Here is a 57,086-nt window from a genome sequence, read left to right as displayed (position 1 = left end):
TCGTGGAGCGCAATTCACGTCATGGTTATTCGGCAGCCGGCTCCGCGAAGCCGGGCTCCTCGGCTCAATGGGACAGGTCGCGTCCGCGTATGACAACGCGCTGATGGAATCATTCTTCGGCTCGATGCAGATCGAGCTGCTCGACCGCTGCGACTGGCCCACCCGCGCCGAGCTCGCGTCGGCGATGTTCGAGTGGATCGAAGCGTTCTACAACCCCACCCGACGCCACTCCGCGCTCGCCTACTACTCGCCCATCGAATTCGAAAACCTCTACACCGCCGCCGAAACCGCGGCATGATCAACACAAAGAGAGCGTCCGGGAAACCCGGGACAGGTCAGACACCCACCCAGCGGACGTTGGAACCGTAAGCGCACACGAGAGCGTTGCGCCGGTGAGATCGACGACGTATGACGTCGTTGTCGTCTCGACGCGCCAAACGCCGCCCTCCGCGAAGCTCAGCGAGGTTCGCGAACTGCTCGATCTCGTCGCCGTCATGTGGTAAGTCTAATGACCATGAGGCGTGAAAGTCCAGCCTCGATTCGCATCGCGGCAGTGGATGGGATCGACGCGGACCTGGGATGGTTGCGAGGCATCGTTGTGCCAGCCGGGGTGGATGTCGAGGTCGTCGATCTTGGGCGTCATGTCGATGTCGCAGCGTCGCACGGTGACTTGACGGTGACCGTCATTGCGGATCTGGGCACTGGTGAACGTGCGATCCGCACGAACGGGCCGGTCGAGTCAGCGCTGACACGCTTCGTGCTGCACATGGTGCAGCAACGCCAGATAGCTGAGCGTAGTGCGACGCTTCGCGCTCAACCACGATCGAGCATGATCCAGGACTTCGCGCTCCTCGACGGTGCCGTGGTGTTGAACGCGGGCGAGCAGCTGCGGGACGTACCGAGGAACACGGATGATCCCGGGGCGCGAGGTGTGTGAGCTTAGCGCCTGCGTCGTTGCCCGCGGCCGGGGTAGAGGTCTGCGTTCAACCCGTACTCGAGCCGGCCGATCGTCTCCAGGTCGGGCCACACCTTGCCAGCGAGGATGTTCAGCACGGTGACGTGGCTTACTTGCGCCTCAGCCGCCACTGATCTGATACTCCGGTTCCCAATCGTGTCCGTGAGCCGGAGCGCGAACTGCCGAGCAAGTTCGGCGACAGGATCAGAAGCCGGCTCGTGCGGCCATGGCTCCGGCGCCAGCTCGCGCGGCCGGTAGCGATCCGTTCGGGACATGCGTCAAGGGTAGGGGCAGTAGCCACAACTCATCCTCGTTTCCCGCGCGCGGACCGCCCGTCGCCAAAGATCCGAGAGCGGGTCGGACCGCAGCACCACGCATGTCCAGCCCTTTCCCGTGGACGTCGTACCCAGGCACAAGCGACACCACGAGGTGTGCGCGTCGTGAGAGGGAGGAAGCCCTTGAATGAACAACGAAGATGACGAGAAAGATCGGTGCGGAACGATCGACGTCACGCTGAGGAAGCCCTCGCCGACAGGCTAGAGCTGCTTCCGGGCGTACCTAACTGACCGCAATTGAGGGTGACCAGGTCGACTTGGGCCGAGGCGTCGGACTGCCCGTCGACGGCGGTCGCGCAGAGCGCCGAGCGGCGGGTCAGCCTTGCCTCTTGATCCCGGTGAAGCTGCCGCCGGACCTTTTCGCGTCGACGAACCGTCCGGACGAGGTGTCTCGTTTGATCCATGTGCTGGAGGCGCCTGACGCTTGGACCCTGCCGATCACGGTGCCCTGACGGGTGCTCCGCCCAGTGTTCTTTGCCATCTTGTCTCTCCTTTGGTGGATGCTACTGCACTACGCGCAGAGCAGTCCTCTGACATACAGGAAGGTCGCGACCAGCACCAGTACGCCGAGTGCGATCGCCAGGAGCAGCGAGCTGGTCAAGCGCAGACGAGACCCCAGGGTAGATGGTTCTCGTACCAGCAGAACTGATGCCGCAAGGGCGGCTGGTCCGACGATCAGAGCTAGGTCTCGTAGTTGCTCGGGCTTCTCATGTAGTAGGGCAAGGGACAGTAGAACGAGAAGGGCAGTCGCAACATAGGGGATGGTCTGGAGGCGCCGTAGGAGACCGAGTTGGAAGCGGAACCGGATGCGGAAGTCGCGATCCGGGTCGTGTGCGTAAATCGCTCGGCTCTGCTGGTCCTTCCGTGACTGGAAGGCGCCGACTGCGAACTCGTCAGAAGTCATCTGGACGGCTTGAAACACGGATATCCGCACGTTGGGGTCTGTGACCTTGAAGGTCGCGTGATTTGATTGTGCATCCGCGATGACGAGTTCTTGCCGACCCTCGCGACGCGGCCAGGACAGCTTCAGATCTCGGCGCTCCGAGTACTTCACCATGAAGGGCTCGTCGAGCGGAATGCGCATCGCTGCAATGAGGTCGTAGTAGTTACCGTAGTCCGCGAGGGCTTCCAGGAATACCTCAGCTTCGGGCGTCGCGGCACTGTCTGCGGCGAGAATCAGACCTCGATACTCCTCGAGCACTGTGGTCGCCTGTGCCTCCATCGCAATCAAGCCATTCGCTACAAGTTCCGGAAGAGCAAGTGTGGGGTTCTCGGGGGCTGAGTATCCATGGAAGCGATCGAGGTGAGGGCGGAGGACGTGCCGGCAATCGTTCGCCACGGATCGACAGTGCTCTAGAAAAGTTGCACTCGGTGCCTGTCCGATGCCGACGCTGAGGTAGTCTTCTAGTGCGACAGCCTCCCTCGACGAGAAGAACTCCCCGGTAAATCCGAGGATGGCCGTCAAAAGAGTGACGAGGTCACTTGAAGGTGACGGGTGAAAAGAAGACGCCATTGATGTCAGGAAGAGCGCCTGCCTTGCTGCGATCTCCTGTCTGGGAAGTAACCAGGCGTCTCCCAACGGCCCCTCGATGTCGAAATCGACCAGCGGCCCGCGCGGGACGGTTGCTACATTCAAGGCGATGAAGGCGTGCGAAGTATCGGCGTCGAGTTGCAATCCGGGTACGTCCGCAAGCACCGTTCGGAGCGGCGTTGCCTGCAGAGACCGTCGGCGCGAGCATGACGTCGCAGAGTCCACGGTGATTGCCTCGACGGACCGCACACGCCAATCGAGTCCTCTCGCGATGAGCCACGCCGTTATCTGGCGGTCATCGATCAAGTTGACGGTGTTCTCTGCCATGAGATCCCCCGGTGAAAGTGTCTGCCCGCACACTAGTGCAAACGACCGACGCTGCTGCCGCTGCCCGAACGTCAGGTTCTGGCTCGGTGCGGGCACAATCGAGGAGGAGCGGACGTCACCGGGGCCGGGCGGGCCGGCTTGGGCAGTTGCACCCCGTCCGTGCGGCGGCTGCGCGCCGTCAGGGGAACCATCAGGCTGAGCTCACGGCGCTCCGCGCTGGGTCGATAGGTAACGGCGGATGAAGGAGGCCCTATGACGAACCCGCTCATCGAGAACACAGGCGCGGTCGCTGCCGCTGCCGTCGGAGTTGCGGGACTGCTCGTCACCTGGCGAAACTCGCGAGCTGAACGTTCGGACGGCAGACTCGAGCACTCATCGAGATCGAACGAGAAGCGAAGGAACGAGGACCGGTCCGGGTTGATGACACAGACGCCTCAGCCGACGCCCAACAAGCACACCAGCAGTTCCTGAGGGACCTCGACCGTGAGATCCGAGTCCAGCAGGTCGTACACCTCAACGCGACGAGACGAGTCACCGGCGGAGCAAGCACGGGAGCAGGGCTATTCTGCCTCGCATACGGAGCAATCCTGATCTGGATGGCGTTCTCGACGAGCCCCGCACAGGCTACTGAGACTAGGACGGGCGCGACGACGACCGCGGGATGGATCGTCGCTGCTGTGCTTCTGCTCGCAGGTCTGTCGCTGGTCGTAAGCGGCACCGCACTCCTCATCCGGCGCTACGTCACTCGAGCGATTCGCAAGACAATTGGACTGCGTGACACCTACTCCGTCGCGACCCTTCGGAGGGCGATATCAGTGATGCGGGACCTCAAGCGGGGCCCTCACCGTCCGAATGATGCATCCGGACGTGATGCGCCAGTGGCGGAGTTGTTGTAGCTCCACCGCTCATTTGCCGATTGAACGCTCAACCCCGACACAACAAGACGCTGCTCACTGCCTGCGGCGATGACTTCCTGCAGGATGGTTTCCGGTAGTCCACTGATTGACGCGAGTTCTGCAACGTCGTAACCGGCTCCCGCCAGGATTTCAGCCGCACGGCCGATCGCGATTGGCTGCTCTCGAGGGCCAAGCGGTCCACGCTCAGGGTTCCCCTCGGCAGACAACCGTTTGTTTGCCCGGACAAACGTCGCGTCCGACCAAAGGCCGAGTCGATGAGCACGGAACGCAAGCGCGCGAAGGCTCACCCGCCACTTCCGCTTTGCAGCTTGCAAGGCCTCCCAGTCAAGCTTCGTCGGGAGGTCATCGCGCAGCTCCTCGTCTGGGGCTAGGAAGTGCGAAGCGAACGTTTGCGCCTGGTCTTCAACCATCTTCGGGCCCGGTTCAACATCTGGGTGCATCACCAGATGGCCAAGTTCATGAGCAGCATCAAACCTGCTTCGGGCTCTGTCGTTCTTCGACGGAGACAGGAGAACTAGAGGCCTGCGACCTGTGTCAGTGGAAAACGCATCAACTTCATGAGAACTCGCGTCCACTGGCAACATGAGGACAACCACCCCCGCCGCTTCCAATGTCCGAACCATATGACTAATGGGACCCGGCCCGATGCGCAGGGCAGCGCGAACTTCACTCGCGATCTCTGCAATCTGTTCCGGGTTAATGGCACCATCGACCAGATGAGTCGGAACAATGTTGGGAGGGAAGTCGACATAGTCCTCCAACGTGTTGACGACGGCCGCGCTCAACTCGGCGAAAGCCAGAGCGCGGTCACGGCTAATAGCAGGTGTAGAGCGTAATGAACGGAAATGCGCCGCTTCTGTCGGGATTCGAGGGATGACTGCGCCTCGGCGGAAGAAGTCCAATGGCATTCCGAGATTCAACGCAAGTTGAGCTGCCGTCGCCGTGGTTGGTCGGCTTTGATTCCTCTCGAACTGCGTGATTGCAGCAGCCGAGACATCTGCGCCAGTGGCCAACGTCGTCCGGTTCAGCCGTCGAAGACGTCGGGCGAGTGAGAGCCGGTCGCCATCGAAGTCCTCCATGACCCCGCCGGCGCGACGAGCTCGGGCTCGCTGCAACGCGCGCGAGTCAGCGGTCACCGCGAACCACCCGGATGTCCTTCTTGAGCCGGATGTTCAAGTTGGGGGCAGAGCCGGCAGCCGGCTCGGACACCACCGGCGCGTCGGACGTGTCGACACGCGCCTCAGGCTCATCGCGCCACATCGCCTCAGCGGCAATCACGTGCTCCGGGTGGAGCGACGGAAGAGTGACCCACCCGGCAGTAAGCGGCGCCTCTTCGAGGAGACCGTTCCACACAAGGAAGATCTCGTTGATGTTCTCGGCGTCGCCCACTCCGCCGGCCGGGAACAGCGGCTCGTGTCCCGGCACCTGACGCGGCGCTCGGTACGCGTTGTCGTTCCGCTCAGCTGCTTCCTGACGGACGTTGCTCTCCCACTCGAAGTTGCCGCTCCAGTCGGGAGTAAGCCCACTGCTTGCAGGCGCCTTGACGAAGCGGATGGTCAACTCCGCGAAGGTGAGATACGTCGCACCATGGCGGCGGTGCACGATGAAGCCCGCGTCGCGCAACGCGTCGTCTTCACGCAGATCCCACAACCTCTCTGCGAGGTTCTCGGAGCACTGGACGCCGAGAGAGCGTGCAGTGTCGCCGAGCCCCTTCTCGAAGCGGCCGGCGTTCGCGGTCCACATGTCCGAGATCAGACGCTGGATCACTGCCGTTCCGCCAGAGCGAGCGAGACGAGTAGCCACATCAGCGGCGCGAGCCGCAGCACGGGAGTCGAACATCATCGGGATACCCCTTCATCAAGCAGCGAGAGCGGGCGAAACCTCCCAGTTGAAGCGGGGGCCGCGTAAAGTTGGTGAAAAATCAAGTAGAACGCCCTCAAGGTTAGCGGCGGCCACCGACAGCCTTGGCCGCCGACACGCCGAACGCACCACGAATCGCCCAACATCGACCCAAACGGCGAGCAAAATCCTCCAGCACAGGGCCAGAACCTCTCCAGCGTGTCGAACCTCGCGCCAACGAACTCGTGAACGGGTGGAACCACACGCCTCCGGCTCGACCCGCGCATCAGCCGATCGGCGCAACTCAGCCCGAAAGGATTTTGCGACCCGGGCTAAAGGATGGAAGGGACAGGACGTCTTGCAGAGGCCTAGAACCACGCCGGATCAGGGGTTTCCGGGAGAACCCACCAGACATGGAGGCCCCGGGAACACCCGGGGCCTTCGTCGTTACCGGGGATGCTGGAGCCCGCCGGACGGCCTGTCCGACCGCGCCCTGCGGTTCGTGGACCCCACCACCGACGCGCCGACGGGCCGGCTGACGCCGATGCACTCCGCGAGCGGTGCCTCCAGACCCTGCGGTCAGAACGGGCGTCGCTCCGGGCGACATCCGTCGTCACCGCCACTCGTGCGCCCGACGGTGCTGCCCTGTTCCGGTTCGACCTCGAGCACGCGGACGGCTCGGCGGTGACGGCCGTGCTGCGCGCCACGGTCGACCCGTCGACGCGGGAGCCCAGGTACGGGGAGCTGCGGGCGGATCGCGGACCCGCGTTGGTCCAGCCGGGAGGCACGGCACCGGTCGTCGACGCCGCCGTCTGATCCGCGGGACCGACGGGGAACGGGCGCGTCAGAGCACGACGGCCCCGAGCACCCGGTGCGCGATCGAGATCGACTCGCCCGAGACCACCGAGCGCGGGGACGACAGGAACGCGACGAGGTCGGCGATCTGCTCCGGGCTCGACTCGCCGCCGCGGCCCGGGGCGACCTCGGCCGAGGGTGTGTCGGTGACGGTGCCGGGATTGACGACGTTGAGCGTCACGCCCGAACCGGCGAGCTCGTCGGCCAGGTTCTTCGCGATGACGTTCGTCGCCGCGTTCCGCACCGAGGTCGTGACGTTGCCCGTGAGGTAGGCGTTCTGGCCGCTGAGCACGACGACGCGTCCGTGTCCGGCGGCGCGCATGCCCGGGAGGACCGCGTTCGCGACCCGGAGGAAGCCCAGGGCCTTGCCGTCGATGGCGTGCAGCACCTGCTCCGGGTCCGACGCGCGTCCAGGGTCGAGCGTGCCCGCAGCGGGGGCCGCCGTGACGACGAGGACATCGATGTGGCCATGGCGGTCGACGACCTCGGCCACGGCCCGCTCGACGGAGCCGGCATCGCCGGTGTCGAGCCGGACGGTGTCGGGTCCGGGGTCGGCGCTCCGCGACGCGATGACGACGGACGCGCCTTCGCGGCGGAGTCGGTCGGCCACGGCGCTGCCGATGTAGCCCTGTCCGCCGACGACGAGTGCGACGCTGTCCGTGAGTTCGAGGTCCACGACGCCACGGTATGCCCCACGCGGGGTCGAGGTGCGGGTCGTGCTCATGAGGTCGTGCTCGTCGGATCGTGCTCGACACCCCCGATTCGGCATGCCGGGCATGAAGTACCGTGCCGGTACCGGATCAGAGCAGGAGCAGCATGACCACCCCCATCGCGAGCGCACCGCGGCGCTTCGCCGCCCTGCGCGATCGGCACTCGCGCCCCTACCTGTTCACCGCGGGTCTGTCGATGATGGGCGACAACATCGAGCACGTCATCACCTACTGGGTGCTCTGGCAGCGGTTCCACTCGCCGGCGCTCGTCGGGTTCGAGGTCGTCAGTCACTGGCTGCCGTTCCTGCTGCTCTCGGTGTGGTTCGGCACGCTGGCGGAGCGGTACGACTGCCGCCGGCTCATCCAGATCGCGCAGGGCATGTTCATGCTCGTGTCGGTGGCCTGGGGTGTGCTGTTCCTGACCGGGACCCTGCACATCTGGGAGGCCTGCCTGCTCCTCGTGCTGCACGGCATGGCCGGCGCACTGTGGGCACCCGCGGAACAGCTCCTGCTGCACGACTTCGCCGAACCGGCGGAACTGACGAGCGCGGTGCGGCTCAACGCGACGTTCCGGAGCCTCGGGATCCTGTTCGGGCCGGTCGTCGGCTCGGCGCTGCTGCTCGGGCTCGGGTCGACGTGGGGGATCTTCGCGAACGTCCTGTTCTACGTGCCCATGACGCTCCTCATGCTCCGGACGCCGTACACCGGCCACACCCGGAGCGGGTCCGTGCACCGCGCCCGCGTCTCGCTGCTCGACACCGGCAAGGTGCTCCGGAGCGTCGGCGGCGACCGCGTGCTCATCGGGATGATCGTGCTCGCCGGCCTCACCGCGCTGTGCATCGGCGGGGCGCTGCAGGTCGCGATCCCGTCGTTCGCCGACGCCCTGGGGGCCGGGGACGCCGGACTCGCGTACGGGCTGCTGCTGTTCGCCAACGGCGCGGGTGGTGTGCTCGGCGGGTTCCTGCTCGAGGCCACGGGCGCGATCAAGCCGAACACCCGGGCGGCGGTCGCGGCGGGTGTCCTGTTCGGGCTGACGACGATCGCCGTCGCGGTGACCGGGAACTACGTCGTCGCGGTGCTCGCGCTGCTCGTGGGCGGTGTCGCGAACATGGCGGGCATGTCGATCGGGCAGGCGGTCGTGCAGCTCCGGGCGCCGCTCGACCAGCGCGGCCGCGTGGTCGGGGTCTACAACATGTTCGGCAGCGGGCTGCGCACGGGCAACGGCATCACGCTGGCGGTGCTCGGCGCGGCCGTCGGAGTGGGCTCGGCGGTGGCGATCGGTGCCGCGGTGCTCGTGGTCGGGACGCTCGTGGTGGCGCTCGTCATCGCACGGCGGGATGCTGCCGAGCGCGGTGGTGTCACCGAGCGGTGAACCGCGTTCGTCCGTTCGAACACCACGATCGCGGTGTTCGAACGGCAGCGGGGTGTTCGACGCACGGCCGGCGACCGCGCCGGGCGACCGCGGCCGGCGATCAGCGCGCTGGGACCGCCGCCCGGAACCGCGCCCGCACCGTCGAGGGCGTCGACCCCGTGTGCCGCCGGATGAGCACGCGCAGGTTCGCGGTCGTCCCGAGTCCGCTCCGCTGTGCCACGAGGTCCAGGGGCAGGTCGTCCCGCTCGAGCAGCCGTTCCGCCAGGAGCACCCGCCGCCCCGTCAGCCAGGCGAGCGGCGTGCTGCCGACCTCGGCACGGAACCGCCGGTGCAGCGTGGTGACCCCGACGTGCGCGTGGGCGGCGAGGTCCGCGACGGTCAGGGGCTCGGCCAGGTGCTCCTCGGCCCAGTCGAGCGTCGCCGACAGGGGTGTGTGGGTGACGCGCGGCACCGACCGCTCGACGAACTGCCGCTGACCGCCGTCGCGGAAGGCCGCGAACACCAGTCGTCGGCTCACCTGGTTCGCCACCTCGGCGCCGTGGTCGTTCCGCACGATGTGGAGGCCCAGGTCGAGCGCCGCCGCGCTGCCGGCGGACGTCAGGACGTCGCCGTCGTCGACGAACAGCACGTCGGGGCGGAGGTCGACGTCGGGGAACCGCGCCCGGAAGTCGTCGGCGAGCTGCCAGTGCACGGCAGCCGGTCTGCCGGACAGGAGGCCCGCCTCCGCGAGCGTGTACGCCCCGGTGCACAGACCGACCATGCGGGCGCCGCGGTCGTGGGCCTCCCGGATCGCGCGGAGGACCGCCGGGCGTGAGGCGGTCTCGACGTCGGGACGGTTCGGCACGATCACGGTGTCCGCCGTCGCCAGGGCGGACAGGTCGCCGTCGGCGGTGATCCGGAACAGGCCGTCGCGCATGGTCGTCCGGCGACCCGGCGCCACGATCCGCAGGGTGTAGGGCTCGAAGCCGAGGTCCTGGGCACGGCGGGCACCGAACACCTCGCAGGCGCACGCCATCTCGAAGGGGTTCGAGCCCTCGTCGACGACGAGCACCACCCGGTGCGGTGTCCCACGACCACGCGGGACGGTCCCGGCGTCGGGTTGCAACGATCCTTGCGACATCGGGCATTCCTACCACGCTCGACCGCCGCTGCCGATCCCTACGCTGACGGGCGGAGACGGGCGCACGGCCCGGCCCGAGGACGAGGAGGACCACGTGGACGACAAGGTGACGCTGGCGGACGAAGCGGCGACGTTGACCGAGTTCTGGTCGCAGCGTGTCCTCGCCGAGGCGAACGGGCAGCTGTTCAAGGTGGCCAAGGGCATCGGCTCCACGCGGTGGCACGCGCACGACGACCAGGACGAGACGTTCCTGCTGCTCAGCGGACGCCTGCGCATCCAGTTGCGGGACCGCGACGTCGACCTCGCGCCGGGCGACCTGTTCGTCGTGCCGCGGGGGGTCGAGCACTGCCCGGTGGCCGATGAGGAGGTCCGGTTCCTCATCGTCGGCCCCGAGGTGACCTCGACCGCGGCCGGTGGCAAGCCGGAGTGGAGCGAGGACGGCGGGACGCCCCCGGTGTCCTGACGCAGCGGCACCGGGACGAACCGGTGCGTTCCCGTCGAACACCCGGATGACGGTGTTCGAACGGCAGTGGGGTGTGCAACGGCAGCGGGGGTGCGAACGGCAGCAGGGTGCGCGACGGCAGCAGGGTGTGCGACAGCGACAGCGGCAGCGTGTGCGACAGCGGCAGCGTGTGCGAGGTCATCGCTGACGCACAGCCCGTGCACCGACGCCGGACAGGATCGAGCGCTGCTCGCGTGAGCGCTCTCGACACGCTGTGGCAAGAGGGTGTTGCAACTCCATTCCATCGTTGTAAAGTCACCCCAGACCCGCCGCGCCGTCGGTGGGATCGGTCCGTCCCGATGGAGTGATGCCATGACCGCAACCCGAACGACCCGCGACGCCTCCGCGTCCGAGGCCCCCGTGCTGCGCACCGCGCCGCGGGGAGGGTCCTCCGCGGGCCGCACCCCACGCCCGGCGACCGGACGGGAGGACCGGCACCGGTCCTCCAGACAGGATCCGGCGCAGCGCCGGTGACGCACTGAAACCACGTCCGCTTCCCTGGCGGACGAGCACCCAACGCAGCACCCCCGGCGGCCCGTCCACGGGCACCGGAACGACGAGGAGGTCGAAATGGCAACGGGAACGGGAGCCTTCACGAGGCGGGGATTCCTGACCGCGGGCATCGCCGCGGCAGGAACGGTCGCACTCGCGGGCTGCAGCAGCCCCGTGTCGGCAGGACTGGTGGGCAGTCAGCTCAACCCCGAGCAGCTCATCTTCTGGAACCTGTTCGGTGGTGGGGACGGCAACCGCATGCAGCAGATGGAGGCCGGCTACCGCAAGGGACACGGCGGATCGGGATCCCTGCAGGCGACGACGTTCGCCTGGGGCAACCCCTACTACTCCAAGCTGACACTGGCCACCGTCGGGAACAAGCCGCCGGACGTCGCGGTCTCCCACCTGACGCGGGCGAAGCCGCTCTACGACGGTGGGATCCTCGAGCCGATCACCGAGGACGACCTCGCGCTCGTCGGACTCAAGGCGAGCGACTTCAACGCCAAGTCGTGGGCGGCGCAGAAGACCGACGGGAACAACATCGCCATCCCGCTCGACACCCACCCGATCGTCATGTTCTACAACGAGGACGTGTGCCGGAAGGCCGGGCTGATCGGCAGCGACGGCAAGCTCAAGGACCTCACGGGCCTCGACACGTTCGAGTCGGCGCTCGCCGCGGTGAGCAAGGTCACGGGTGGCAACGCGATCACGGTCGCGAACGTCAGCGAGACTGCGACCCCCTGGCGCGTGTTCTGGACGTTCTACAACCAGATCAACGGCGTCACGCCCTTCCTCTCCGACAACGGGGCCAAGCTGTCCGTCGACGAGGACGCCTTCAACAAGGTGAACGAGCGGATGCAGACCTGGGTGAAGAACGGCTGGCTCAACAAGGGCCTCGACTACGCCGGCGCGCAGACGCAGATGTTCACGGGCAAGGCGGGCTTCTACCTCGAGGGCGAGTGGGAGATCAGCACGGCCCAGTCGATCAAGGGCCTGAAGTTCGGCATGGTGCCGATCCCGCAGATCTTCGACAAGCCGGCCGCGCAGGCCGACTCGCACACGTTCGTCCTGCCGAAGAAGGCGCGGACCCTCGACCAGCGCAAGCAGCACATGGGGTTCATCAAGACCATGCTCGAGCAGAGCATGACCTGGGCGCAGGGCGGTCACGTGCCGGCGTACCAGCCGACCGCGACGAGTGCGGCGTACCACAAGCTCGAGCCGCAGGCCGACTACGCCTCGGCCGCCAAGGTCGCCGTGTACGACAACCCCGCCTGGTACGGCGGGTCCGGTTCCACCTTCGAGGCCACGGTGGGCGCCCAGCTCGCGCTCGTGCAGCAGGGTTCGACGTCGCCGCAGGGCGCCATGTCGGCCATCAAGCAGCAGCTCGCCGTCTACCTCAGCACCCCCAGCCCACTGTGACCCCCTCACCCCAGAACCCCGGAGGTACGACGACGTGACCGCCACCGCACCCGTAGCGAACCGTCCCACGCTCACGACCCACGTCCCGAAATCGCGGCCGCGGCGCGCGGCGCTCGATCGACAGGACGGGCGCAAGGCCTGGTTGTTCCTGGCCCCGTTCGGACTCTTCTACCTGGCGTTCCTGCTCGGACCGACCGTGTGGATGATCATCACGAGCTTCTTCAACACGTCGACCGTCCACACGGGCCTCGGTACCTTCGCCGGGTTCGCGAACTACGGCGAGATGCTGACCCGCGCCGACTTCTGGAGCGCGCTGTGGCACACGCTGCAGTTCACCATCTACACGACACCGCCGCTCGTCATCCTCGCGTTCGTGTTCGCGGTGCTGACGAACCGGATCCGTCGGGGACAGTGGTTCTTCCGCCTCGCGTTCTTCCTGCCCTACATCCTGCCGTCGGCGACGATCTCGCTGATCTGGGTGTTCATCTTCACGCCGGGCACCGGCCTCTGGGCGCTGGGCGAGAGCTGGCTCGGCATCACGCCGGGGGCGGGTGTCCTCGCGTCGCCGAAGACCGCCATGATCGGCATCGCGCTCGCCACCGTCTGGTGGACGCTCGGCTTCAACTTCGTGCTGTACCTGGCGGGCCTCCAGGAGATCCCGCGTGAGCTGTACGAGGCGGCCGCCGTCGACGGCGCGTCGAACTGGCAGCAGATCCGATCGATCACGCTGCCCCTGCTCGGCCGGACCACGACCCTCGTGATCCTGCTGCAGATCATCGCCAGCCTGAAGATCTTCGACCAGGTCTACCTGATGACGAGCGGTGGGCCGGGCATATCGACGCAGGTGGCCCTCGGGCTCATCACGAACACCGGCTTCACCGACAACCGCATCGGTGCGGCGTCGGCGGCGTCGGTCCTGCTGTTCATCGTCATCGTCGCCATCGCGGTCATCCGACAGGTGATCGACCGCTCCGCAGCTCGGAAGGAGGCCTGAGATGGCCACGACCACCACAGCGCCGACCAGGACCCGCAGCAAGTCCCCGGTCTCCGCGGCAGCACCGGCGCAGAACGCGACGCGCATCGGTGTCAGCGGCCGGACGTTCAACATCGTCGCCGGCATCGTCCTGACGGTCTTCGCGATCATCTGGCTCATCCCGAGCCTGTTCGCACTCAAGACGTCGCTGTCCGACAACGGCACCGCGGCACTCGGCGCCGGCGCGATCCTGTCGCACTGGAACCCGACACTGCACTCGTACGCGTCGCTGTTCCAGGCCGGCGACATCTGGAACTGGTACCTGGCGAGCGGCATCACCTCGGTGATCACCGCGATCCTCACCGTGCTGTTCGCGTCGATGGCGGCGTTCGCGCTGTCCCGGCTGAACTTCCCGGGTCAGAACCTCGCGTTCCTGCTCATCATCCTCGGCATCATGATCCCGGGGCAGGTGCTCATCGTCCCGATCTTCCAGGAGCTCGGCGCGGTCAGCCTGCTCAACACCTACTGGTCGGTGATCTTCCCGCAGGTCCCCGCGGTGATCGCGGTGTTCATCTTCAAGCAGTTCTTCGACGGCATCCCCCGGGAGCTCGAGGAGGCCGCGCGCATCGACGGCGCCGGGCTGTGGAAGGTGTACTGGTCGGTCATCATGCCGCTGTCCCGTCCGGTCATCGCCGCGGTCGTCATCCTGACCTTCGTCGGTGTCTGGAACAACCTGCTCCTGCCGCTGTTCGTGCTGTCGAACCCGAACCTCATGACGATCCCCGTCGGGCTCGCCACGGTCCAGGGCTCGTTCGGTCAGCGGTACGCGGACATCCAGGCAGGTGCGATCCTCGCGGCACTGCCGCTGATCATCCTGTACCTGATCTTCCAGCGGCAGATCGTCGAGGGTGTGACCGGCAGCGGCCTCAAGGGCTGACGCCACCTGCACCACCGGTCCTCGAGAGGCCCCGCTCCGGCGGGGCCTCTCGTCGTGCCCGGAGCAGCGGTCGGCGGGTCACCCGCGCTCGTCCCACCGGCCGGGAGGGACGGGTCATGCCGGTGCCGCGCCTCCCGGCCGTCGGTCAGGAGGCCCGGCGCGACGCCAGCCAGTCCGTGAACTCGGTCGCGACGATCCGTTCGTCGTGGACGTCGGCGGCCTCGTCCGACGCGAGCCACCGGATCGGGGCCCGCATGACGTCGGGGGAGAGGACGGCGAGTGCCTCGGGCCGGGACGTGCCCTCGAGCATCCCGGTCGCCGTCGCGCCGCCCGGGAGGAGGATGTTCGCTCGGACCGGGGTGCCGGCGAGGTCCGCGGCGATGATCCGGGCGAGGGCCTCGGCGCCCGCGCGGGAGGGTCCGTACGGGACGAAGCCGCGGCGGTTCATCGTGCCGTGGTTCATGCTGATCGTGACCACGCGGCCCGTGCCCGCCGCGAGCATCCGCGGCACGACCGCCCGTGCGACGAGGAAGTAACCAGTCAGGTTGGTGTCGACGACGTCGCGGAAGCCATCGGGGGAGACCTCCCAGAAGTCCTGCGGCGTCGTCATGAACGCGGGGTTCACGGTGCGCATGCCGATGCCCGCGTTGTTGACGAGCAGGTCGATGCCGTCCAGCGCCTGCCACGCGGTGGCTGTGCCCTGCTCCACGGACCGGTCGTCGCGGCTGTCCATGGCGATCCCGATCGTGTCGCCGCCGATCTCGCGCGCGGCGGCGGTGACCCGGGCCTCCGAGCGGCCGGTGACGGCGACGCGGGCGCCCGCCTCGACGAGTCCCTCGGCCATCGCGCGGCCGAGGCCCGACGTGCCGCCGGTGACGAGTGCGCGGACGGTGTGCAGGTCTTCCATTGGGGCCTCCCGGAGGTGTGGTGCGGTGCTCCCTCGATACGCCGTGAGGATGGCAGCGGACCGGGTGCCGGGGGTGGGGCGGCGGGTCAGATGATCGTGATCGGGGTGCCGAGCGGCAGGAGCTTCGTGAGCGCCGTGATGTCCGCGTTCTGCATGCGGATGCACCCGTGGCTGGCGTCCTTGCCGATGCTCGACGCGTCGTCCGTGCCGTGCAGGCCGATCTGCCCCGGACCGCCCCCGAAGCTCGTGAGCACGTCGGAGAACGCGGAGAGCCCGTACGCGTAGGGCCCGTACCCGGCGTTCGTCGGCTTGAGGAGTTCCGTCAGGTAGAACGACCCGTGCGGGGTGGGGGTGCCGCCGGTGCCGGACGCGACCGGGTAGGTGGCGACGGGCCTCCCGGCGCGGTAGACGGTGAGGGTGTTCGTCTCGGTGACCGCGACGAGGTGGTAGGCGACGGTGCTCAGCGCGACGTCACTCGCGCGGACCCACCCGGTACGGCCGTTCGGACGCGTCGGGACGTCGACCTCGACCCACCCGGACTGCTGCGCGACGACGAGGAACACGAGCGGGGCGCCGTTCGACTGGGGGTTGGGGAGGGTCGTCGTGACCGCGCCGGCGGCGGCGGCGTGGACGGCGACGCTGGCGACCTCCGCCGTCGCGACGGTCGCCGATGCCGCGATCGGCGGGATGCTCGGTGCCGTGGCGTCCGCGCTGGGGCTCGGCGAGGCGGTCGGACGCTGACCGAGCGCGCCGCCGACGTGGACGGTCGGCGTCGGTGTCGGGGTGTGACCGGCACGCGCGTGGTGCGGGTGGGCGCCGGAGCAGCCGGCGAGGAGGAGCGTTGCCGTGACCGCGGCGACGGTCACGGGAGCGAGACGGCGGAGCACGGCGGGCCTTCCGGGGACGAGGTGGTGCCGGACAGCGCTGATCCGCCGGACGACGGGCGTCCGGCGGATCGGCGTGTGCGCGGTGGGGGTCAGCCGGTGAAGGTCGCCGTGGTGGTGACCGGCGTCGCGACCGGGGCGGGCGGGGTGGTCGGCGTCGTCACGGCCGGGTCTGCCGTGACGTCGAGCACGAACCCGACGAAGATGCCCGAGTTCTCACCGACGAGCGTGAGCGCGTAGGTGCCGGCGGTCGCGTCGGGGTCGGTGACCGTGCCGACGACGCTGCCGTCCGCGCCCGCGGTGAGGGTGACACCGGTGTCCGTGGCCGTGCCGTCCTCGGCGACGAGCGCGACGCCGACGGGCTCACCGGGCAGGAACCCGTTCGGCTGGGAGACCGCGACGCCGGTGGTGGCGAAGTCGCTCACCGACAGGGTCGCGGGCGTGATCGTGCCGGCGTCGGAGGGCCGCGGCGTGAAGTAGTCGTTCTGCCCGTCGAAGGCGATGCCCGTGACGGTGGCCGGACCGGTGGCGTCGGAGACGCCGTACTCGCGGATCGTGGCGTCCGGGCTCGTCGCGGCGAACTGCGCCTGGAACTGCGCGAGCGTGGCCGGGGTACCGGCGGGGATGGTCCCGACCGGGGTGAACGAGGTGTACTCGCCGTCGATGCCCTCGTCGCCGCCCGTGACCGCGACGAGCGCTGCGTAGTTCTGGTCGGCGATCTCGCCGTCGCCGTCGAGGTCCACCACGAGGGTGAAGTCGGCGTCGTCGCTGCTCACGAGGTCGGCGGTGCCGAGGTCGGTGTCGGTCGAGCTGGTGATCGACGTGAGGTCGCTCGCCGGGTGGCCGTCCGTCGAGTGCAGGAGGACGCCCGGTCCGGAGAACGTCAGGCCGGATGGGCCGAACGTCGGCGTCGTGAACCCCGTCGCGGTGCCGGTGTACCAGGTGCCGGTCGGCGGCTCGCCGGTGCCGCTGTAGGTCTGGAGGTCGGCGCTCGTGATCCAGGCCGACGACTGGGTCGAGGCGTCGAGCAGGCGGGGGCTGACGCCGGCGGTGGTGGCGGCGTCGGCGGTGGCGGTGCCGGTGAGCACGGCGGCGCCGGCGACGGCGGTGGCAGCGACCGCTGCGAGGACGGGGAGACGCTTCACGGGTGGTTCCGTTTCGGGACGGGCGGATCGGGTCCGCGGTTTCGGTGGTGGTGCGCCGTGGGTCGGCGCGCCGGTGCTGCCACGTCTCGGGCCGACGCGGCGGCAGAACCGAAAAGCCCTCAGAACCTCCGGATCTGTGAGGACCCTATCCCCAACGGGACCGCAGCGGTACTCCCGATCGGATGTCAGAACGGAGCGTCGCACACGACATGTCGCACGGTCGGCCGGGTGCTCCGCGCCCTCGCGGAGCTGTGCGCAACGGCACGGGGAACTGGGGGATGCGCCGGATCATTCCCCTGAGTATGATTTCCCTTGGTTAATCGTTTAAGCGGCGATCCCACCCGGCGCCGCGATCAACCACTCCAGCAACGACGCTCGGAAGGAACTGCATCACCATGCACATCGGGTCATCACGGATCCCCCGTCTCAGGCGGATCCCCACAGCGCTGCTCGGAGCCCTCGCCCTCGTGGCGGGCACGCTCTTCGCAGCAACGGCTGGCGCCGGTGGCGCCGCAGCCGCCACGTCGCTCCCATGCGACGTCTACGGGAGCGCGGGGACCTCCTGCGTCGCCGCGTACAGCTCGACGCGGGCGCTGTCCGCGTCGTACAACGGGCCGCTCTACCAGGTGCAGCGCGCCTCGGACGGTGCGACGACGAACATCGGCCTGCTCTCGGCCGGTGGGTACGTCAACGCCGCGACGCAGGACACGTTCTGCGCCGGGACGACGTGCACGATCCCGAAGATCTACGACCAGACCGCGAACCACAACGACCTGACGGTCGCGCCCGCGGGCGACGCGGGTGCGGCGAACCACGCGGCGAACGCGACCGCACTGCCCATCACCGTCGCGGGGCACGAGGCCTACGGGTTGTACATGCCCCCGCAGGTCGCGTACCGGATCCCGAGCACGGCGGCGAAGGGCACGGCGCGTGGCGCGAGCCCCGAGTCGATGTACGAGGTCGCGAGCGGCACGAACAGCAACAACGGCTGCTGCTCCGACTTCGGGAACGTCGAGACGCAGGAGAAGGACACCGGCCAGGGGCACATGGACGCCCTGAACCTCTCGACGCTCAACGCGCCCGGCAGCTCGGGCAAGGGACCGTGGGTGCAGGCGGACCTCGAGAACGGCGTGTTCCAGGGCGGGACACCGACCTACACGCCGAACACCGGCAACAACAGCAAGTTCGTGACCGCCGAGCTCAAGAACAACGGGACGAACAAGTTCGCCCTGAAGGGCGGGAACAGCCAGACCGGCTCGCTGACGACCTGGTACGAGGGCACGGAGCCCGCTGGTGACTACACGCCGATGAAGCTCGAGGGCTCGATCGTCCTCGGCGCGGGCGGCGACAACTCGAACCGCGGCACCCAGTCGTTCTTCGAGGGCGTGATGACGACGGGCTACTCCACGGACGCGGCCGACAACGCCGTGCAGTCGAACATCGTCGCGCAGAACTACCAGGGCGTCAGCACGGGCGGTGGTCCGGGCTCGCAGATCGTCGGACCCGGCGGCAAGTGCGTCGACGTGTCGGGCGACGACACGGGTGGCAACCTCGCCGTGGTCCAACTCTGGGACTGCTCGGCGCTCGCAGCGGACCAGCACTGGTCCGGGACGGCGTACGGCACGGGCACGCTCGGCACGCTCGGGCGTTGTCTCGACGCAGACGGCAACGGGACCGCGAACGGGACGCACCTGGAGCTGTACGACTGCAACGGCGTCGGCGGCCAGCAGTGGATCGTGCAGGGCGACGGGTCGATCAAGAACCCGCAGTCCGGGCGGTGCCTCGACGACCCGTCCGGGAACACCGCGAACGGCACGGCGCTCCAGCTGTACGACTGCAACGGGAACGCGGCGCAGAAGTTCACCGTCGCGGTCCCGATCATCGGCAACGGCGGCAAGTGCGTTGACGTCGCCGGTGACGACCTGCAGCAGAACGGTCAGCAGGTGCAGCTCTACGACTGCCTGACCATCGAGACCGCGCAGCCGGCCGCGCAGGACCAGCAGTGGACGGTCGACCAGGCCGACCACACCATCCGCACGCTCGGCCGGTGCCTCGACGCGGACGGCAACGCCACCGCGAACGGCACCCACGTCGAGCTCTACCAGTGCAACGGCGTCGGCGGGCAGCAGTGGATCCCGCAGGCCAACGGGTCGATCCTCAACCCGCAGTCGGGGCGCTGCCTCGACGACCCGTCGGGCAACACGGCGAACGCCACCGCCCTGCAGCTGTACGACTGCAACGGCAACCAGGCGCAGGTGTTCACCGTGAACTGACGCCCGCGTCGCGAGCCTGTGGCGTGCCTCCAGACCGGGAGGCACGCCACAGGTGTGTCGAGCCGGCTCGCGATCCGCGGGGCGGGCTTGTTGAATCGATAAAGCAGCGCTACAGTTCCAGGAGTCGGGGCGGTTAATCGATAAAGCAGCCCGACCAGCAGCCGTGCGAGGAGGCACTGATGGCGAAGTCCGTGACGCTCAAGGACGTCGCGCAGCGCGTCGGCGTGACCGCTGCCGCCGCCTCGATGGCGCTGTCCGGTCACGAGCGCATCAGCGCCGCCACCCGGGACGCCGTGCGTCGCGCCGCTGACGAGCTGGGGTACGTGCCGAGTTCCGCCGGACGCGCGCTCCGGAACCAGCGGGCCGGCGCCGTGGCCCTCGTCGTCCCGAACAGCTCGCACCACGTGTTCGGGCACATGTACTTCATGCACGTGCTCACCGGCATGTCCCGGGCCGCCAGCGCGCACGACGCGCAGGTGATCGTCTCGACCAACGCGGACGAGGAGGGTGGCGTGGCCGCCTACGAGCGCGTCATGCGCTCGCGGAGCGCCGACGGCGTGATCGTCACCAGCGCGGCCATCGACGACCGGAACATGGAGCGGCTCGTCGCGTCGGGCCTCCCGGTCGTGCTCATCGGCAACGCGCCGTCCCTGCCCGATGCGGCCAGCGTCGGGATCGACGACGTCGCTGCGACGCGGCGGATCACCGAGCACCTCATCGACGCACACGGGCGCCGCCGGCTCGTCCACGTCACGGGCACACTCGACCACCAGACCGGACTCGACCGACGCGAGGGGTTCCTCGCCGCCGTCCGCGTCCACGGCGTCGAGGTCGACGCGCTCGTGGTCGAGGGGGACCTCGGCGAGGAGTCCGGTGCCGACGCGATCCGGACCCTGCTCGACGCGGGCACGGAGTTCGACGGCGTCGTCTTCGCGAACGACGACATGGCGACCGGCGGCATGCGGGTGCTCCGCGCGGCCGGCGTCGACGTGCCGGGAGCCGTGTCCGTGGTCGGGTTCGACGACTTCGGTCTCGCCCGTGTCACCACGCCCGCGATCACGACCGTCCGGGTCCCCGCCGAGGAGATGGCCCGTCTGGCCACGGAGCGGCTGTTCGACCTCGTCGACGGCACGAGCGACGGTCCGACCCACCGCGAACTCCCGGTGTCGATCGTGGTCCGCGAGTCGTGCGGCTGCGGCCCGGAGCACCGCGCCGAGGACTGAACCGCCCGACCACCGGCACGTCGCCGGACCCCGTCCCCCTCAGACCCGTTCCCCTGCCCACCATCACATCCCACCTCCGTGCCGTCCCCTCCCGAGGACGGTCCACAACGCAAAGGAGCGTTCCATGAAGAAGCGCAACACGGCCCTCGCCGTCGCCGCCGGAGCCGCCGCTGTGGCCCTGGCCCTGTCCGGCTGTTCGACGTCGTCATCGTCGTCGGCGAGCGGACCGGTCACCCTCAAGGTCTGGACCGGGTTCACGGGTGGAGACCGCCCCGGGTACGCGCAGATCGTCAAGGACTTCGAGGCGTCCCACCCGGACATCAAGGTCCAGATGACCGTGCAGCCCTGGGACACCATCCAGCAGAAGCTCCCGTCGGCATGGTTGACCGGGCAGGGTCCGGACATCGCCGCGGTGTCGAGCGACCCGAACGCGGTCGCGCAGTACGTCAAGACGAACTCGGTGCTCGCCCTGACGGACACCGGCAGTGGCAAGGACCAGATCAACACGTCGAAGCTCGCGCCCGGCACCGTCAAGGAGTTCACGTACAAGGGCAAGCTCTACGGGATCCCCGCGAACTTCGCGACGCTGAGCCTGTACTACAACAAGAAGCTGTTCCAGCAGGCCGGCATCACGAACCCGCCGAAGACCATCGACGAGCTCGCGCAGGACGCGAAGAAGCTGACGACCGGTGGCCACTACGGCATCTCGCTCGCGGACAACCAGACGATCCAGATGTGGCCCGTCCTGCAGTGGCTCGAGGGCGGCGACATCGTCAACGGCAAGGGCTGCTCGGTGCTGCAGACGAGCGCCGGCCAGAAGAGCCTGTCCACGTGGGCCGACCTCGTGGCGAAGGACAAGGTGAGCCCGGTGGGGCAGACGGGTGCCGAGGCCGACTCCCTGTTCTCCGCGGGCAAGGCCGCCATGGAGATCAACGGGCCGTGGGCCGCGCCGGGTTACAAGAGCGCGGGCGTCGACCTCGGGATCGCGACCATCCCGACCGGGGTCGACGGCACGTCCGTCACGCTCGGGTCGACCGCGCCGCTGTCGGTGTCGGCCAAGACGAAGTACCCGAAGCAGGCGCAGGAGTTCCTCGCCTACTGGACGAGCAAGTCGACGCAGGAGAAGTTCTCGCTGAAGACCGGGTTCCCGCCGCTGCGCACCGACATGACCGACGACGCCAAGCTCACGGCCGACCCGACGGTGTCGGTGTTCGCGTCGCAGGTCGGCAACGCCCGCCTGTACCTGCCGCACGTCCCCCAGGCGACCAAGGTCGACTCGGACGGCTACGTGCCGCTCATCGGCAAGATCACGCGCGGGACCTCGGTCGCGAGTGCGACCAAGGACGCCGCGCAGACGATCGACGGCCTCACGGGCTGCTCGCAGTGACCAGCCACACCTCGGAGCGGGTCCCGTCGCGCAGCACGCGCGACGGGGCCGGCACCACCCCAGGGTCGCGCAGCGGTGGGGAGGGCCGGCGCGCGACCGCTCGTCGGTTCCGGTTCCAGCCGGCCTGGCTCTTCATGGCGCCGAGCCTGCTGATCCTGGGCGTGTTCGTGATCTTCCCGATCTTCCGGTCGCTGTACTACAGCTTCTTCGACTGGACCGTCGGGGCGAGCACGGAGCCGTTCGTCGGGTTCGGCAACTACGTCAAGCTGTTCCACGACCACCAGTTCTGGAACGCGCTCGGCGTGACGCTCGAGTTCACGATCGTGTCCGTCGTGCTCCTGCTCGTGTTCGGGTTCCTGTCGGCCCTGGCGCTCCAGGGCGAGGGGATCGCGACGCGCATCGTCCGATCGATCTTCTTCTTCCCGACGATCGTCTCGCTCGTCACGATCGGCCTGGTCTGGAAGTTCCTGCTCGACCCGGACATCGGGCTCGTCGGCGGCCTCACCGCGGCGCTCGGTCTGCCCTCGATCGGGTGGCTCCAGTCGACGACCCTCGCCCTGCCGACGGTGATCTTCGTGTCGGTCTGGAAGAGCGTCGGCTTCGCCATGATCCTGTTCGTCGCGGGCCTCAAGGGCGTCCCCGGCGAGCGGTACGAGGCGGCCCAGCTCGACGGCGCCGGCCGGTGGGCCACGGTGTGGTCGATCACGATCCCGAGCATCCGGCCCACGCTGCTGTTCACCTCGATGATCCTGACCATCCAGTCGTTCCAGGTCTTCGACCTCGTCTACGTCATGACCGGCGGCGGCCCGGTGTTCCACACCGACTCGCTGGTCAACCTGCTCTACCGCGACGGGTTCGTCGACTACCAGACCGGGTACGCGTCTGCGATCTCGTGGGTGCTGTTCGCGATCATCATGCTCATCTCGCTCGTCCAGCTCAGATTGTTCAGGTACAACGATGTCGACTGACACCTCCGTGGCGGACGTGCCCCGGACCTCCCGTTCGTCACGCGGCGGCGACGACCGCGGCGACCGGTCCACGCCCACGCAGCGCAGGCAGCACGGGCCGCGGCCCGCCGTGCGCACGGTGGACGTGCTCAAGTGGGTCTACCTCGGCGTCGGGGTCGTGTTCGCGCTCGTGCCCTTCATCTGGATGGTCTCCGGGTCGTTCCGGAGCGAGAGCGACCTGTTCCACAACCCCGCGAGCCTGTTCCCGACGAGCATCACCATGCACGGGTACGTCGGCGTCTGGCAGCAGCTGTCGTTCGTCCGGCTGCTCGTCAACACGTTCGTGTTCGCGGGCGTGACGACGGCGCTGACCCTGCTGTTCGACTCGATGTGCGCCTACGCCCTGGCGCGGATGCGGTTCGTCGGTCGGAACGTCGCGTTCGTCATCGTCATCGCGACCCTCATGGTGCCGTTCCAGGTGACCCTGATCCCCGTGTTCGTCGAGCTGTTCCACTTCGGCTGGCTGAACACCTACCAGGGGCTCATCGTTTCGCGGGCGACGAGCGCGTTCGGCATCTTCCTGTTCCGGCAGTTCTTCGTCAGCATCCCGCCGGAGCTCGACGAGGCGGCGCGCATCGACGGCGCCGGGCACTGGCGGATCTACTGGCAGGTCGTGCTCCCGCTCGCCAAACCGGCGATCGCCACCGTCGCCGTGCTCAACGGGATGAACCTGTGGAACGACCTGCTCTGGCCGCTCGTCGTCACGACGTCGAACGACATGCTCACCCTGCCGGCCGGCCTGACGCTGTTCGGCGGCCAGCACGTGACCGACCACGCGATCCTGCTCGCCGGTGCGACCATCTCGCTGGTCCCGATCGCGATCGCGTTCTTCTTCGCACAGAAGTACTTCGTGGCCGGCGTCGCGACGAGTGGACTGAAGTGATGGGCGACTTCACCTGGGTCCTCGGGATCGAGGACACCTCGGTCCACCCGCCGGCGCACTTCGCGATGGCGCCGCTCGACGAGTACGACCTGACGGAGCACACCGAGCACTGGCGCGCGGACCTCACCGCCGCGCGCGACCTCGGCGCGGGGGCGGTCCGGTACGGCGTGAACTGGCCGCTCGTGCACACCGCGCCGGACACCTACGACTGGAGCACCCTCGACGAGCGGCTCCGGTTCGCGGTCGAGGAGCTCGGGCTGACGGTGATCGCCGATCTCGTGCACTACGGCACGCCGACCTGGCTCGACGGCTCGTTCGCCGACCCGCGCTACCCCGACGTCGTCGCGGCGTTCGCGGGTGCGTTCGCGGCGCGCTACCGCGGGTTGGTCGACCACGTCACACCCTTGAACGAACCCGTCACGACGGCGTCGTTCTGCGGCCTCCGCGGCGTGTGGCCGCCGGCGCTCACCGGCTGGGACGGCTGGGTGCGTGTGACGCTCGCGCTGGCCGAGGGGATCACCCGGTCCGTCGCGGCGATCCGGGCGGCCAACCCGGGCGCGGTCATCGTGCACGTCGAGGCGTCGTCCCTGTTCGCCACGGACGACCCCGCGCTCGCGGGCGAGGCCGAGCACCTGACCGCGATCGGCACCGTGCCGACGGATCTGGTGCTCGGGCTGGTCGGCGTGCAGCACCCCATGCACGGGTGGCTGCTCGAGCACGGCGCCGCACCGGAGCAGCTCGCGCGTCTCCGGGCCGACCCGGCACGCATCGACGTGCTCGGCGTCAACTACTACCCCGACCTGTCCCCGCGGACCCTCGTCGCCGACGGCACCGACGTGGTGCAGATCGCGACGGACCGCTGGACCGACGGGCTCGTCACGAGCCTGCGCGGGTTCGAGGCGCGCTACGGCCTGCCCATGATGGTCACGGAGACGAGCATCGAGGGCACGGACGAGGTCCGGACGGCCTGGGTGCGCGACTCGGTCCACGCGGTCCAGGAACTCGTGGCGGGCGGCATGGACCTGCGCGGGTACACCTGGTGGCCCCTGTTCGACTTCGTCGACTGGTCGTACGCGTCCGGCGGTCGGAACGTCGAGGAGTTCGCGGTTCCCGACGAGGTCGTGGCCGCCCGGGTCGTCGGCGGGCGCAAGACCCCGTCGCTGCGCCGCATGGGGCTGGTCCGGCTCGAGGAGCAGGCGGACGGCTCCCTGCAGCGCGTCCCGACCGGGGCGGCAGCGGCGTTCGGGACCGAGACCGGCGCGCCGGCCAACCGTCTGTACAACGTTGTAACGGCTGCGGCAGACTGGACGCCATGACGACGCTGCGCGGCGAGGAAGCCGCTCCCCGGACCCTGTCCGTCCCCGAACCGGCGAGCCGCCAGGACGGTACCCACCCCCGGCCGCAACTCGTCCGTCCGGCCTGGGCCGACCTCGACGGGCCGTGGTCGTTCCGCCACGACGACGGCGACGAGGGCCTGGGCGCGGGCTGGTCGGCGGGCTTCCGGCCGGAGCACGGGGCGACGGACCGCACGATCACGGTGCCGTTCCCGCCCGAGTCAGTCGCGTCGGGCATCGACGAGCCGGGATTCCACCCCGTGGTCTGGTACGCGCGCAGCATCTCGGCCGAGGACCTCGAGCGTGCCGGGCGCTCGGCCGACGCGTCCCGGGTGCTCCTGCACTTCGGTGCGGTCGACTACCGCGCGACGGTGTGGCTGGACGGGGTGCGCCTCGGCGAGCACGAGGGCGGGCACACGCCGTTCTCGTTCGACGTGACGCACGTGCTCGACGCCAGCACGGACGTCGACGCCGGCACCGACACCACGCACACCCTGGTCGTCCGCGCCGAGGACGACCCGCACGACGTCACGCAGCCCCGCGGCAAGCAGGACTGGCACGAGCACCCCCACGTGATCTGGTATCGGCGCACCACGGGGATCTGGCAGACCGTGTGGCTCGAGGCGGTCCCCCCGGTGTCGGTCGCGGCGCTCCGGTGGGAGACCGAGTTCCCCGGCTCGGTGGTCCGGGGCACGGTCCGGATCGCCGGTCGGGTGACCGCGGACACGACACTGTCGGTGTCGCTCCGCCACGAGGACGGTGACGAGGACCTCGGCAGCGCCTCCGTCGTCGTGCCGGCGGGCGCCACGACCGTGGACGTCGTCGTCCCCGTCGCGCGGCAGACGAACGGGCAGGCGTACGACGAGATCGTGTGGACGCCGGAGACCCCGCGGCTCATCGACGCCACCGTCGTGCTCGGGCACCCCGACGGGTCCGGGGACGTCGTCGCGTCGTACCTCGGGTTCCGGTCGGTCGCGGTCGACCGGGGGGCGTTCCTGCTCAACGACCGCCCGTACGACGTCCGGAGCGTCCTCAACCAGGGCTACTGGCCGGATTCGAACCTCACCGCGCCGAGCCCGGCCGCGTTCCGTCGTGAGGTCGAGCTCATCAAGGAGCTCGGGTTCACCGCGACCCGGATCCACCAGAAGATCGAGGACCCGCGGTTCCTGTTCTGGGCGGACCGCCTCGGACTCCTGGTCTGGGGCGAGGCGCCGGGTGCGTACGCGTTCACCCCGACGGCGGTGCAGCGGCTCATGCGGGAGTGGATGGACGCCGTCGAGCGCGACGTGTCCCACCCGTGCATCGTGACGTGGGTGCCGGCGAACGAGAGCTGGGGCGTGCAGCACATCGCGCACGAACCGGCCCAGCAGGCGTACGCCCGGGCGCTCGCCGACGTCACGCGGGCGCTCGACCCGTCACGGCCCGTGATCTCGAACGACGGCTGGGAGCACGCCGCGTCGGACATCCTCAGCGTGCACGACTACGAGGCCTCGGGCGAGGTCCTCGCCGCGACCTACGCCGACGACGCCGCCCGTACCCGCTTGCTCGCCGGGATGGGCCCGGCCGGCCGGCGGATCCTGGTCGGCGACGCCGAGGACCACGGCCAGCCGGTCATGCTCACGGAGTTCGGCGGGGTCAACTACCAGCCGGGTGCCGACCGCGACGACGCCTGGGGGTACTCCGTCGCGGTGGACGGCGACGACTACGTCGACCGGATCACCGCGCTGTACGACGGCATCCGCGCCAGTTCGTTCCTCGCCGGGTCCTGCTACACGCAGTTCACGGACACGCTGCAGGAGACGAACGGGCTGCTCACCGCCGAGCGCGAGCCGAAGGTGCCGATCGAGCGGATCCGCCGCGCCGTCGCCGGACGCGACTGATCGCGGCCGGGAGGGACGTGGCGGGTCCCGCCCCGTCCCTCCCGGCTCAACCGCGCAGCGTGGCGCGGGGATGCTCCCCGAACCGCGCGCGGTACGCCCCCGCGAACCGTCCGAGGTGCGTGAAGCCCCACGCCTGCGCGACCCCGGCGACGGTCGTCCCCGGTACGCCCTGTTGCAACTCCGCGTGGACGCGGTCGAGGCGGGCCTGCCGTAGGTACCCGAGCGGTGTGGTGTCGAGCACGCGCTGGAAGCCCTCCTGCAACGCCCGCACGCTGAGGTGCGCCGCGGCCGCGATCTCGGTGGTGCCGATCGGCTCGTGCACATGGGCCTGCACGTACTCCACCGCGGCCCGGATCCGTGCGTTCCGCGGCAGGAGCACCGCGGACGGCAGGGCGTCGGCGAGGGGCGGGTAGAGCCCGAGGAACGCGATCGCCGTCATCCGCGTGAGTTCGTCCCACAGCAGGGGACTGACCGGGCCGGAGCGCATGGTGTTCGACACGAGTCCCACGGTGCCCTGCCAGCTGCGGACCGCGGCGTCGGTGGGGGCGGCCGTGTGGTCGAACCGCAGGTCCTCGCCGGCGAGGCCCTGCTCGCGGGCGATGCGGTCGACGTGGTCACGCCCCAGGTGCACGAGCTTCTGGTCGTAGTCCGTGAACCGGAACACGAAGGACCGGTGCGCCGGGAACAGCAGCGGCCGCCCGGGGACCATGCGCAGGTCGTCGTGGCCGAGGTCGACCGTCGACCGCCCTGCCGTCAGCCACTGCACGACGTAGTCGCCGCCCGGCGGGACGTCGCCCTGGATCTCGCCGTGCATGCGCGAGGTCCGGAGTGTCAGGTCCGTGTCGCCCATCGCGGCGTAGCGGTAGCGGTAGGGCGTCGCCCGCGTCGGTGCCGAGGACCAGGCCGCGCCGGCGTAGAGCCGGGGCAGGTCGTCCATGGCCTGATCGGCGTCGAGGCCGTGGGCCTCGATTCGGATGGGAGTGGCCGCTGCACCGGTCGTGGTGTCCATCGCTCCCGTGGTGTCCTCGCCGCTCGCGGGCGTCCGTCGGTCCTCGACGCAGGGCGACGAGTCGGGGAGACCGCGCAGTGACGAGGATAGGCGGAAGGAGGAGGAAAAGCAAAGAAAATTGGACAATCCGACCGCGGTGCCCCGCTCGTTCTGCGGTGGCCCGCGCCTCCGGATCAGCCCTGGGGCACGCCGAGTTCCAGCGCCCGCACGACCCGGTCGAGCAGGCCCACCAACCGCTTGCGGTCCCGCGGGCCCACCTCGTCGAGCACCACGCGCAACGCCTCCTGCGTCCCCCCGACCGCCTCCCGCATCGCGGTCTTCGTCGTGTCGGACAGGCAGATCAACTTGCTGCGGCGGTCCGTCGGATCGACCTCACGGAGCACGTGGCCGCGAGCCTCCAGGCGCTCGAGGATGACGCTCGTCGCGGCGCTCGTCATGCCGACGTGCTGCGTGAGGTCCTTGACGCGGACGGCACGACCGACCGCCTCGGCCCGCGCGATGAACTGGAGGACGACGAGGTCCGTGCCACCGACACCGAGCCGCGCGCGGAGCCGTGAACGGAGCGCCGCATCCGCCGCCTCCACGCGGGTCAACGCCGCCACGACGTCGATCGCCTCGTCGATGCGTTCGTCCTCACGACGCGTGCGGTCGTCGTCGGCGGTCGGCTCGGACACGATGCTCCCCGGGGTCGTTCGATCTGCGAACAGTTTGCCACCGCGACCGTCGATGCGCTCAGCTGTCCTCCACCACGCTCATGACGTTGCCCGACGGGTCCGTGAACCAGGCGATCAGCGGCCCGCCGTGGCGGTTCACCCCCGAATCGTCCGTCAGCCCCTCGTACTGCTCGAACACCACGCCGCGCTCCGTCAGGTCCGCGACCGTCGCGGGGACGTCCGGCACCGGGAAGTTGAGGACCGTGAACGACGCCGGCTCGTGCGCGTCGCCCTTCGGGTACACGAGCACGGGCGTCCCGCCGCCGACCTCGAGCATGAGCATGCCGTTCGCCTCGTGCACCGACAGTCCCAGCACGTCCTCGTAGAACGCCCGCGCCTCGGCGGTGTCCCGCACCGAGAACCCGCTGAACGCCCTCGTCGCATCGATCATGGCCGACAGTGTCCCTCCGACCGTGCCGGAGCACCAGACCCCGCACCCTGGCATCCGGACCGTCGGGTGGGAGACTTGCGACATGCCGCCCACCCCCGCCTCCGTCGACGTCGCGGCCGCCGTGGAGCGGGCCCTCACGCTCGTCGCCGACCCTCCGCCCACCGGGAGGGCCGTGCTCGGCATCGCGGGCAGCCCCGGCTCCGGCAAGTCGACCCTCGCGCGCCGTGTGGTCGCCGCCGTCACCGCGGCGCACGGGCCGGGCGTCGCCGTCCAGGTGCCCATGGACGGGTTCCACCTGGCGAACGCCGCGCTCGCCGCCCTCGGTCGGTCCGACCGGAAGGGCGCGATCGACACCTTCGACGCCGCCGGCTACGTCGCGCTCGTGCGCCGGCTCGTCGCCGCCGGCGAGGACGTCACGTGGGCGCCCGACTTCGACCGGCGGGTCGACGAGCCCGTGGCGGGCAGCATCGCCGTGCCACGCGCCGTGCGACTCGTGGTCACCGAGGGCAACTACCTGCTCGACCGGGACGAGCCGTGGGCACTACTGCCGGGCCTCCTGACCGAGACCTGGTTCTGCCGGACCGACGACGCCGTCCGGATCGACCGGCTCGTCGGACGCCACATGCGGCACGGCCGCGACCACGCGGCGGCCCGGGCCTGGGCGACCGAGGTCGACGGCGCGAACGCCCGGCGCATCGAACCGACGGCGGACCGCGCCGACCTCGTCGTCACCACCTGACCCCCACCGCACCCGACCGGGAGGACCGGCACATGTCCGACACGACACCCGCCGCGGCGGATCCCCAGCCCGTCATCGCCGTCACCGGTGCCACCGGGCACGTCGGCGGTGCCGTCGCGCGGGCGCTCGCCGCTGGCGGTCGACCGTTCCGCGCGGTCGTCCGCGACCCAGCCCGGGCACCCCGGCTCGCCGGAGCCGAGGTCGCCGTGGCCGCCTTCGCCGACGCGGACGCCGCTCGTGCCGCGCTCGCCGGTGTCGACGTCCTGCTCATGGTCTCGGCGGCCGAGGCGGAGGACCGCCTCGAGCAGCACCGCGCCTTCGTCCGCGCCGCTGCCGGGGCCGGGGTCCGCCACGTCGTGTACACGTCGTTCGTCGGCGCGGCGCCCGACGCCACCTTCACGCTCGGGCGCGACCACCACGCCACCGAGGAGGCGATCCGCGCGTCGGGCATGACGTGGACGTTCCTCCGCGACTCGTTCTACCTCGACTTCGTGGAGGAGCTCGTCGGCGAGGACGGCGTCATCCGCGGTCCGGCCGGGGACGGTGCGATGGCGGCGGTCGCCCGCGCGGACGTCGCGCGGGTCGCGACCACGGTCCTCCTGGACCCGGACCAGCACGCTGGAGCGACCTACGCGCTCACCGGGCCCGAGGCCGTCACCCTGGCCGAGGCGGCGGCGATCGTGTCGGACGTCCGCGGCCGCACAGTGACCTACCACCCCGAGACGCTCGACGAGGCGTACGCGTCACGGGCGCGCTGGGACCCCGCTCCGTGGCAGGCGGACGCCTGGGTGAGCACGTACACCGCGATCGCCGAGGGTGCGCTCGCGGCCGTCAGCGGTGACGTCGAGCGGGTGACCGGGCGGCGCCCGATGTCCCTGCGCGAGGTGCTCGCGGCGGGCTGATCGCCCGCACTCGAAAGAGATGCTGCTCTCCCCGGTGCCGTTCCACCTCCCCGGCTCATCAGGCCTTTTCGACTATCAACAGGGCATGACCGGCCGGTACTCGAAACCTACTTGAAGCCGTAGGCTCGGTCCGATGAGCGCGAACGACGTAGACCGTGCCCTCACTGCTCCGCGCGACGAGGTCGGTCCCGAGCTGTGTGCCCTCCTCGAGGATCAGTGGTTCGACCGGAAGTCGATCGCTATTGCGACAATCCCTCCCACGGCTTGGCCACCTCGCGCATGAGTCGCAGGCGGACGCCGATGCTCGAGATTCGAAAGGCTGACCCAGCCCCGGGTTGCGTAGGGCGGTCATAGCAGGAGGAGTTGTGTCGTGGTGGCGGTCAACTGGTCCAGGCCGGCCGGGGGTGCGGTGTGGCGCCAGGCGAGACTGACTGCTACTGGTGGTGCGTCGCGGACGAGCCGGAAGGTCACGCCGGTTCGTGGGTGTTGGGCCCGGGTCGCTTCGGTCGTGATGCCGACGGCTTGCCCGGCGGCCACGAGGGTGAGCCAGTCGTCGACGTGTCTGGTGTCCCTGAACTCGGCGGGGTGGTCCATGCGGAACTGACCGACCTCGCTAGTCGACGTTCCGGGCCGCGATGGTCCCCGACACCCCGAGCACGAGCACCGCACCGACGACGACGAGCAGGGGCACGGTCCAGCCGCCCGAGACCTCGTGCAGCGTCCCGGCGACGAGCGGACCCGCACTGCCGAGCAGGTACCCGCCGCCCTGCACCAGCGCGGACATGCGGCGGGCGTCGGCGTCGGTCGTCACGAGCCGCACGACGATGATGAACACGACCGTGATGCCACCGCCCTGGGCGGCACCGCCGCAGATCGACCAGAGGAGCCAGAGCTGCGGTGCGAGGAGCAGCCCGAGCGGCATCGCGAGCCAGAACAGACTGACGAGCACGATGATCGAGCGGGGCCGCCAGCGGGACGCGAGCACGGGGACGCCGAGGGCCCCGACGACCGCGAGGATCTGGAAGACCGAGGAGCTCGCGCCCGCCGAGGCCGTGTCGAACCCGATCTCGTCGTGCAGGAGCGTCGGGATCCACGCGGTCAGGGCGTAGTACGAGAACGCCTGACCCGCGAACGCCAGGACGAGGCCCCACGTGACGAGCCGCCGCGCCGGGGCTGGTGCGGTGGCGTGCCGCTGGGTCTCCGGGACGAGGACCTGGTCGATCGGGCCGGTGACCGGGAGCGGCTCGGCGCTCGCGGTGATCGGACCTCGGAGTGCGGCGCGAACGCCGACCGCGCGCGACCACGCGGCAGCCGCGATGAGCACGAACACGCCCCAGATCGCGATCGCGACGGGCCAGCCGACGACCGCGGCGAGGGGGGCCGTGCCGAGCGAGGTGATCATCGACCCGACGTTGAGCGCCGACGTGTAGACGCCGGTCACGATGCCGACGCGCTCGGGTGAGGAGTCGCGGTGGATGACGACGGGCACGACGACGTTCCCGATCGTGATCGCGATGCCGATGAGCGCCGTCCCGGCGACGAGGGCCCACGACGTGCCGGCGGAACGGAGGAGCGTGCCGGCGAGCACCCCGACGAGCGACGCCGTCACGGCACGCTCCGGGTCGAGCCGGGCGATCACCCACGACGCCAGCGGGGTCGCGAGCGCGAAGCACAGCACCGGGATCGTCGTGAGGAGCCCGGCGACCGTCGGGGTCAGGCCGAGGTCGTGCCGGACGTCGCCGATGACCGGGGCGACCGCCACGACGGGACCGCGCAGGTTGAGCGCGATGAGCACGATCGCCGCGGGCACGAGCCACGCGGCCCGCTCGCGGACCCGGGCGCCGGTGCGGTCGGACATCACAGCAGGATGGGGAGCAGGTCGAGCGGCTCGGCGGCCCGGGCGATCGTGCCGGCGGCCTCGGCGGGGGAGCCGTACCCCCACTCGGCGAACACGACCGGGACGCCGTGGGCGGCGGCGCCCTCGACGTCGTGGTGCCGGTCGCCGACGAGGACCGGCCGCGACACGTCGACCCCGCGCGCGGCGAGCCGGCGCAGTGCCTCGGCGACGACGTCGGCTTTGGCGCTGCGGACCTCGTCGTCACTCGCGCCCGTCACGACGTCGAGGTACGGCAGGAGCCCGAAGTGCTCGAGGATGTAGGTCGCCGGGGTCTCGGGCTTGCTCGTCGCGGTCGAGGTCGGCACGCCGGCCTCGCGCACGCGCCGCAGGACCTCGGGCATCCCCGGGTACACCCGCGCGTCGAGGGTGCCGTGGGCGAGGTAGTGCTCCCGGTAGACCTGCAGCGTGTGCTGGACCTGGTCCTCGTCCATCCCCATGCTGCGGAACGAGTCGAGGATCGGCGGCCCCACGAAGCTGAGGAGCGTGGCGGGCGACGGCACCGGCACCCCGATGCGTTCGAACGTGTACGTGAGGCTCGACGTGATCCCGGGCGCCGAGTCGCAGATCGTGCCGTCGAGGTCGAACAGGATCGCGGAGAACGGGCTGGACATCGGTTCCAGCCTATGGGACGGGCGCTGCGTGGCCGTGGTGGGTGGGGCCTCCCGGCCGGGAGGCACGTCCCCACCCCGTCGCGTCGCTCGGCGAGCGCGCGTGGTTCAGAACAGGCGGGTGTGCCCGCCCTCGATGCCGCGCATGGCGTCGTAGTCGAGGACGAGGCAGCGGATCCCGCGGTCCTCGGCGAGGGTGCGGGCCTGCGGCGCGAACGTCTGCGCCGCCAGGACGCCCTGGACCGGGCGGAGGTGCGGGTCGCGGTTCATGAGCTCGAGGTACCGCGTGAGCTGCTCGACCGCGTCGATCGTGGCGTTGCGCTTCATCTCGACCGCGACGGCGGCACCGGCGGCGTCGCGGGCCAGGATGTCGACGGGGCCGATGGCGGTCATGTACTCGCGACGGACGAGCGTGTGGCCGTCGCCGAGGAGCTCGATCTGCTCGGCGAGGAGCTGCTGCAGGTGGGCCTCGACGCCGTCCTTGACGAGCCCCGGGTCGACGCCCATGTCGTGGGACTCGTCCGAGACGACCTCGTGGATGCTGACGACGAGGCGGTCCTGCGTCTTCTTCTGCGTGACCGTCCAGACCTCGGTGATGCCCGCGGCCGCCTGGTCCTCGTCGGGCTCGGCCGTGCTGATCGTGCAGGGCGGGCTCATCCAGTTGAGCGGCTTGTAGCTGCCGCCGTCGGAGTGGACGAGGAGCGAGCCGTCCGACTTGAGCATGAGGAGCCGGGTGGCCAGGGGGAGGTGGGCCGAGAGTCGTCCGGCGTAGTCGACGGAGCAGCGGGCGATGACGAGACGCACCCGACGAGCCTAGTCAGCGCCGGCCGGCGTGTTCGTCCGTGTCGAACCGGTTCCTTCCGGTCGAACCGCCGGATGTGGGTGTTCCACCGGAAGGGCGCGGTTCGACCTGGGGGCGGGTGCGCTCGCGGGCGGCACCCGACGCGAGCCCTGCGAGGACGATGAACACGACCACGACGAGCAGGGCGTGCAGGAGCCCGAACTGCTTGCCGAGGAACCCGATCACGGGCGGGCCGGCCAGGAACGCGACGTAGCCGATCGTGGCGACGGCGCTCACGCGGATGGCCGCGTTCCGGGGGTCGTCGGCGGCGGCGGACATCCCCATCGGGAACCCGAGCGATGCCCCGATGCCCCAGAGCACCACGCCGACGATCGCGAGGGGCACCGACGGCACGAGGATGAGCACGAGCAGGCCGACGAGGGCGAGCGCCGCACTGCCGCGGAGCACCGGCACCCGGCCGAACCGGTCGATCACGAACACACCACCCGCGCGACCCACCGTCATCGCCGCGACGAACACCGACAGCACGGCACTGCCCTCCGCGTTGGTCAGGCCGTGGCCGTCCACCATCGCGAGGGGCAGCCAGTCGTTCGCGGCGCCCTCGGCCAGGGCCATCCCGAGCACGATGAGCCCGATGAGGATCGTGGCCGGTGACGCCCACACCTGCCAGCGGTTGAGGACGGCGACGGGCGAGGTGTCCGTCGACTCGGGGTGGGGCTCGGCGCGCTCGTCGCGGAGTCGAGTGACGGCGACGACCATGCCGATGCTCGCGAGGACGCCGATGCTGCCGATGTGGATCCACACGGGGACGTCCGCGGCCTCGGCGGCGGAGCCGAGTGTCGCCCCGAGGAGGGTCCCGACGCTGAACGCGGCGTGGAACAACGGCATGACGCTCCGCCCGCCGGCACGTTCGGCGCTGGCCCCGGAGACGTTCATCGACACGTCGCACAGACCGTTGCCGAACCCGAACGCGGTGAGGCAGCCCCAGATCGCCCAGAACCCCCAGCCGGCCGAGACGGCGATCGACGCGCTCACCATGCCGACGACGAGCAGGACCGCGGCGACCTGGATCCCGCGTCGTGCCCCGAGCCGGGCGACGATGTGGCTCGCCGCGGACAGCCCCACGATGGAGCCGACCGACATGCCGAGTACGAGCAGCCCCATCTCGGACGTCGAGGCGTGCAGCGAGTCGCGGACGCTCGGGACCCGTCCGAGCCAGGTGGCCATGTCGAGGCCGGAGAGGGTGAACACGACGAACACGGCGTTGCGCCAGGTCCGCGTGCCCGGGGTCCGGGTGCTCGTCGGCGTGGTCACGCGGCCTCCTCGTCGTCGATCCGGTGCGGGCGGTCATTCGTCGCTCGAATCGATTCGACCCAGGATCGGTCGTTACGCTACCGAGCCATGGACAACGCGGCAAGGGAGACCGGCGCGTCGGACGTGGGCACCGCCTCCAGGCCGCGTGGTGACGCCCGACGGCCGACGCTCGCCGCCGTCGCGCGCGCGGCGGGGGTGGCACCGTCGACCGCCTCGCTCGCGTTCAGCGGTGCCGGTCCGGTCGCCGCGGAGACGAAGGAGCGCGTGCTCGCCGTCGCGGCCGAGCTCGGGTACGACGGCCCGGACCCTCGCGCACGATCGCTCCGCCGCGGCCGGTCCGGGGTGGTCGGCGTCGTGCTCGACGACCGCCTCAGCGACGCCTTCCGCGACCCGGTGAACGTACAGACCCTCGACGGGATCGCCGAGGTCGCCGGTGCCGCGGGCGCCTCGTTGCTGCTCGTGCGGAGCCCGCTCGACGGCGCGGAGGGGTTCGGGCCGCTCGTCGACGCCCCCGTGGACGCGGTCGTGCTCATCGGCTGCAACGTCCGGATCGACGCCGCGGTCGCGGTCCTCCGGCGGCGCGAGATCCCCGTCGTCGCGGTCGAGGCCGAGCACATCGCCGGTGCCGTGCCGATCATGCTCGACAACCGGGACGCGTCACGGCGGGGTGCGGAGTACCTCCGCGACCTCGGCCACACGGACGTCGCCGTCGTCGCGCTGCCGATCGACCCGGACCGCACCCGCGGGCCGCTCACGCCCGAGCTCGCCGGCCGGGCGACGTCGTTCATCGCCCTCGAGCGCCTCCGCGGCGTGCACGAGGTGTTCCCCGACGCCGCCGCCGTCGTCGCGGGCGGCAGCGCGGTCGAGGAGGGCCGCCTCGCCGGGGCGACCCTGTTCGCGGGACCGTCCCGGCCGACCGCCGTCGTCGCACAGAGCGACCTGCTCGCCGTCGGGGTCATCGTCGCGGCGCTCGACGCGGGGCTCCGCGTGCCGCAGGACGTCAGCGTGGTCGGGTTCGACGGCATCCGGATCGACGACAGCCTGCTGCACCGCTCGCCCGTGCAGACCCTGACGACGCTCGTGCAGCCCGCGGTGCAGAAGGGCCAGGCGGCGGCCCGGGCCGCGCTCGCGATGCTCGAGGGCGAGGAGCCCGAGCCCGCGGCCTTCCGGAGCGAGCTGCGCGTCGGGGACACCGTCGGGCCGCCGCCGGTGCACTGAGCCGGGACACGGTCGGGCCGCCGCCGCCGCTGCGCTGAGTCGCGCCGCTGCGTGAGCCGCGCCGCGCCGGCAGGCCGTGCCGGGGGCCACTCCCGCGGTCAGGACGCCATCGCGCGCCGGATCCACCCCGGCCGATGCGCCCGCACGCCGAGCGTGATCGCCCGGATGCCGATGTACCCGAACGAGAACGCCGCCCAGAGCGGCACGGGACCGGCGTGGATGCCGCCGGGAGGCGCGGCGCCGGTCCCGTGGGACCCGGCCCCCTGCGACACCACCCACAGCAGCGGCAGGTACACGACCAGGTTCACGAGCCCCGCCAGCGCCAGGTACCGCGCGTCGCCGGCACCGATGAGCACGCCGTCGAGCACGAACACGTACCCCGCCACCGGCAGCCCGATCGCGGTCACCACGAGCAGCGCGGGCAGCAGGGACCGGACGGTCGCCGCGTCCGAGAACACCGGCCCGAGCACCCCGCTCAGCGCGGCCGTGAGCAACCCGAGCAGCACCCCGCCCGCGACGCCGAGCACCACGAGGCGGGTCGTCACGAGCCGGACCCGGTCCGCCTGCCGTGCTCCGAGCGCGTGCCCGACCAGGGCCTGGCCGGCGATCGCCAGGGCGTCGAGCGCGAACGCCAGGGTCGAGAACACCGTGAGGGCCACCTGCGTCGTCGCGAGTCCGGCGACCCCCAGCCCCGCGGCGACCGACACCGTCGCGAGCATCGCCACCCGGAGCGACGCCGTCCGGAGGAACAGCCACGCGCCGGAGCGGAGCGCCCGCACGACGCCGGAGACCCCGGGGCGCAGCGACGCGCCGGTGGAACGGGCCCCCCGGACCGCGATCACGACGTACACGGCCGCCATCGCCCACTGGACGACCACGGTCCCGAGCGCGGAGCCGGTCACCCCCATCCCCGCCCCGTAGATGAGCACCGCGTTCAGCCCGCCGTTCACGACGAACCCCACCGTCGCCACGACCAACGGCGTGCGCGTGTCCTGGAGGCCCCGCAGCAGCCCGGTGGACGCCGTCACCACCAGGATCCCCGGGAGCCCGACGAGCGACACGAGCAGGTAGGTCGTCGCGGTGTCCGAGACGCTGGCCTGCGCGCCGAACAGCGCCACGAGCGGTCGGGCGAGCGGCCACCCGAGGAGCGCCAGGACGACCCCGAGTCCGAGCGCGAGCCACATGCCGTCGAGGCCGGCGTGCACGGCGCCCCGGCGGTCCCCCGCTCCGAGCGCCCGGGCCACCGCCGGTGTCGTCGAGTACGCCAGGAACACGAGCAGCCCGGTGGCCGTCTGCAGCACGCTCGACGCCAGTCCGACCGCCGCCAGGGGTGTCGCGCCGAGGTGCCCGACGAGCGCCGTGTCGGTCATGAGGAACAGCGGCTCGACGACGAGCGCGCCGAGGGCCGGCAGTGCCAGCCGGACGATGTCGCGGTCCACCCGGGAGGCCCGGCCCCGCCCGCCCCGTGGCGGACGTCCCGGGGTGGCCGGGCGGGCGGTGTCCTCGGGGCCGGGGTCCGGCGTCACCGCCGGTCGGTCGGCGTGTTCCGCGCGGTCGGCGCGGTCGCGGGTCCGCTCTCGGTGCCGGTGCCGGTGCCGGTGGGGACACCGAGTGCGTCCCGCGGACCGGTGTCGGGCCTCCCGATCGTGTCGGCGACATCGGCGGCGCCCACCGCGTCCGTCCCACGTGCCCGACCGATCAGGTCCATGAGGTGGTAGACGACGATCGCGGCGACGGTGCCGATGACGATGCCGCCGAAGGTCGCGCCGCCCACTCCGAACGTGAAGTCCGCGATGCCCATGACGAGCGCGATGCCCGCCGTGAGCTGGTTCTTCGTCCGGGCGAAGTCGACGCGGTTCTCGACCCAGATGCGGATGCCGATGATGCCGATCAAGCCGTAGAGCGCGGTCGTCGCGCCACCGAGCACCCCGGTCGGGACGGTCGCGATGACGGCGCCGATCTTCGGCGACAGCCCGAGCAGGACCGCCACGATCCCCGCGACCCAGTACGCCGCCGTCGAGAACACGCGCGTCGCGGCCATGACGCCGATGTTCTCGCCGTACGTGGTCGTGGCCGAGCCGCCGCCGAGTCCCGCGATGACGGTCGCGACGCCGTCGGCGAGGAGCGCACGCCCCGTCAGCGGGGTGAGGTCCCGTTCGGTGAGCTGCCCCACGCCCTTCACGTGCCCCACGTTCTCGGCGATCAGGGCGAGCACGACCGGGAGGAACCCGAGGTACACGGCGAGGTGGCCGCCGTCGAAGCGCGGCGCGGTGAACGTCGGGAGGCCCACCCACGCGGCCCGCGCGACCGCCGAGTAGTCGATCTGGCCCGCCAGGACCGCGGCGACGTACCCGACGACCACCCCGACGACGATCGAGAGTCGGCCGATCATGCCCCGGAACAGGACCGTGCACAGCACGATCGCCGCCAGGGTGACGAGCCCGATGACGGGGGACTTCGTGAAGTCCGCCTTCGCCGTCGGGGCGAGGTTGAACCCGATGAGCGCCACGATCGCCCCGCTGACGACGGGTGGCATGAGGACGTCGATCCACCGCGAGCCCGCGAGGTGCACCACGACCCCGACCACGGCGAGCAGCGCACCGACGAGCACGATGCCGGACAGGGCCACCGGGATGCCCCCGACCTTGGTCGCCGCGGCGATCGGGGCGAGGAACGCGAAGGAGGACCCGAGGTAGCTCGGCAGCCGGTTGCGCGTCACCACGAGGAACAGCAGCGTGCCGATGCCGCTGAACAGCAGGGTGGTCGACGGCGGGAACCCGGTGATGAGCGGGACGAGGAACGTCGCACCGAACATCGCCACGACGTGCTGGACGCCGAGGCCGACCGTCCGACCCCAGCTGAGGCGTTCCTCGGGGGCGACGATGGTGGTGGCGGAGACCGTCCGGCCGTCCCCGTGGAGCGTCCAGGGAAGAGGCATGGCCGAACCCTACCGGGGCCGGGCCGCAGCCCGGGGGAACGCCATGGGATCGTGGCTATGGTGGTCGGCATGACTGCCGAGCGCGAGCGCCCCTCCGGGATCCAGACCGACGACATCGACGCGACGGTCCGGCCGCAGGACGACCTCTACCGGTACGTCAACGGACGGTGGATCGCCGACACCCCGATCCCGGACGACAAGGCGCGGTACGGGTCGTTCACGGTGCTCGCCGAGGCGGCGGAGGAAGCCGTCCGCTCCATCATCGAGCGGTCGCAGCAGGCCGCCCCGGGGACCGAGGCCCGCAAGGTCGGCGACCTCTACACGAGCTTCATGGACGAGCAGGCGCTCGAGGTCCTCGGCAGCGGCCCCATCGACCCCCTGCTCGGCGAGATCGACCTCGTGCAGGACGTCTCGGACGTGCTGCGACTCGTCGGCCGGTTCGAGCGCCTCGGGGTCTCGAGCTTCGTGCAGCTGTTCGTCGACAACGACCCGGGTGACCCCGAGGCCTACGTCGTGTTCCTGGAGCAGGGCGGGCTCGGGCTGCCGGACGAGTCCTACTACCGCGAGGACCGGTTCGAGGACATCCGCGGTCGCTACCGCGAGTTCGTCGGGGCCATGTTCCCGCTCGCCGGTTTCGACGAGGGCGCGATCCGCACCCAGAACGTCATCGACCTCGAGACCGCGCTCGCCGCGTCCCACTGGGACAACGTCACGACACGGGACAGCCAGAAGACCTACAACCGCATGACCTGGGCCGAGGCCGAGGCGCTCGCCGAGGGCGTCCGGCTGTCCGAGTGGGCCGAGGCCGTCGGCGCGCCGGTCGGCGTGTTCGACACGGTGGTCGTCCGCGAGCCGGGCTTCCTGACCGGGCTGGCGCACGAGCTCCGCACGCGGCCCATCGGCGCGTGGAAGGACTGGCTGCGCTGGCAGGTCATCCGGTCCTCGGCGCCCTACCTGACCACGGCGTTCTCGGCCACGAGCTTCTCGTTCTACGGCACCGCGCTCACCGGTGCGCCGAAGCAGCGCGACCGCTGGAAGCGCGGCGTCTCGCTCGTCGAGGGCGCGATGGGTGAGGCCGTCGGCAAGATCTACGTGCAGGAGCACTTCGACGAGACCGCGAAGGCCGCCATGGACGCCCTCGTCGCGAACCTCGTCGAGGCGTACCGGCAGAGCATCACGAGCCTCGACTGGATGACCGATGAGACCCGGCAGCGTGCGCTCGACAAGCTCGCCAAGTTCACGCCGAAGATCGGCTACCCCGTCCGGTGGCGCGACTACTCGGCGCTCCAGGTGACGCCGGACGACCTGCTCGGGAACGTCCGCGCCGTCGCGTCGTTCAACGTCGACCGCGAGCTCGGCAAGATCGGCAGGCCGATCGACCGCGACGAGTGGTTCATGACGCCGCAGACGATCAACGCCTATTACAACCCCGGGTTCAACGAGATCGTGTTCCCCGCGGCGATCCTGCAGTTCCCGTTCTTCGACCAGCAGCGCGATGCCGCGGCGAACTACGGGGCCATCGGCGCCGTCATCGGACACGAGATCGGGCACGGGTTCGACGACCAGGGCTCGCAGTACGACGGCGACGGACGCCTCCGCAACTGGTGGACGGAGGCCGACCGCGCCGCGTTCGAGGAGCGCACGAAGGCCCTCATCGCGCAGTACGACGCGCTCGTGCCGACCGAGGTCCCGGACGGGCACGTCAACGGTGCGCTGACGATCGGCGAGAACATCGGCGACCTCGGCGGACTCGCGATCGCGTGGAAGGCCTACCTCATCTCGCTCGACGGCCAGGAGCCCCCGGTGATCGACGGCATGACGGGTGCCCAGCGGTTCTTCCTCAGCTGGGCCCAGTCGTGGCGCATGGCGATCCGCCCGGAAGAGGCCGCGCGCCTGCTCAGCATCGACCCGCACTCCCCGAACGAGTTCCGCTGCAACCAGATCGTGCGGAACATCGACGAGTTCGCGGCGGCCTTCGGGGTCACCGAGGGCGACGCCCTGTACCTCGCTCCGGAGCAGCGCGTCGCCATCTGGTGACGAGCCGCGACCGGTCAACCCCGTCTCGAGGAGCGTGTGGGCCCAGTGGTCGAACGCGACGTGTCGCCACGGCGGCACCAGGCACGGTCGCGTGCCGCCGGGCGGCACCGCGGTGACGTCGAGGCCGCATTCGCCGCGACGGTCGACGCGCTCGGGTCACTCGCGTACGACGGAGCCCGCGTCAGTGCGTCGGTGATCGACACGACGACGGGGCGCGCCCTGCTCGCGGTCGACGAGCGGGTGGTGCTCCCGGTCGCCGGGGTGGGGAGGCTCCTCCTGCTCATCGAGGTCGCGGCCCAGCTCGAGGAGGGCCGGCTCCACGGCGACCGGCTCCAGCGCATGGCCCGGGACACCGCCGGCGGCCCTGGGCTGTGGCAGTTCCTCCAGGAGCCCACGCTGCAGGTCCCCGACCTCGCGACCCTCGTCGGGGCGGCCGCCGACGCCTGGGCGACGAACGCGCTGCTCTCCACCGTCGGCATCGAGGCGGTCCGGCTCCGCGCCGAGTCCCTCGGCGTCGACCGCAGCGCCGTGCTCGACCGCGTGCGCGACCGGCGCGGCCCGGACGACGCACCCGACCAGGCCGTCGCCGCCGCGGCGGAGCTCAGCTGGCTCATGCGGGGTCTGGCGCTCGGCGAGGTCGTCGACGAGGCGACGAGCAACCGCGTGCTCGGCTGGGTGTCGCTCGGGATGGACACCACCCTCGTCGCCGGGGCCTTCGGGCTCGATCCGTTGGCGCACCGCGGGCTCGACCACGGCCTCCAGCTCGTCGCGGTGACCGGGACCGGGCCGGGCATCCGCAGCGAGACCGGGGTGCTGCGCGGGCCGTCGTCGTCCGTCAGCTACGCCGTGACCGTCGGCTTCGAGGACGACTCCCTGCAGCGGCGGCTCGCGGTCGTGGAGGCGCTCCGCACGATGGGCGCGGACATCCTCGACCACGTCCACGCCTGACGAGCTCGCCCCGCCCCTTCCGCCTGTTCTCGACGGTGCGGGCGTCGGTCGACAGCACCTTCGCGTGTGCAGAGGGTGCGTGCGCATGCGACGACGAAGCAGTCGTCGTTCGACAGCGGCACCGTCGAGACAAGGCCGAGAGGGTGGGGCCGCTGGTGCGCCGCGGAGGCCGGGACCAGACGGGAGGGGGAGACTGGCACCGACCGGACGCGGTGCCGACGACGACGCCGGACGGTGACCACGGCCGCCCGTGCGACACGGACGGCCAGGAGGGCGGTTCCCGATGGCTGGCAAGCACGAGCAGACCCGGAACGACGACGGCGGACGCGAGGACGGCCCCGCGGTCGTCGCGGGCGAGTACGTCGACTCCGACATCCCGGGCGAGCAGCCGCAGGCCGACGCCGAGCCGGTGGGGGAGTACGTGAGCAGTGACGTCCCCGGCGAGCTGCGGGTGGGCGACACCGACCCCGCGGGCGAGTACGACGACTCCGAGATCCCCGGCGAACCCCGGATCCGGACCGAGGAGCCCATCGGCGCCTACGACGACGCGGACGTCCCGGAGGACCGCGGGGCGTGACTCGCGCCGCCCTCAGTCGACCAGGTCGGCCTCGACCATGCGCCGGAGGGTCTCGGCCCCGGCGGGCGGACACCGGTGTGCGTCGGCGGAGGTCACCCAGTCGACGGCGTCCACCTCGGCCGACGGCACGGGCTCCTGGCCGACGAGGGCGGACGGCGCGACGAGGAACAGGTCCATGGCGACGCGCGTGCCCGGCGCCTGGCCGTGTGCGTCCTCGGTGACCGTGCCGAACGGCTGGCAGTCGGCGGGCGTGAGGCCGAGCGTGGTCTCCTCACGGGCCTCCCGGACGGCGGCGTCGACGGGCGTCTCGCCCGGTTCCACCTTGCCGCCGGGCAGGTACAGGACGTCGCGACCGCGCGACCGCACCATGAGCACACGGCGGTCGCGGACCACGAGCACCGCGCTCACGCGCAGCGTCCGGGAGGCCGTGCCCGGGTCGGTCGTCAGGACGCGTCCGCCGCGTGGTCGCCGAGGTCGCGGGCGCGCTCGCTCAACGGTACGACGGGCGCCGCCGGTGCCTCGGGCTCGATGCCGAAGAGCGCGTCGACCGCGGCGGTGAAGTCCCCGGCACGGCCCTGTCGACCGAGGTCGCGTGCGCGGACGGACGGGCGGTGCAGGAGCACGCCGGCCAGGTGCCGGAGGGCCTGCTCGGTGCGCTCGGACGAATCGCCGCGGTCCCGGGCGCGGCCGATCTCGGCGTCGAGGACGTCGAACACGTGCTTGCGGAGCGCGACGAGCGCGGGGGTGGCGGACTGCTCGAGTGCCGCGGTGTGGAAGCGCGTGACGGCGTCGTCGACGATCGCGCGGGCCTCCGACTCGGCGTTCAGCTCGGACAGCGGGGCGTGCAGGCTGATGGTCTCGAGGTCGAGCAGCTCGACGCCGTCGACCGATGCGGCCGCCGGGTCGACGTTCCGCGGCAGCCCGAGGTCGATCACGAGCCGACGCCCGGGGTGGTCGAGGTCCGAGGCGTGGACGACGGGCACCTCGCTCGAGGTGCAGGTGATGACGACGTCGCTCGCCGCGGCCGTGCCCGCCAGGTCCGTGACGGGCACCAGGTCGTGCTTGGCGGCGAACACCGGAGCGCGCCCGGACGGCGAGTACACGGCGATGTCGGCGACGCCACGGTCGCGGAGGGCGGCGACCGTCGTGGCGGCGTACCGGCCCGTCCCGACGAGGAGCACGTGGGTGTCGGCCCAGTCCGTGACGCGGGACGACGCGAGCTCGAGCGCGAGACGGACGATGGAGCGACCGGCGGCGCCGATGCGCGTGCGCGTCTTGACGCCGCGCGAGGTGTGGGCGGCCTCTTGGAAGAGCCGTTCGAGGTCCGACGTCGTGGTGCCGGCGGCACGGGCGCCCTCGAGCGCGCGACGCACCTGACCCGAGATCTCGGTCTCGCCGACGACGACGGACTCGAGACCGCTCGAGACGGCGAAGAGGTGGTGGACGACGTCGGCGCCGTCGAGCACGCGGACGGAGGCGCGGACGTCGTCGGCGGCGAGGTCGCTGGCGGCGCTCACCGCGTCGATCGTGGCCGCGACGGCGGAGTCGCGGTCGCCCGCGACGTCGAGGTAGGCCTCGAACCGGTTGCAGGTCGCCAGGACCACGGCACCGTCGAGGACGTCCGATCCGCTCACGAGACCGTCCGCGGCAGCCGGTGCTCCGATGCTCAGTCGCTCCAGGAGGTCGAAGCTGGCGTTGCGATGCGACGCCGTGAGACAGATGAGCACGTACTCGATGGTACCGCGGCACGCCGACGGCCGGGGTCAGCGGGGGTCCCCCGGGCTGAGGACACGGCAAGGTGTGCACGGCGAGCGGGTGGGAGACTGGGCGCGTGATCGACTCCACGACCGTCGCGTTGCCCTCGACGCACCCGCTCGCCGACGGCCGGACCGCGGATGCCCCGCTCGTCCGGGCGCTCCGCGGGGACCGCCCCGAGCGCCTGCCGGTGTGGTTCATGCGGCAGGCCGGGCGGTCCCTGCCCGAGTACCGGGAGCTCCGTGTCGGCACCGCGATGCTCGACGCCTGCCTCGACCCGGCGATGGCGTCCGAGATCACCCTGCAGCCGGTCCGGCGCCACGGCGTCGACGCCGGCATCTTCTTCAGCGACATCGTCGTCCCGATCAAGCTCGCGGGCGTCGACGTCGACATCGTCCCCGGTCGGGGTCCGGTGCTCGGCCGGCCGATCCGCACCGCGGCGGACGTCGCGGCGCTCGAGTCCCTCGACCCGAGCGCCCTCACCCCGATCGCGGAGGCCGTGGCCCGGACCGTCGCGGAGCTCGGCACGACGCCGCTCATCGGGTTCGCCGGGGCCCCCTTCACGCTCGCCGCCTACCTCGTCGAGGGCGGCCCGAGCAAGGACCACATCCGTGCGCGGACCCTCATGCACGCCGACCCCGAGACCTGGGACCGCCTGCTCGGATGGGCAGCGGACGTCTCGGGGGTGTTCCTCCGCGCGCAGGTGCTCGCCGGCGCGTCCGCGGCGCAGCTGTTCGACTCCTGGGTCGGGTCGCTGTCCCGCGCCGACTACACGGCGCGGGTCGCCCCACACTCCGCGCGGGCCCTGGCGCACGTGGCCGACCTCGGTGTGCCGACGATCCACTTCGGTGTCGGCAGTGGCGAGGTGCTCGCCGACATGGCGGCCGTCGGGGCCGATGCGGTCGGCGTCGACTGGCGGATCCCCCTCGACGACGCCGCGCGCCGCGTGGCCGACGCCGACGTGACCCTGCAGGGCAACATCGACCCCGCGATGCTCGCCGCGCCGTGGCCGGTGCTCGAGGCCCACGTGCGGGACGTCGTGGTGCGCGGTGGTGCCGCGCGTGCGCACGTCGTGAACCTCGGGCACGGCGTGCCACCCGAGACGGACCCCACGGTGCTGACGCGCGTCGTCGGCCTCGTGCACGACCTCGGCGACGGCCGCGCGACCGGCGACGGCCGCACGACCGGTGCCGGCCGCAGCGCGCACGAGGGGCTCGGCGCATGACCGCCGTCGTGGTGGTCGGCGGCGGCGTGGGCGGCCTCGTCGCCGCGCGTGACCTCGCCAAGGGCGGCGCCGACGTGGTGCTCGTCGAGGCGTCCGACCGGCTCGGTGGGATCGTCGACCGGCACACGGTGGCGGGCATCGAGCTCGACCTCGGCGCGGAGTCGTTCGCGACCCGCGGGGACACTGTCGGCACGCTGGCGATCGAGCTCGGCCTCGGCAACGAGATCGTGACCCCGGACCCCCGCGGTGCCTGGCTCATGACGCGTGACGGACGGGTGGCACCGCTCCCGCAGGCGGGCCTCCTCGGGATCCCGGGGAGCCCGACGGCGGCGGACGTCATCGCGGTCGTGGGCACGTCGGGGGCCCTGCGCGCGCAGATGGACTCGCTGCTGCCCGGACCGGTGGGCGCGAAGGCCCGGACGCTCGGCGAGCTCGTGCGCCGACGCATGGGGGACCGCGTCCTCGACGACCTCGTCGTGCCGGTCGCGGCGGGGGTGCACTCGACCCACCCGGACGAGCTCGACCTCGACCGCGTCGCGCCGGGCCTCCGCGCCGCCCTCCTGCGCGAGGGGTCGCTCGGCCGGGCGGTCCTGGCGCAGCGGGCCAAGGCGCCGGCGGGGTCGGCGGTCGCGGGGATCCGTGGTGGCATCGCCCGGCTCGTCGACGAGCTCGTGGCGGACCTCGACACGTACGGGGTCGACGTCCGTCTCGGCACCCGCGCCGTCCGGATCGACCGCACGGCGGTGGACGTCGTCCCCGTCGACGACGGCAGCGGCACGGGACGCCCGGGTCCGGCCGAGCGGCTGGTGGCGGACCACGTCGTCGCGGACGTCGCGGACCCGTCCCGGCTCGTCGGCCAGCGGGACGCGGCGATCGAACTCGTCACCCTCGTGGTGGACCAGCCGGACCTCGACGCGGCGCCCCGCGGCACCGGGATGCTCGTGCACCCGGACGCCGAGCGCGTGCGGGCGAAGGCGATCACGCACGCGACCGTCAAGTGGCCCTGGCTCGCCGAGCGCGCGGGCGGACGGCACGTCCTCCGGCTCAGCTACGCGCTGTCCGCGCGCGACGGCGCGGACGCCATCGGTGTCGGCACGAGCCTGGCGGTGGACCCGGACAGCGCCGTCGCCGAGACCGCCACCGCGGACGCCGCGGCGCTGCTCGGGGTGCCGATCGACGCGGGCGTCGTGATCGGCGCCGCCCGGGTCCGCTGGCGTGCTCCGGACACCGAGCCGGCCGGCCTCGCCGAGGGTGTGCTCGGCGTCGGCGAGGCGAGCGTCGGCCGGGGTCTGGCCGGTGTCGTCGCGACGAGCCGGTCGGTGGCCGCCGGCATCCTCGACGCCTGACCGAACCGACAGGGCGGCCGGGGGCTACTGTGGGCGGAGTCCCGTCCGTTCGCCGATGCATACCGCTCGGCGCATGCCACAACCGAGAGGTCCCAACATGCGAGGCAGACTGATCTTCCTGACCGGCGTCGGAGTCGGCTACGTGCTCGGCGCCCGCGCCGGACGTGCGCGGTACGAGCAGATCCGCTCGGCGACCACGCGCGTCTGGAACAGCGACGGTGTGCAGAAGCAGGTGCACACCATCGAGGACTTCATCGCCGACCGGACGCCCGACGTCGCGGACTTCATCGGTGAGACCACGAAGAAGGTCGTGCGCAAGGCCGGGCCCAAGGGCTCGGGCGGCTCCTCGGAGTCCTGACCGTCCGAACGGCCGAGGCACCGTGACCCCGGTGCCGGAAGGAGCAAGCACGATGTCCGATACCCGAAGCGGTGAACGCCGCTCGCGGTCGTTGTTCGGCCTGGTCAGCGACGTCCCGCGGCTGGTCCGCGAACTCGTCAGGGGCGAGCTCGCGCTGCTCAAGGCGGAGATGCTCCAGAAGGCGAAGGTCTTCGCGTTCGCGGCGGCGTTCCTCATCGTCGCGGTCGTGATCCTGTTCTACGCGATCGGCGTGTTCCTGACGGCGGCGGTCCTCGGTCTCGCCACGGTGATGCCGGGCTGGCTCGCGGCGATCATCGTCGCGGTCGTGCTGCTCATCATCGCCGCGGTCCTCGGACTGCTGGGGTACCGCCGGATCAAGACCGGCCTCCCGCCGCTGCCGGCGCGCACGATCCAGAGCGTGAAGAACGACGTCAACGCCGTCCGCGGCATGGGCCGCAAGCCGAAGCCGCCGGTGCAGCAGAGCAGCCGCCGGCCGGACGTCGACGGCACCTTCTGAGACGGGACGACCAGTGAGCGACACCCACGACAACGGACCCGACTTCGCCGCGCTCGACCGCCGCGTGGCGGCCACCCGCGCGCAGCTGTTCGACACCCTCGACGCGATCGAGGACTGGTTCGACGTGCCGAAGCAGCTCGGCGTGGCGGTGCACCGCACGCGGCAGGGGTTCGAGGACCACCCCGTGCCCTACTTGGCAGCCTTCGCAGGGGGCGTCCTGGTCGTCGGGGGTATCGTCGTCTCGGTGATCCGCCGCCGGTAGGCACCGGCCGGGGTCACCCGCCCCACACAGCCCGCGCCCGGGCAGCGTGCGCGGCACCGCGACAGCAGCGGTGAGCGACACGCGGAGCAGTGCGCTGGGTGTGCGGCAACGGAGCCGAGGCGACCACCATCCGACCGAAGGACAATGGATCCCATGAGTTCCAGCGCGCCCGCGCACAGCACCGAACCCTCCGCCTCGCCGTCCGACTCCGGCATCGACGAGACCCTCCTGACCGCCTACACGCTGTGGGCGGTCTTCCGGCGTCCGGTGGGCGCCGTCGCTCCCTTCGCGGCGGACGCCGTGCCGGAGCTCGACGCCGCGGTCGCGCGGGCGGCCCAGCACGGCGTCACCGTGCGCGGCTTCTACGACGTCTCCGGGTTCCGCGCCGACGCCGACCTCATGGTGTGGCTGCACGGCGACGACGCCCAGGCGATCCAGGCCGCGCTCCGCGACCTCCGCCGCACGGCACTCCTGGTGGAGGCCGCTCCCGTGTGGCACGCGATGGGCATGCACCGCGACGCCGAGTTCAACAAGCGGCACACGCCGGCGTTCCTGCGTGGCAAGGACCCGGAGGCCTGGCTGACGGTCTACCCGTTCGTGCGGTCCTACGAGTGGTACCTCCTGCCCGAGGAGGACCGCCGCCAGATGCTCGCGGACCACGGCCGACAGGGGGCGAAGTTCCGCCGCGTGCTCACGAACACGGTCGCGAGCTTCGCGCTCGGCGACTACGAGTGGATCCTGCCGCTCGAGTCCCCCGAGCTCGTCGACCTCGTCGACCTCATGCGGGACCTCCGGTACACGGAGGCCCGGCGCCACGTGCGCGAGGAGGTCCCGTTCTTCACGGGCCGCCGCATCGAAACCACCGAACTCCCGGAGGTCCTGTCGTGACCGAGATCACCGACACCCCCAGCGCGACCGGCATCACGAACGGTCGGGCCGTCCTGGCGGCCACGCCGGCCGCCGCGGGCGGCCCGGAGCACGTGAGCGAACCGACCGCGTACGACGCGATCCTCCTCGCCGGGTTCGGTGGACCGGAGGGACAAGAGGACGTCATCCCGTTCCTCCGGAACGTCACGCGCGGGCGCGGGATCCCGGACGAGCGGCTCGAGGAGGTCGCGCACCACTACCGGCACTTCGGCGGTGTGAGCCCGATCAACGCGCAGAACCGCGCGCTCAAGGCAGCGCTCGAGGCCGAGTTGGCCCGGCGGGGGATCGACCTGCCGGTGCTCTGGGGCAACCGGAACTGGGCGCCCTACCTCGAGGACGCCGTCCAGGAGGCCGCCGCCGAGGGCGCCACGAACCTCATCGCGATCGCCACGAGCGCCTACAGCTCCTACTCGAGCTGCCGGCAGTACCGCGAGGACTTCGCGCGCGTGCTCGATGCGACGGAGCTCATGGACACCGTGCGGATCGACAAGGTGCGCCAGTTCTTCGACCACCCCGGGTTCGTCCGGCCGTTCGTCGACGGCGTCCGCGACGGCATCGCACGGGCGATCGCCGAGAACGAGGGCCTCGACGTCGGGACGGAACTCCGGGTGCTCTTCTCGACGCACTCGATCCCGTCGAGCGACGCGGCACGCTCCGGCCCCGACTTCCGGGGCTTCGGGGAGCACGGCGCGTACGAGGCGCAGCACGAGGCCGTGGCCGAGGTCGTCCTCGACGCCGCGTGGGCCGAGCTCCTCGCGTCGCCCGAGGGCGCCGCGCTCCAGGGCGCGTCGAAGCCCGCCTGGAAACTCGTCTACCAGTCACGGTCGGGGCCGCCGAGCATGCCGTGGCTCGAGCCGGACATCAACGACTACATGAACGAGGAGCTCGCGGGCGGTCCCACCCGTGCCGTGCTCATCGTCCCGCTCGGCTTCGTCAGCGACCACATGGAGGTCATGTGGGACCTCGACGAGGAGGCCACGGAGACGGCGCAGGAGCTCGGCTTCTGGTCGATCCGGACGCCCACGCCGGGGGTCGACCCCGCGTACGTCGCCGGTCTCGTCGACCTCGTGCTCGAGCGCGTGCAGGGCACCCCCGTCGCCGACCGCCCGCACCTCACCGACATCGGCCCCTGGTACGACGTCTGCCGCCCGGGGTGCTGTGAGAACGTGCGGGCCGGGTTCAAGCCGGCGGTCGCCGGGCTCGCGCCGTGAGCCCCGAGGCCGAGGCGGGACCCACCCCGATCCGTGTCGGGACCCGCGGCAGCGCGCTCGCGCTCGCGCAGTCGCAGGCCGCGGCCGCCGCGCTCGGCAAGGCGGCGGGTCGGCCCGTCGAGCTCGTCACCGTGCACAGCGAGGGCGACCGGACGAGCGAGTCCCTGGCGACCCTCGGTGGCACGGGCGTGTTCGCGTCCGCGCTCCGCGAGGCCCTGGTCGCCGGCGAGGTCGACGTCCTCGTCCACTCGCTCAAGGACCTGCCGACGGCGCCGTACCCCGGCCTGCGGGTCGGCGCGGTGCCCCGCCGTGCGGACGCCCGTGACGCCCTCTGCGCCCGCGACGGTCTGACGCTCGAGACCCTCCCCGAGGGTGCGCGGGTCGGCACGGGATCGCCGCGCCGGGCCGCGCAGCTCCGCCGTCGTCGCCCGGACGTCGAGATCGTCGACATCCGCGGGAACGTCGACACGCGCCTCGCCCGGGTCGGGGTCGACCTCGACGCGGTCATGCTGTCCGCCGCCGGCCTGGGGCGCCTCGGTCGTCTCGCCGACGCCACCGAGCTCATCGGCCTCGGCTTCTGGCCGACCGCGCCCGGGCAGGGGGCGCTGGCGATCGAGGTCCGTGGGGACCAGGGCGACCGCGCGCTCGAGCGGGGCCTCCGCGGCATCGAGCACGCGGAGTCCCGGCTCACGGTCACCGCCGAGCGCGAGGTCCTCGCCCGCCTCGAGGCCGGCTGCACCGCTCCGATCGGGGCACACGCGGTCGTCGACGCGGAGCTCCTGCTCGTGAGCGCGACCGTGTACCGGCCCGACGGCACCGAGTACCGCACCGCGTCGCACGGCGCACACCTCGAGCCCGGCCCCGCGCACGAGCGCCTCGACGAGGCCCGCGACGTCGCCCGCCGGGTCGCCGAGGAGCTCCTGGCGAACGGCGCCGCCGATCTCGCCGACTTCCACCTGAGCAGCGAGTAGGCACCGACCACGGCCAGCACGAGCGACACCGGCGCCGGAACTCCCGCGACGAGCACGGGCGTGCGCGCCGGCGGCGGTCCGGGGGCCCGGGACGCCCGGCGTCCCACCGTGCTCGTCCCGCGCGGCGGCACCTGGGGCGAGCGGGTCGCCCGGGAGGCCCGGCACCGGGCCCTGGAACCGCTCGTCGTCCCGCTCATCACCGACACCGACCCCGCCGACCCCGCCGCGTTCGCGGCCGCCGTCGACGCCCTCGCCGCCGGGACGTACGCCTGGATCGTCGTGACGAGTGCGACGGCGGTGCGGCGCGTGGCGGAGCGGTTGTCGGGCCTCCCGGCCGGAACGCGGTTGGCGGCCGTGGGCCACGCGACCGCGGCGGCGTGTACCGATGCCGGGTGGCGGGTCGACCTGGTGCCGGCCGCGGCGTCAGCGGCCGACCTGGCCGCCATGGTGCCGGGCACGGCGGGCCGGGTGCTGTTCCCGCGGAGCGCGATCGCGGCCCCGACGCTCGTCGCGGGGTTGCGTGCCCGCGGCCTCGACGTGGACGACGTCGAGGCGTACCGTACCGTGGGGACCGGCACCGGACCGGTCGTGGTGCCCCGCCCACCGGACGCCGTGCTCGTCACGAGCGGCAGTGTCGCGGGCGAGGTCGCGGCCCGGCTCGTCCCGCTCGACCGCCGGACCCGGCTCGTGTGCATCGGGCCCGGGACCGCCGCCGACGCCCGCGCGCTCGGCCTCCCCGTCCACGGCGTCGCCGCCGCCCGGACCACCGCATCGTTGCTCGACGCCGTCGTCGAGGTCCTCGCCCCGCTCCTCGACACACAACCAGGAAGGTGACCGTGTCCGCACCCCACTCCCCCGTCGGCCAGTTCCCCCAGGTGCGCCCGCGCCGTCTCCGCGCGACGCCCGCGATGCGTCGGCTCGTGGCCGAGACCCGTCTGCACCCCGCCGAGCTGATCCTGCCGATGTTCATCCGCGAGGGCGCCGACGCCGCGGTGCCGATCACGAGCATGCCCGGGGTGGAGCAGCACTCGCTCGACTCGTTCCGGCGCGCGCTCGTCGAGGCGGCCGAGGTCGGCATCGGCGGCGTGAACCTCTTCGGCGTCCCGCAGCACAAGGACGCCACCGGTTCGGGCGCCACCGATCCGGACGGCATCCTCAACGTGGCGATCCGTGTGGCGAAGGAGGAAGTGGGCGACGCGCTCGTCGTCCAGTCCGACCTGTGCCTCGACGAGTTCACCGACCACGGTCACTGCGGGGTGCTCGCTGCGGACGGCTCGGTCGACAACGACGCGACGCTCGAGCGCTACCGCGACATGGCGGTGGCCCAGGCCGAGGCCGGCGCCGAGCTCGTGTGCATGAGCGGGATGATGGACGGCCAGATCGCCGCCGCCCGCGACGCGTTGGACGGCGCCGGTCACCCGGGCACGGCCCTCCTGGCGTACGCGGCGAAGTACGCGAGCGCGTTCTACGGGCCGTTCCGCGAGGCCGTCGCGTCGACGCTCGTCGGCGACCGCCGCACCTACCAGATCGACTCCGGCAACGGGCGCGAGGGCCTGCGCGAGGTCGAGCTCGACATCGAGGAGGGCGCGGACGTCGTCATGGTGAAGCCCGCGATGAGCTACCTCGACGTGCTCGCCGCCGCCAAGGCGATCTCGCCGGTGCCGGTGTGGGCCTACCAGATCAGCGGCGAGTACGCGATGATCACGGCGGCCGCGCAGAACGGCTGGATCGACCGCGACGCCGCCGCGATGGAGAGCGTCCTCGGCATCAAGCGTGCCGGTGCGGACGCGATCCTGACCTACTTCGCCGTCGACCTGGCGAAGCGGCTGCGCCAGGAGTCCGGTGCGAGCGGCCGGGTCAGCGGCGCCACCCCGGCGGCCGGTGCCGAGACCGTGGAACTCTCGAGCGTGGGGAAGTCGACCCGATGACGACGAACGACGAGCTGTTCGGCCGCGCGAAGCACGCGATCCCCGGCGGCGTGAACTCCCCGGTGCGGGCCTACGGCTCGGTCGGTGGGACGCCCCGCTTCCTCGTGGCCGCGCAGGGGCCGTACGTCACCGACGCCGAGGGGCGCGAGTACGTCGACCTCGTGGCGTCGTGGGGTCCGGCGATCCTCGGGCACGCCCACCCCGGCACGGTCGCCGCTGTGCAGGAGGCCGCTGGCCGCGGGCTCTCGTTCGGTGCCTCCACGCCGGGCGAGACCGAGCTCGCGGAACTCGTCGAGCAGCGCGTCCGCGTCGGCGGCGCCGGTCCGATCGAGAAGCTCCGGCTCGTCTCGACCGGGACCGAGGCGACGATGACCGCGATCCGTCTGGCCCGTGGCTACACCGGCCGGGACCTGCTCGTGAAGTTCGCGGGGCACTACCACGGCCACTCGGACTCCCTGCTCGCCGAGGCCGGGTCGGGGGTGGCGACGCTCGCACTGCCCGGATCCGCCGGCATCACCGCCGAGACCGCCGCGCAGACCCTCGTGCTGCCGTACAACGACCTCGACGCCGTCCGGGCCGCGTTCGACGAGCACCACGAGCGGATCGCCGCGGTGATCGTCGAGGCCGCCGCCGCGAACATGGGCGTGCTCGCGCCCGAGCCGGGGTTCAACCGGGCGCTCGCGCAGATCGTCCAGGAGCAGGGCGCGCTGCTCATCCTCGACGAGGTCCTCACCGGGTTCCGCGTCGGCCCGGCCGGGTGGTGGGGTCTCGAGGCCGCCGGTGTCGTCCCCGACGGCACCGGATGGCAGCCCGACCTCATCACGTTCGGCAAGGTCGTCGGCGGCGGGATGCCCCTGGCGGCCCTGGGCGGTCGGGCCGAGGTCATGGACTTCCTGGTGCCGCTCGGTCCCGTGTACCAGGCGGGGACCCTGTCCGGGAACCCGCTCGCCGTCGCGGCCGGGCTCGCCACGCTCCGCGCCGCCGACGACGCCGTGTACGCGCACCTCGACCGCACCGCCGACCTGCTGTCCGGCGCGGTCTCCGCGGCGCTGACCGCCGAGGGCGTCGCCCACACCGTGCAGCGCGCGGGGAACCTGTTCTCGTTCGCGTTCACCGCCGAGCCGCCGCGGACCTACGACGACGTCCGTGCGCAGGAGGCCTGGCGGTACCCGCCGTTCTTCCACGCCATGCTCGACGCGGGCGTCACGCTGCCGCCGAGCGTGTTCGAGGCGTGGTTCCTGACGGCCGCGCACGACGACCGCGCCATCGGTCGCGTCCTGGAGGCCCTGCCCGCCGCCGCCAGGGCCGCTGCCGCCGCGTCGGCGTAGGCAGGGCCGGGAGCGGGCCGCTGGTCGGCCGGTCGCCGGTCGCCCGTCGCGGGTCGGCCGGCCCTGTCGCGAACGCCTCCGTTGTGTCAGTCTGGGGATCCCATGGACGCCGCCGCCGAGGACCTGACCGCCGTGCTCCCGCCGTCGGCTGCCGTGCTCGCCTCGCGGGCGATGCTCGGGATCGTCGCCGCCTCGCTCGAGTCCGCGCTCGAGCAGGTGACCGTCCCGCAGCTCCGGATCCTCGTGGTGCTCGTGGCGCGTGGGCCGGTCCGCGCGGGGGTCCTCGCCGAGGAGACCGGTGCGAGTCCGTCGACGCTCACGCGGACGGTCGACCGCCTGGAGCGGGACGGCTGGGTCCGGCGGAACAGCGCGCCGAGTTCCCGCCGCGAGACCCTGGTGGTGCCGACGCGACGGGCGATCGCGCTCGTCGAGGACGTGACGCGTCGGCGGACCGAGGGGATCGAGCGGGTCCTGGCCCGGCTGTCCGACCAGGATCGGGCGGCCGTCGTGCGCGGATTCGACCTGTTCAGCGGAGCCGCCGGCGAGTTCGACCGGCGGCGGCTGCTCGGGCTCGGCATCGGCGACGAGCGCGGCTGACGGATGCCGGAGCGCTGACCGATGTCCTCCCCCCAGCACACCCTCGACGACGACGCGTTCCTCGACCACGTCGCCGACCGCCTGGCAGCGCTCCCCGGCGTGGAGGCCGTCGCACTCGGCGGTTCCCGAGCGCAGGGGACGAACCGCCCGGACAGTGACTGGGACGTGGCGGTCTACCACCGCGACGCGTTCGATCCGCAGGTCGTCCGGGACCTCGGGTGGCCCGGGCACCTGACCGGACTCGGTGGCTGGGGCAGGATCTTCAACGGTGGCGGCGCGGTCACCGTGGACGGACGGTCCGTCGACATCCACTACCGCGACCTCGACCTCATCGACGCGGTCCACGACGACGCCGTCCGCGGACGGTTCACCATCGAGCCCCTGCTGTTCCACCAGGCGGGCCTGCCGAGCACCATCCTCCTGGCGGAACTGGCCTCGAACCGCACCCTCCGTGGGCAGGTGCCCCGGTGGGAGTACCCGGAGGCGCTCCGCACGGCCGCCCCCGGCGTGTGGTGGACGAACGCCGACCTGACCCTGCACTACGCGAAGGAAGGCCACGCCCGCCACGGACGGGTCGCGCAGTGCGCGGGTCTCATCAGCGAGGCCGCGTGCCACGCCGGGCACGCCGTCCTGGCACGTCGCGGCGAGTGGGTGACGAACGAGAAGCGGCTCCTCGCCCGGGCGGGGCTGTCGGGCATCGACGACGTGGTGGCGGGTCTGGGGACCGAGGTGCCGGATCTCCTCCGGGGCGCGGACCGGGCGCGGGCGTTCCTCGAGGCGGCGGTCCGGCGCGAGGGGATCGGGGGCGAGCCGCCCCGCGCCGAGTGAACCGACGGGTCGGCCCCGTCCGCCCACACGCCGGATCCGGCTCGGTCAGTGCGTCAGGACGGCCGCCACCTCGGGGATCCGCGCGACGTACCCGTCGAGCAACGAGCGCGCGACCGTGACGCTGTCGACGAGCGGATGGAGTGCGAACGCCTGCAGGGCCTCCGATCGCGACCCGGTGAGCCCGGCGGCGATCGTGTGCCGCTCGACGTCCTTGACCTGCGCCATGAGCCCGATCTGGTGGAGGTCCGGCTGCTCCGTCGTCAGCGGGTGCACGCCGTTCGCGTCGACCATCGTGGGCACCTCGACCACGGCGTCGTCGGGCAGGCCCTGGATCGTGCCGCGGTTCCGGACGTTGAGGATCATCGTCTGCCGTTCGTTCCGGCTGATCGCGGCCATCACGCCGAGGGCGACCCCCGCGTAGCCCTGGTGCGCGGGGTCGGTCTCGCGCTCCTTCGGGTCGACGGGCTCGTCCTGCGTGCCGCCCTTCGCCTCGGCCATGTACGAGGCGCTGCGCCGGGCGACGGTCTCGCGCC

General features: G+C 71.5%; 54 protein-coding genes (1 of these 54 cut by a window edge). 33 read left to right on the top strand and 21 right to left on the bottom strand.

Annotated elements, in window-relative coordinates; genetic code table 11:
* Both DEI81_RS09100 and DEI81_RS09095 read left to right on the top strand, forming a co-directional pair.
* A partial coding sequence (locus tag DEI81_RS09100) for an IS3 family transposase (RefSeq protein WP_146244064.1) occupies window positions 1–298 on the top strand: 298 nt, incomplete at its 5' end.
* 255 nt (window positions 299–553) lie between these two features.
* On the top strand, window positions 554–937 hold the full coding sequence (locus DEI81_RS09095) for a hypothetical protein (RefSeq protein WP_111010385.1): 384 nt from the start codon (window positions 554–556) through the stop codon (window positions 935–937).
* 2 nt (window positions 938–939) lie between these two features.
* On the opposite strand, the gene DEI81_RS09090 is transcribed toward DEI81_RS09095, so the two are convergent.
* The 5 genes from DEI81_RS09090 to DEI81_RS09065 all read right to left on the bottom strand — a co-directional run bounded on the left by DEI81_RS09090 (window position 940) and on the right by DEI81_RS09065 (window position 7,435).
* The gene (locus DEI81_RS09090; protein WP_111010384.1) at window positions 940–1,230 is read right to left on the bottom strand and encodes an XRE family transcriptional regulator; all 291 of its coding nucleotides are present in this window, start codon (window positions 1,228–1,230) and stop codon (window positions 940–942) included.
* A gap of 571 nt (window positions 1,231–1,801) precedes the next feature.
* Window positions 1,802–3,148, bottom strand: a complete 1,347-nt coding sequence (locus DEI81_RS16000; protein WP_146244063.1) for a hypothetical protein — start codon at window positions 3,146–3,148, stop codon at window positions 1,802–1,804.
* 841 nt (window positions 3,149–3,989) lie between these two features.
* Window positions 3,990–5,144 carry an ImmA/IrrE family metallo-endopeptidase gene (locus DEI81_RS09080; protein ID WP_258368590.1) on the bottom strand — a complete coding sequence of 385 codons (1,155 nt, stop codon included), beginning with the start codon at window positions 5,142–5,144 and terminating at the stop codon, window positions 3,990–3,992.
* Window positions 5,145–5,190: 46 nt separating this feature from the next.
* Entirely contained in the window at window positions 5,191–5,832 is a 642-nt protein-coding gene (locus DEI81_RS09075) for a hypothetical protein (RefSeq protein WP_111010381.1), read from the bottom strand.
* A 916-nt stretch (window positions 5,833–6,748) separates the two neighbouring features.
* Window positions 6,749–7,435, bottom strand: a complete 687-nt coding sequence (locus DEI81_RS09065) for an SDR family NAD(P)-dependent oxidoreductase (protein ID WP_111010408.1) — start codon at window positions 7,433–7,435, stop codon at window positions 6,749–6,751.
* 140 nt (window positions 7,436–7,575) lie between these two features.
* Here DEI81_RS09065 and DEI81_RS09060 point away from each other — a divergent pair, with 140 nt between their 5' ends.
* The gene (locus tag DEI81_RS09060; RefSeq protein ID WP_111010379.1) at window positions 7,576–8,841 is read left to right on the top strand and encodes an MFS transporter; all 1,266 of its coding nucleotides are present in this window, start codon (window positions 7,576–7,578) and stop codon (window positions 8,839–8,841) included.
* 100 nt (window positions 8,842–8,941) lie between these two features.
* Here DEI81_RS09060 and DEI81_RS09055 read toward each other — a convergent pair whose 3' ends face one another.
* Window positions 8,942–9,961 carry a GlxA family transcriptional regulator gene (locus DEI81_RS09055; protein ID WP_111010378.1) on the bottom strand — a complete coding sequence of 340 codons (1,020 nt, stop codon included), beginning with the start codon at window positions 9,959–9,961 and terminating at the stop codon, window positions 8,942–8,944.
* A gap of 94 nt (window positions 9,962–10,055) precedes the next feature.
* Here DEI81_RS09055 and DEI81_RS09050 point away from each other — a divergent pair, with 94 nt between their 5' ends.
* From DEI81_RS09050 to DEI81_RS09035, 4 genes are all read left to right on the top strand, one after another.
* Entirely contained in the window at window positions 10,056–10,424 is a 369-nt protein-coding gene (locus DEI81_RS09050) for a cupin domain-containing protein (RefSeq protein ID WP_111010377.1), read from the top strand.
* A gap of 609 nt (window positions 10,425–11,033) precedes the next feature.
* Window positions 11,034–12,374 carry an extracellular solute-binding protein gene (locus DEI81_RS09045; RefSeq protein WP_111010376.1) on the top strand — a complete coding sequence of 447 codons (1,341 nt, stop codon included), beginning with the start codon at window positions 11,034–11,036 and terminating at the stop codon, window positions 12,372–12,374.
* A 34-nt stretch (window positions 12,375–12,408) separates the two neighbouring features.
* Window positions 12,409–13,368 carry a carbohydrate ABC transporter permease gene (locus tag DEI81_RS09040; protein ID WP_111010375.1) on the top strand — a complete coding sequence of 320 codons (960 nt, stop codon included), beginning with the start codon at window positions 12,409–12,411 and terminating at the stop codon, window positions 13,366–13,368.
* A gap of 1 nt (window position 13,369) precedes the next feature.
* On the top strand, window positions 13,370–14,284 hold the full coding sequence (locus DEI81_RS09035; protein WP_111010374.1) for a carbohydrate ABC transporter permease: 915 nt from the start codon (window positions 13,370–13,372) through the stop codon (window positions 14,282–14,284).
* Window positions 14,285–14,429: 145 nt separating this feature from the next.
* On the opposite strand, the gene DEI81_RS09030 is transcribed toward DEI81_RS09035, so the two are convergent.
* The 3 genes from DEI81_RS09030 to DEI81_RS09020 form a co-directional block, all read right to left on the bottom strand.
* Window positions 14,430–15,191, bottom strand: a complete 762-nt coding sequence (locus tag DEI81_RS09030; RefSeq protein WP_111010373.1) for an SDR family NAD(P)-dependent oxidoreductase — start codon at window positions 15,189–15,191, stop codon at window positions 14,430–14,432.
* Window positions 15,192–15,277: 86 nt separating this feature from the next.
* Window positions 15,278–16,078, bottom strand: coding sequence for a L,D-transpeptidase (locus DEI81_RS09025; protein ID WP_258368589.1), 801 nt, complete (start codon window positions 16,076–16,078; stop codon window positions 15,278–15,280).
* Window positions 16,079–16,167: 89 nt separating this feature from the next.
* Window positions 16,168–17,220 carry a hypothetical protein gene (locus DEI81_RS09020; protein WP_111010372.1) on the bottom strand — a complete coding sequence of 351 codons (1,053 nt, stop codon included), beginning with the start codon at window positions 17,218–17,220 and terminating at the stop codon, window positions 16,168–16,170.
* A 395-nt stretch (window positions 17,221–17,615) separates the two neighbouring features.
* Here DEI81_RS09020 and DEI81_RS09015 point away from each other — a divergent pair, with 395 nt between their 5' ends.
* From DEI81_RS09015 to DEI81_RS08985, 7 genes are all read left to right on the top strand, one after another.
* Entirely contained in the window at window positions 17,616–19,493 is a 1,878-nt protein-coding gene (locus DEI81_RS09015; RefSeq protein WP_111010371.1) for an arabinofuranosidase catalytic domain-containing protein, read from the top strand.
* Window positions 19,494–19,672: 179 nt separating this feature from the next.
* Window positions 19,673–20,716, top strand: coding sequence for a LacI family DNA-binding transcriptional regulator (locus tag DEI81_RS09010; protein ID WP_111010370.1), 1,044 nt, complete (start codon window positions 19,673–19,675; stop codon window positions 20,714–20,716).
* Between the two features lie 124 nt (window positions 20,717–20,840).
* Entirely contained in the window at window positions 20,841–22,103 is a 1,263-nt protein-coding gene (locus DEI81_RS09005) for an ABC transporter substrate-binding protein (RefSeq protein WP_111010369.1), read from the top strand.
* On the top strand, window positions 22,100–23,071 hold the full coding sequence (locus DEI81_RS09000; RefSeq protein ID WP_220035657.1) for a carbohydrate ABC transporter permease: 972 nt from the start codon (window positions 22,100–22,102) through the stop codon (window positions 23,069–23,071). Before DEI81_RS09005 ends, DEI81_RS09000 begins: the two co-directional genes overlap by 4 nt.
* Entirely contained in the window at window positions 23,061–23,993 is a 933-nt protein-coding gene (locus DEI81_RS08995; RefSeq protein WP_111010368.1) for a carbohydrate ABC transporter permease, read from the top strand. Before DEI81_RS09000 ends, DEI81_RS08995 begins: the two co-directional genes overlap by 11 nt.
* Window positions 23,993–25,309, top strand: a complete 1,317-nt coding sequence (locus DEI81_RS08990) for a family 1 glycosylhydrolase (RefSeq protein ID WP_111010367.1) — start codon at window positions 23,993–23,995, stop codon at window positions 25,307–25,309. Before DEI81_RS08995 ends, DEI81_RS08990 begins: the two co-directional genes overlap by 1 nt.
* Window positions 25,306–27,207 carry a glycoside hydrolase family 2 TIM barrel-domain containing protein gene (locus tag DEI81_RS08985; protein ID WP_111010366.1) on the top strand — a complete coding sequence of 634 codons (1,902 nt, stop codon included), beginning with the start codon at window positions 25,306–25,308 and terminating at the stop codon, window positions 27,205–27,207. The genes DEI81_RS08990 and DEI81_RS08985 overlap by 4 nt, the downstream gene beginning before the upstream one ends.
* 46 nt (window positions 27,208–27,253) lie before the next feature.
* On the opposite strand, the gene DEI81_RS08980 is transcribed toward DEI81_RS08985, so the two are convergent.
* From DEI81_RS08980 to DEI81_RS08970, 3 genes are all read right to left on the bottom strand, one after another.
* Window positions 27,254–28,216 carry a helix-turn-helix transcriptional regulator gene (locus DEI81_RS08980; protein ID WP_111010365.1) on the bottom strand — a complete coding sequence of 321 codons (963 nt, stop codon included), beginning with the start codon at window positions 28,214–28,216 and terminating at the stop codon, window positions 27,254–27,256.
* Window positions 28,217–28,389: 173 nt separating this feature from the next.
* Complete coding sequence (locus DEI81_RS08975) at window positions 28,390–28,890, bottom strand: MarR family winged helix-turn-helix transcriptional regulator (protein WP_181435359.1); 501 nt, start codon at window positions 28,888–28,890, stop codon at window positions 28,390–28,392.
* A gap of 58 nt (window positions 28,891–28,948) precedes the next feature.
* Entirely contained in the window at window positions 28,949–29,320 is a 372-nt protein-coding gene (locus DEI81_RS08970; RefSeq protein WP_111010363.1) for a VOC family protein, read from the bottom strand.
* A gap of 82 nt (window positions 29,321–29,402) precedes the next feature.
* Here DEI81_RS08970 and DEI81_RS08965 point away from each other — a divergent pair, with 82 nt between their 5' ends.
* Together DEI81_RS08965 and DEI81_RS08960 are read left to right on the top strand one after the other, a co-directional pair.
* Entirely contained in the window at window positions 29,403–30,059 is a 657-nt protein-coding gene (locus DEI81_RS08965; RefSeq protein WP_111010405.1) for a nucleoside/nucleotide kinase family protein, read from the top strand.
* Between the two features lie 32 nt (window positions 30,060–30,091).
* Window positions 30,092–30,961 (top strand): SDR family oxidoreductase, encoded by an 870-nt coding sequence (locus DEI81_RS08960; protein WP_111010362.1) that lies wholly within the window; start codon window positions 30,092–30,094, stop codon window positions 30,959–30,961.
* 613 nt (window positions 30,962–31,574) lie between these two features.
* Here the strand turns inward: DEI81_RS08960 and DEI81_RS08950 are convergent.
* The 4 genes from DEI81_RS08950 to DEI81_RS08935 all read right to left on the bottom strand — a co-directional run bounded on the left by DEI81_RS08950 (window position 31,575) and on the right by DEI81_RS08935 (window position 35,582).
* Window positions 31,575–32,819, bottom strand: coding sequence for a CynX/NimT family MFS transporter (locus DEI81_RS08950; RefSeq protein ID WP_111010360.1), 1,245 nt, complete (start codon window positions 32,817–32,819; stop codon window positions 31,575–31,577).
* Entirely contained in the window at window positions 32,819–33,469 is a 651-nt protein-coding gene (locus DEI81_RS08945) for an HAD hydrolase-like protein (protein ID WP_111010359.1), read from the bottom strand. Before DEI81_RS08945 ends, DEI81_RS08950 begins: the two co-directional genes overlap by 1 nt.
* Before the next feature lie 105 nt (window positions 33,470–33,574).
* A complete protein-coding gene (gene nucS / locus DEI81_RS08940) occupies window positions 33,575–34,270 on the bottom strand; it encodes an endonuclease NucS (protein WP_111010358.1) in 696 nt (231 codons plus the stop codon).
* Window positions 34,271–34,283: 13 nt separating this feature from the next.
* Window positions 34,284–35,582: an MFS transporter gene (locus DEI81_RS08935; RefSeq protein WP_111010357.1), complete on the bottom strand. Its 1,299-nt coding sequence runs from the start codon at window positions 35,580–35,582 to the stop codon at window positions 34,284–34,286.
* An 87-nt stretch (window positions 35,583–35,669) separates the two neighbouring features.
* On the opposite strand from DEI81_RS08935, the gene DEI81_RS08930 reads away from it, so the two are divergent.
* Window positions 35,670–36,800 (top strand): LacI family DNA-binding transcriptional regulator, encoded by a 1,131-nt coding sequence (locus DEI81_RS08930; protein WP_111010356.1) that lies wholly within the window; start codon window positions 35,670–35,672, stop codon window positions 36,798–36,800.
* Between the two features lie 98 nt (window positions 36,801–36,898).
* On the opposite strand, the gene DEI81_RS08925 is transcribed toward DEI81_RS08930, so the two are convergent.
* Both DEI81_RS08925 and DEI81_RS08920 read right to left on the bottom strand, forming a co-directional pair.
* Window positions 36,899–38,326 (bottom strand): MATE family efflux transporter, encoded by a 1,428-nt coding sequence (locus DEI81_RS08925; RefSeq protein ID WP_375334767.1) that lies wholly within the window; start codon window positions 38,324–38,326, stop codon window positions 36,899–36,901.
* On the bottom strand, window positions 38,323–39,738 hold the full coding sequence (locus tag DEI81_RS08920) for a uracil-xanthine permease family protein (protein WP_111010355.1): 1,416 nt from the start codon (window positions 39,736–39,738) through the stop codon (window positions 38,323–38,325). The genes DEI81_RS08925 and DEI81_RS08920 overlap by 4 nt, the downstream gene beginning before the upstream one ends.
* Window positions 39,739–39,807: 69 nt before the next feature.
* Between DEI81_RS08920 and DEI81_RS08915 the strand changes: the two genes are divergently transcribed.
* The 3 genes from DEI81_RS08915 (at window position 39,808) to DEI81_RS08905 (ending at window position 43,300) form a co-directional block, all read left to right on the top strand.
* Complete coding sequence (locus DEI81_RS08915; RefSeq protein WP_111010403.1) at window positions 39,808–41,775, top strand: M13 family metallopeptidase; 1,968 nt, start codon at window positions 39,808–39,810, stop codon at window positions 41,773–41,775.
* 45 nt (window positions 41,776–41,820) lie between these two features.
* Window positions 41,821–42,723: a serine hydrolase gene (locus DEI81_RS08910; protein WP_111010354.1), complete on the top strand. Its 903-nt coding sequence runs from the start codon at window positions 41,821–41,823 to the stop codon at window positions 42,721–42,723.
* 283 nt (window positions 42,724–43,006) lie between these two features.
* Entirely contained in the window at window positions 43,007–43,300 is a 294-nt protein-coding gene (locus DEI81_RS08905) for a hypothetical protein (protein WP_111010353.1), read from the top strand.
* 12 nt (window positions 43,301–43,312) lie between these two features.
* Here DEI81_RS08905 and DEI81_RS08900 read toward each other — a convergent pair whose 3' ends face one another.
* Both DEI81_RS08900 and DEI81_RS08895 read right to left on the bottom strand, forming a co-directional pair.
* A complete protein-coding gene (locus DEI81_RS08900) occupies window positions 43,313–43,708 on the bottom strand; it encodes an NUDIX domain-containing protein (protein ID WP_111010352.1) in 396 nt (131 codons plus the stop codon).
* 35 nt (window positions 43,709–43,743) lie between these two features.
* Entirely contained in the window at window positions 43,744–45,027 is a 1,284-nt protein-coding gene (locus DEI81_RS08895) for a glutamyl-tRNA reductase (RefSeq protein ID WP_111010351.1), read from the bottom strand.
* A 104-nt stretch (window positions 45,028–45,131) separates the two neighbouring features.
* Here DEI81_RS08895 and hemE point away from each other — a divergent pair, with 104 nt between their 5' ends.
* The 13 genes from hemE (at window position 45,132) to DEI81_RS08830 (ending at window position 56,553) form a co-directional block, all read left to right on the top strand.
* Complete coding sequence (gene hemE, locus DEI81_RS08890; RefSeq protein WP_258368584.1) at window positions 45,132–46,280, top strand: uroporphyrinogen decarboxylase; 1,149 nt, start codon at window positions 45,132–45,134, stop codon at window positions 46,278–46,280.
* Window positions 46,277–47,626: an NAD(P)/FAD-dependent oxidoreductase gene (locus DEI81_RS08885; RefSeq protein WP_111010350.1), complete on the top strand. Its 1,350-nt coding sequence runs from the start codon at window positions 46,277–46,279 to the stop codon at window positions 47,624–47,626. Before hemE ends, DEI81_RS08885 begins: the two co-directional genes overlap by 4 nt.
* Window positions 47,627–47,723: 97 nt before the next feature.
* Window positions 47,724–47,984 (top strand): hypothetical protein, encoded by a 261-nt coding sequence (locus DEI81_RS08880; protein WP_111010349.1) that lies wholly within the window; start codon window positions 47,724–47,726, stop codon window positions 47,982–47,984.
* 52 nt (window positions 47,985–48,036) lie between these two features.
* Window positions 48,037–48,501 (top strand): phage holin family protein, encoded by a 465-nt coding sequence (locus DEI81_RS08875; protein WP_111010348.1) that lies wholly within the window; start codon window positions 48,037–48,039, stop codon window positions 48,499–48,501.
* A gap of 13 nt (window positions 48,502–48,514) precedes the next feature.
* Window positions 48,515–48,763 carry a hypothetical protein gene (locus tag DEI81_RS08870; RefSeq protein WP_111010347.1) on the top strand — a complete coding sequence of 83 codons (249 nt, stop codon included), beginning with the start codon at window positions 48,515–48,517 and terminating at the stop codon, window positions 48,761–48,763.
* A gap of 153 nt (window positions 48,764–48,916) precedes the next feature.
* The gene (gene hemQ / locus DEI81_RS08865) at window positions 48,917–49,651 is read left to right on the top strand and encodes a hydrogen peroxide-dependent heme synthase (protein ID WP_111010346.1); all 735 of its coding nucleotides are present in this window, start codon (window positions 48,917–48,919) and stop codon (window positions 49,649–49,651) included.
* Window positions 49,648–50,901 carry a ferrochelatase gene (locus tag DEI81_RS08860; RefSeq protein ID WP_375334766.1) on the top strand — a complete coding sequence of 418 codons (1,254 nt, stop codon included), beginning with the start codon at window positions 49,648–49,650 and terminating at the stop codon, window positions 50,899–50,901. Before hemQ ends, DEI81_RS08860 begins: the two co-directional genes overlap by 4 nt.
* Entirely contained in the window at window positions 50,898–51,872 is a 975-nt protein-coding gene (gene hemC / locus DEI81_RS08855; protein ID WP_111010345.1) for a hydroxymethylbilane synthase, read from the top strand. The genes DEI81_RS08860 and hemC overlap by 4 nt, the downstream gene beginning before the upstream one ends.
* A 60-nt stretch (window positions 51,873–51,932) precedes the next feature.
* Window positions 51,933–52,706, top strand: coding sequence for a uroporphyrinogen-III synthase (locus tag DEI81_RS08850; protein WP_111010344.1), 774 nt, complete (start codon window positions 51,933–51,935; stop codon window positions 52,704–52,706).
* On the top strand, window positions 52,703–53,800 hold the full coding sequence (gene hemB / locus DEI81_RS08845; RefSeq protein ID WP_375334605.1) for a porphobilinogen synthase: 1,098 nt from the start codon (window positions 52,703–52,705) through the stop codon (window positions 53,798–53,800). Before DEI81_RS08850 ends, hemB begins: the two co-directional genes overlap by 4 nt.
* Window positions 53,797–55,128, top strand: a complete 1,332-nt coding sequence (gene hemL, locus DEI81_RS08840) for a glutamate-1-semialdehyde 2,1-aminomutase (RefSeq protein ID WP_111010343.1) — start codon at window positions 53,797–53,799, stop codon at window positions 55,126–55,128. The genes hemB and hemL overlap by 4 nt, the downstream gene beginning before the upstream one ends.
* Before the next feature lie 102 nt (window positions 55,129–55,230).
* Window positions 55,231–55,725, top strand: coding sequence for a MarR family winged helix-turn-helix transcriptional regulator (locus DEI81_RS08835; RefSeq protein WP_111010342.1), 495 nt, complete (start codon window positions 55,231–55,233; stop codon window positions 55,723–55,725).
* A 21-nt stretch (window positions 55,726–55,746) separates the two neighbouring features.
* A complete protein-coding gene (locus tag DEI81_RS08830; RefSeq protein WP_111010341.1) occupies window positions 55,747–56,553 on the top strand; it encodes a nucleotidyltransferase domain-containing protein in 807 nt (268 codons plus the stop codon).
* Window positions 56,554–56,598: 45 nt separating this feature from the next.
* Here the strand turns inward: DEI81_RS08830 and DEI81_RS08825 are convergent, their stop codons facing one another.
* Window positions 56,599–57,086, bottom strand: partial view of a 6-phospho-beta-glucosidase gene (locus DEI81_RS08825; protein ID WP_111010340.1) — the 3' portion only. Its footprint extends 871 nt past the window's final position; 488 of the gene's 1,359 nt are visible here — the last part of the coding sequence; its start codon lies off the right edge, out of view — the gene reads right to left on this strand; the stop codon is at window positions 56,599–56,601.

This window comes from Curtobacterium sp. MCBD17_013 (assembly GCF_003234565.1).
GTDB lineage: Bacteria > Actinomycetota > Actinomycetes > Actinomycetales > Microbacteriaceae > Curtobacterium.
This window is presented reverse-complemented; position numbering and strand designations above follow the sequence as displayed.

What these genes read in the sequence shown, in the direction of transcription:
- DEI81_RS08960 (WP_111010362.1), top strand. Translation starts at nt 30,092, where the DNA reads ATGTCCGACACGACACCCGCCGCGGCGGATCCCCAGCCCGTCATCGCC.
- hemL (WP_111010343.1), top strand. Translation starts at nt 53,797, where the DNA reads ATGACGACGAACGACGAGCTGTTCGGCCGCGCGAAGCACGCGATCCCC.
- DEI81_RS08980 (WP_111010365.1), bottom strand. Translation starts at nt 28,216, where the DNA reads ATGGACACCACGACCGGTGCAGCGGCCACTCCCATCCGAATCGAGGCC.
- DEI81_RS09035 (WP_111010374.1), top strand. Translation starts at nt 13,370, where the DNA reads ATGGCCACGACCACCACAGCGCCGACCAGGACCCGCAGCAAGTCCCCG.
- DEI81_RS08830 (WP_111010341.1), top strand. Translation starts at nt 55,747, where the DNA reads ATGTCCTCCCCCCAGCACACCCTCGACGACGACGCGTTCCTCGACCAC.
- DEI81_RS09005 (WP_111010369.1), top strand. Translation starts at nt 20,841, where the DNA reads ATGAAGAAGCGCAACACGGCCCTCGCCGTCGCCGCCGGAGCCGCCGCT.
- DEI81_RS08970 (WP_111010363.1), bottom strand. Translation starts at nt 29,320, where the DNA reads ATGATCGATGCGACGAGGGCGTTCAGCGGGTTCTCGGTGCGGGACACC.
- DEI81_RS08990 (WP_111010367.1), top strand. Translation starts at nt 23,993, where the DNA reads ATGGGCGACTTCACCTGGGTCCTCGGGATCGAGGACACCTCGGTCCAC.
- DEI81_RS09080 (WP_258368590.1), bottom strand. Translation starts at nt 5,144, where the DNA reads ATGGAGGACTTCGATGGCGACCGGCTCTCACTCGCCCGACGTCTTCGA.
- DEI81_RS08950 (WP_111010360.1), bottom strand. Translation starts at nt 32,819, where the DNA reads ATGTCCGACCGCACCGGCGCCCGGGTCCGCGAGCGGGCCGCGTGGCTC.
- DEI81_RS08875 (WP_111010348.1), top strand. Translation starts at nt 48,037, where the DNA reads ATGTCCGATACCCGAAGCGGTGAACGCCGCTCGCGGTCGTTGTTCGGC.
- DEI81_RS08965 (WP_111010405.1), top strand. Translation starts at nt 29,403, where the DNA reads ATGCCGCCCACCCCCGCCTCCGTCGACGTCGCGGCCGCCGTGGAGCGG.
- DEI81_RS08995 (WP_111010368.1), top strand. Translation starts at nt 23,061, where the DNA reads ATGTCGACTGACACCTCCGTGGCGGACGTGCCCCGGACCTCCCGTTCG.
- DEI81_RS09055 (WP_111010378.1), bottom strand. Translation starts at nt 9,961, where the DNA reads ATGTCGCAAGGATCGTTGCAACCCGACGCCGGGACCGTCCCGCGTGGT.
- DEI81_RS16000 (WP_146244063.1), bottom strand. Translation starts at nt 3,148, where the DNA reads ATGGCAGAGAACACCGTCAACTTGATCGATGACCGCCAGATAACGGCG.
- DEI81_RS08885 (WP_111010350.1), top strand. Translation starts at nt 46,277, where the DNA reads ATGACCGCCGTCGTGGTGGTCGGCGGCGGCGTGGGCGGCCTCGTCGCC.
- DEI81_RS09015 (WP_111010371.1), top strand. Translation starts at nt 17,616, where the DNA reads ATGCACATCGGGTCATCACGGATCCCCCGTCTCAGGCGGATCCCCACA.
- DEI81_RS09010 (WP_111010370.1), top strand. Translation starts at nt 19,673, where the DNA reads ATGGCGAAGTCCGTGACGCTCAAGGACGTCGCGCAGCGCGTCGGCGTG.
- DEI81_RS09090 (WP_111010384.1), bottom strand. Translation starts at nt 1,230, where the DNA reads ATGTCCCGAACGGATCGCTACCGGCCGCGCGAGCTGGCGCCGGAGCCA.
- hemQ (WP_111010346.1), top strand. Translation starts at nt 48,917, where the DNA reads ATGAGTTCCAGCGCGCCCGCGCACAGCACCGAACCCTCCGCCTCGCCG.
- DEI81_RS08945 (WP_111010359.1), bottom strand. Translation starts at nt 33,469, where the DNA reads ATGTCCAGCCCGTTCTCCGCGATCCTGTTCGACCTCGACGGCACGATC.
- DEI81_RS09045 (WP_111010376.1), top strand. Translation starts at nt 11,034, where the DNA reads ATGGCAACGGGAACGGGAGCCTTCACGAGGCGGGGATTCCTGACCGCG.
- DEI81_RS08985 (WP_111010366.1), top strand. Translation starts at nt 25,306, where the DNA reads ATGACGACGCTGCGCGGCGAGGAAGCCGCTCCCCGGACCCTGTCCGTC.
- DEI81_RS08880 (WP_111010349.1), top strand. Translation starts at nt 47,724, where the DNA reads ATGCGAGGCAGACTGATCTTCCTGACCGGCGTCGGAGTCGGCTACGTG.
- DEI81_RS08930 (WP_111010356.1), top strand. Translation starts at nt 35,670, where the DNA reads ATGGACAACGCGGCAAGGGAGACCGGCGCGTCGGACGTGGGCACCGCC.
- DEI81_RS08905 (WP_111010353.1), top strand. Translation starts at nt 43,007, where the DNA reads ATGGCTGGCAAGCACGAGCAGACCCGGAACGACGACGGCGGACGCGAG.
- DEI81_RS09030 (WP_111010373.1), bottom strand. Translation starts at nt 15,191, where the DNA reads ATGGAAGACCTGCACACCGTCCGCGCACTCGTCACCGGCGGCACGTCG.
- DEI81_RS08920 (WP_111010355.1), bottom strand. Translation starts at nt 39,738, where the DNA reads ATGCCTCTTCCCTGGACGCTCCACGGGGACGGCCGGACGGTCTCCGCC.
- DEI81_RS09060 (WP_111010379.1), top strand. Translation starts at nt 7,576, where the DNA reads ATGACCACCCCCATCGCGAGCGCACCGCGGCGCTTCGCCGCCCTGCGC.
- DEI81_RS08835 (WP_111010342.1), top strand. Translation starts at nt 55,231, where the DNA reads ATGGACGCCGCCGCCGAGGACCTGACCGCCGTGCTCCCGCCGTCGGCT.
- DEI81_RS08915 (WP_111010403.1), top strand. Translation starts at nt 39,808, where the DNA reads ATGACTGCCGAGCGCGAGCGCCCCTCCGGGATCCAGACCGACGACATC.